Origin of the sequence: Singulisphaera chitinilytica (assembly GCF_049331405.1) — a bacterium.
Taxonomy (GTDB): domain Bacteria; phylum Planctomycetota; class Planctomycetia; order Isosphaerales; family Isosphaeraceae; genus PoT.
In genome coordinates, this window is the sequence record NZ_CP186274.1 from 5,343,122 (window position 1) to 5,399,086 (window position 55,965).

At 65.2% G+C, this 55,965-nt stretch carries 51 protein-coding genes and 1 tRNA gene (2 of these 52 only partly in view); 21 read left to right on the forward strand and 31 right to left on the reverse strand.

Annotated elements, in window-relative coordinates; all coding sequences use genetic code 11:
* Nucleotides 1-262, forward strand: the 3' end of a protein-coding gene (locus ACOYYX_RS21285; protein WP_422923476.1) for a DUF1552 domain-containing protein. It extends 1,085 nt beyond the left edge of the window; only the last 262 of its 1,347 coding nucleotides appear in the window; its start codon lies off the left edge, out of view; it ends in the stop codon at nt 260-262.
* Between the two features lie 52 nt (nt 263-314).
* Here ACOYYX_RS21285 and ACOYYX_RS21290 read toward each other — a convergent pair whose 3' ends face one another.
* From ACOYYX_RS21290 to ACOYYX_RS21300, 3 genes are all read right to left on the reverse strand, one after another.
* A complete protein-coding gene (locus tag ACOYYX_RS21290) occupies nt 315-911 on the reverse strand; it encodes a cupin (protein WP_422923478.1) in 597 nt (198 codons plus the stop codon).
* Nucleotides 912-973: 62 nt separating this feature from the next.
* Nucleotides 974-2,329 carry an amidohydrolase family protein gene (locus tag ACOYYX_RS21295; protein ID WP_422923479.1) on the reverse strand — a complete coding sequence of 452 codons (1,356 nt, stop codon included), beginning with the start codon at nt 2,327-2,329 and terminating at the stop codon, nt 974-976.
* A 56-nt stretch (nt 2,330-2,385) separates the two neighbouring features.
* On the reverse strand, nt 2,386-3,600 hold the full coding sequence (locus ACOYYX_RS21300; protein WP_422923481.1) for a DUF1624 domain-containing protein: 1,215 nt from the start codon (nt 3,598-3,600) through the stop codon (nt 2,386-2,388).
* 609 nt (nt 3,601-4,209) lie between these two features.
* On the opposite strand from ACOYYX_RS21300, the gene ACOYYX_RS21305 reads away from it, so the two are divergent.
* From ACOYYX_RS21305 to ACOYYX_RS21315, 3 genes are all read left to right on the forward strand, one after another.
* Complete coding sequence (locus ACOYYX_RS21305; RefSeq protein WP_422923482.1) at nt 4,210-4,455, forward strand: hypothetical protein; 246 nt, start codon at nt 4,210-4,212, stop codon at nt 4,453-4,455.
* Between the two features lie 1,090 nt (nt 4,456-5,545).
* Nucleotides 5,546-5,707 (forward strand): hypothetical protein, encoded by a 162-nt coding sequence (locus tag ACOYYX_RS21310; RefSeq protein ID WP_422923484.1) that lies wholly within the window; start codon nt 5,546-5,548, stop codon nt 5,705-5,707.
* A gap of 330 nt (nt 5,708-6,037) precedes the next feature.
* The gene (locus ACOYYX_RS21315) at nt 6,038-6,682 is read left to right on the forward strand and encodes a hypothetical protein (RefSeq protein ID WP_422923486.1); all 645 of its coding nucleotides are present in this window, start codon (nt 6,038-6,040) and stop codon (nt 6,680-6,682) included.
* Between the two features lie 258 nt (nt 6,683-6,940).
* Here the strand turns inward: ACOYYX_RS21315 and ACOYYX_RS21320 are convergent, their stop codons facing one another.
* Entirely contained in the window at nt 6,941-7,348 is a 408-nt protein-coding gene (locus ACOYYX_RS21320; protein ID WP_422923488.1) for a hypothetical protein, read from the reverse strand.
* 790 nt (nt 7,349-8,138) lie between these two features.
* On the opposite strand from ACOYYX_RS21320, the gene ACOYYX_RS21325 reads away from it, so the two are divergent.
* Nucleotides 8,139-8,753, forward strand: coding sequence for a macro domain-containing protein (locus ACOYYX_RS21325; RefSeq protein ID WP_422923490.1), 615 nt, complete (start codon nt 8,139-8,141; stop codon nt 8,751-8,753).
* 185 nt (nt 8,754-8,938) lie between these two features.
* Here ACOYYX_RS21325 and ACOYYX_RS21330 read toward each other — a convergent pair whose 3' ends face one another.
* Nucleotides 8,939-11,287, reverse strand: coding sequence for a CRTAC1 family protein (locus ACOYYX_RS21330; protein WP_422923492.1), 2,349 nt, complete (start codon nt 11,285-11,287; stop codon nt 8,939-8,941).
* 1,331 nt (nt 11,288-12,618) lie between these two features.
* Nucleotides 12,619-12,692 (reverse strand) — tRNA-Arg (locus tag ACOYYX_RS21335).
* A 359-nt stretch (nt 12,693-13,051) separates the two neighbouring features.
* Here ACOYYX_RS21335 and ACOYYX_RS21340 point away from each other — a divergent pair.
* Both ACOYYX_RS21340 and ACOYYX_RS21345 read left to right on the forward strand, forming a co-directional pair.
* Nucleotides 13,052-13,342, forward strand: a complete 291-nt coding sequence (locus ACOYYX_RS21340; RefSeq protein ID WP_422923494.1) for a putative quinol monooxygenase — start codon at nt 13,052-13,054, stop codon at nt 13,340-13,342.
* Nucleotide 13,343: 1 nt separating this feature from the next.
* Nucleotides 13,344-14,369, forward strand: coding sequence for an endonuclease/exonuclease/phosphatase family protein (locus ACOYYX_RS21345; protein ID WP_422931650.1), 1,026 nt, complete (start codon nt 13,344-13,346; stop codon nt 14,367-14,369).
* Here ACOYYX_RS21345 and ACOYYX_RS21350 read toward each other — a convergent pair.
* The 5 genes from ACOYYX_RS21350 to ACOYYX_RS21370 form a co-directional block, all read right to left on the reverse strand.
* Entirely contained in the window at nt 14,332-16,077 is a 1,746-nt protein-coding gene (locus tag ACOYYX_RS21350; protein ID WP_422923495.1) for a CRTAC1 family protein, read from the reverse strand. The two genes, ACOYYX_RS21345 and ACOYYX_RS21350, sit on opposite strands and share 38 nt — an antisense overlap.
* 302 nt (nt 16,078-16,379) lie before the next feature.
* Nucleotides 16,380-17,129: a hypothetical protein gene (locus tag ACOYYX_RS21355; RefSeq protein ID WP_422923497.1), complete on the reverse strand. Its 750-nt coding sequence runs from the start codon at nt 17,127-17,129 to the stop codon at nt 16,380-16,382.
* Entirely contained in the window at nt 17,126-18,460 is a 1,335-nt protein-coding gene (locus tag ACOYYX_RS21360) for a deiodinase family protein (RefSeq protein WP_422923499.1), read from the reverse strand. Before ACOYYX_RS21360 ends, ACOYYX_RS21355 begins: the two co-directional genes overlap by 4 nt.
* A 229-nt stretch (nt 18,461-18,689) precedes the next feature.
* Nucleotides 18,690-18,815 carry a hypothetical protein gene (locus ACOYYX_RS21365; protein ID WP_422923501.1) on the reverse strand — a complete coding sequence of 42 codons (126 nt, stop codon included), beginning with the start codon at nt 18,813-18,815 and terminating at the stop codon, nt 18,690-18,692.
* Between the two features lie 339 nt (nt 18,816-19,154).
* The gene (locus ACOYYX_RS21370) at nt 19,155-19,586 is read right to left on the reverse strand and encodes a hypothetical protein (protein ID WP_422923502.1); all 432 of its coding nucleotides are present in this window, start codon (nt 19,584-19,586) and stop codon (nt 19,155-19,157) included.
* A gap of 1,232 nt (nt 19,587-20,818) precedes the next feature.
* On the opposite strand from ACOYYX_RS21370, the gene ACOYYX_RS21375 reads away from it, so the two are divergent.
* Nucleotides 20,819-21,886 carry a DUF1559 domain-containing protein gene (locus ACOYYX_RS21375; protein ID WP_422923504.1) on the forward strand — a complete coding sequence of 356 codons (1,068 nt, stop codon included), beginning with the start codon at nt 20,819-20,821 and terminating at the stop codon, nt 21,884-21,886.
* A gap of 138 nt (nt 21,887-22,024) precedes the next feature.
* On the opposite strand, the gene ACOYYX_RS21380 is transcribed toward ACOYYX_RS21375, so the two are convergent.
* Together ACOYYX_RS21380 and ACOYYX_RS21385 are read right to left on the reverse strand one after the other, a co-directional pair.
* Nucleotides 22,025-22,798 (reverse strand): SDR family NAD(P)-dependent oxidoreductase, encoded by a 774-nt coding sequence (locus ACOYYX_RS21380; RefSeq protein WP_422923506.1) that lies wholly within the window; start codon nt 22,796-22,798, stop codon nt 22,025-22,027.
* Between the two features lie 75 nt (nt 22,799-22,873).
* The gene (locus tag ACOYYX_RS21385; protein ID WP_422923508.1) at nt 22,874-23,671 is read right to left on the reverse strand and encodes an SDR family NAD(P)-dependent oxidoreductase; all 798 of its coding nucleotides are present in this window, start codon (nt 23,669-23,671) and stop codon (nt 22,874-22,876) included.
* 465 nt (nt 23,672-24,136) lie between these two features.
* On the opposite strand from ACOYYX_RS21385, the gene ACOYYX_RS21390 reads away from it, so the two are divergent.
* Entirely contained in the window at nt 24,137-24,898 is a 762-nt protein-coding gene (locus tag ACOYYX_RS21390; protein ID WP_422923510.1) for a PIG-L deacetylase family protein, read from the forward strand.
* A 73-nt stretch (nt 24,899-24,971) separates the two neighbouring features.
* Here ACOYYX_RS21390 and egtD read toward each other — a convergent pair whose 3' ends face one another.
* The 9 genes from egtD to ACOYYX_RS21435 form a co-directional block, all read right to left on the reverse strand.
* Nucleotides 24,972-25,997 (reverse strand): L-histidine N(alpha)-methyltransferase, encoded by a 1,026-nt coding sequence (gene egtD, locus ACOYYX_RS21395; RefSeq protein WP_422923512.1) that lies wholly within the window; start codon nt 25,995-25,997, stop codon nt 24,972-24,974.
* Nucleotides 25,998-26,289: 292 nt separating this feature from the next.
* Nucleotides 26,290-27,669, reverse strand: a complete 1,380-nt coding sequence (locus ACOYYX_RS21400; RefSeq protein WP_422923514.1) for a 6-phosphofructokinase — start codon at nt 27,667-27,669, stop codon at nt 26,290-26,292.
* Nucleotides 27,670-28,065: 396 nt separating this feature from the next.
* On the reverse strand, nt 28,066-28,935 hold the full coding sequence (locus ACOYYX_RS21405) for a prolyl oligopeptidase family serine peptidase (protein ID WP_422923516.1): 870 nt from the start codon (nt 28,933-28,935) through the stop codon (nt 28,066-28,068).
* 304 nt (nt 28,936-29,239) lie between these two features.
* Nucleotides 29,240-30,052: an ABC transporter ATP-binding protein gene (locus ACOYYX_RS21410; RefSeq protein ID WP_422931651.1), complete on the reverse strand. Its 813-nt coding sequence runs from the start codon at nt 30,050-30,052 to the stop codon at nt 29,240-29,242.
* Nucleotides 30,053-30,060: 8 nt separating this feature from the next.
* Nucleotides 30,061-30,996: an ABC transporter permease gene (locus tag ACOYYX_RS21415; protein ID WP_422923517.1), complete on the reverse strand. Its 936-nt coding sequence runs from the start codon at nt 30,994-30,996 to the stop codon at nt 30,061-30,063.
* A complete protein-coding gene (locus ACOYYX_RS21420; RefSeq protein ID WP_422923519.1) occupies nt 30,993-32,261 on the reverse strand; it encodes an STAS domain-containing protein in 1,269 nt (422 codons plus the stop codon). Before ACOYYX_RS21420 ends, ACOYYX_RS21415 begins: the two co-directional genes overlap by 4 nt.
* Before the next feature lie 9 nt (nt 32,262-32,270).
* Nucleotides 32,271-34,322 (reverse strand): ABC transporter substrate-binding protein, encoded by a 2,052-nt coding sequence (locus ACOYYX_RS21425; protein ID WP_422923521.1) that lies wholly within the window; start codon nt 34,320-34,322, stop codon nt 32,271-32,273.
* A gap of 353 nt (nt 34,323-34,675) precedes the next feature.
* Nucleotides 34,676-35,071, reverse strand: a complete 396-nt coding sequence (locus ACOYYX_RS21430) for a hypothetical protein (protein ID WP_422923523.1) — start codon at nt 35,069-35,071, stop codon at nt 34,676-34,678.
* A 103-nt stretch (nt 35,072-35,174) separates the two neighbouring features.
* Entirely contained in the window at nt 35,175-35,795 is a 621-nt protein-coding gene (locus ACOYYX_RS21435) for a sigma-70 family RNA polymerase sigma factor (RefSeq protein ID WP_422923525.1), read from the reverse strand.
* A 163-nt stretch (nt 35,796-35,958) separates the two neighbouring features.
* Between ACOYYX_RS21435 and ACOYYX_RS21440 the strand changes: the two genes are divergently transcribed.
* The 4 genes from ACOYYX_RS21440 (at nt 35,959) to ACOYYX_RS21455 (ending at nt 39,515) form a co-directional block, all read left to right on the forward strand.
* Nucleotides 35,959-36,897 carry an NmrA family NAD(P)-binding protein gene (locus tag ACOYYX_RS21440; RefSeq protein ID WP_422923527.1) on the forward strand — a complete coding sequence of 313 codons (939 nt, stop codon included), beginning with the start codon at nt 35,959-35,961 and terminating at the stop codon, nt 36,895-36,897.
* A 28-nt stretch (nt 36,898-36,925) separates the two neighbouring features.
* The gene (locus tag ACOYYX_RS21445) at nt 36,926-37,633 is read left to right on the forward strand and encodes a hypothetical protein (protein WP_422923529.1); all 708 of its coding nucleotides are present in this window, start codon (nt 36,926-36,928) and stop codon (nt 37,631-37,633) included.
* 103 nt (nt 37,634-37,736) lie between these two features.
* Entirely contained in the window at nt 37,737-38,021 is a 285-nt protein-coding gene (locus tag ACOYYX_RS21450) for a hypothetical protein (protein WP_422923531.1), read from the forward strand.
* Nucleotides 38,022-38,432: 411 nt separating this feature from the next.
* Nucleotides 38,433-39,515 (forward strand): DUF1559 domain-containing protein, encoded by a 1,083-nt coding sequence (locus tag ACOYYX_RS21455; protein ID WP_422923533.1) that lies wholly within the window; start codon nt 38,433-38,435, stop codon nt 39,513-39,515.
* 108 nt (nt 39,516-39,623) lie between these two features.
* Here ACOYYX_RS21455 and ACOYYX_RS21460 read toward each other — a convergent pair whose 3' ends face one another.
* A complete protein-coding gene (locus ACOYYX_RS21460; RefSeq protein WP_422923535.1) occupies nt 39,624-39,836 on the reverse strand; it encodes an RNA-binding S4 domain-containing protein in 213 nt (70 codons plus the stop codon).
* Nucleotides 39,811-40,575, reverse strand: a complete 765-nt coding sequence (locus ACOYYX_RS21465) for a CvpA family protein (RefSeq protein ID WP_422923537.1) — start codon at nt 40,573-40,575, stop codon at nt 39,811-39,813. Before ACOYYX_RS21465 ends, ACOYYX_RS21460 begins: the two co-directional genes overlap by 26 nt.
* A gap of 317 nt (nt 40,576-40,892) precedes the next feature.
* On the opposite strand from ACOYYX_RS21465, the gene ACOYYX_RS21470 reads away from it, so the two are divergent.
* Nucleotides 40,893-41,828 (forward strand): serine hydrolase, encoded by a 936-nt coding sequence (locus tag ACOYYX_RS21470; protein WP_422923539.1) that lies wholly within the window; start codon nt 40,893-40,895, stop codon nt 41,826-41,828.
* Nucleotides 41,829-41,946: 118 nt separating this feature from the next.
* The gene (locus tag ACOYYX_RS21475; RefSeq protein WP_422923541.1) at nt 41,947-42,411 is read left to right on the forward strand and encodes a hypothetical protein; all 465 of its coding nucleotides are present in this window, start codon (nt 41,947-41,949) and stop codon (nt 42,409-42,411) included.
* Here the strand turns inward: ACOYYX_RS21475 and ACOYYX_RS21480 are convergent, their stop codons facing one another.
* The 4 genes from ACOYYX_RS21480 to ACOYYX_RS21495 all read right to left on the reverse strand — a co-directional run bounded on the left by ACOYYX_RS21480 (nt 42,412) and on the right by ACOYYX_RS21495 (nt 44,991).
* A complete protein-coding gene (locus ACOYYX_RS21480) occupies nt 42,412-42,807 on the reverse strand; it encodes an acyl-CoA thioesterase (RefSeq protein WP_422923543.1) in 396 nt (131 codons plus the stop codon).
* A gap of 66 nt (nt 42,808-42,873) precedes the next feature.
* Nucleotides 42,874-43,464 carry a tyrosine-protein phosphatase gene (locus ACOYYX_RS21485; protein WP_422923545.1) on the reverse strand — a complete coding sequence of 197 codons (591 nt, stop codon included), beginning with the start codon at nt 43,462-43,464 and terminating at the stop codon, nt 42,874-42,876.
* Complete coding sequence (locus tag ACOYYX_RS21490) at nt 43,391-44,197, reverse strand: protein-tyrosine phosphatase family protein (RefSeq protein ID WP_422923547.1); 807 nt, start codon at nt 44,195-44,197, stop codon at nt 43,391-43,393. The genes ACOYYX_RS21485 and ACOYYX_RS21490 overlap by 74 nt, the downstream gene beginning before the upstream one ends.
* A 137-nt stretch (nt 44,198-44,334) precedes the next feature.
* Complete coding sequence (locus tag ACOYYX_RS21495; protein WP_422923549.1) at nt 44,335-44,991, reverse strand: hypothetical protein; 657 nt, start codon at nt 44,989-44,991, stop codon at nt 44,335-44,337.
* 466 nt (nt 44,992-45,457) lie between these two features.
* Between ACOYYX_RS21495 and ACOYYX_RS21500 the strand changes: the two genes are divergently transcribed.
* Complete coding sequence (locus ACOYYX_RS21500) at nt 45,458-47,737, forward strand: glycoside hydrolase family 3 N-terminal domain-containing protein (RefSeq protein WP_422923551.1); 2,280 nt, start codon at nt 45,458-45,460, stop codon at nt 47,735-47,737.
* Nucleotides 47,738-47,814: 77 nt separating this feature from the next.
* Here the strand turns inward: ACOYYX_RS21500 and ACOYYX_RS21505 are convergent, their stop codons facing one another.
* Complete coding sequence (locus tag ACOYYX_RS21505; RefSeq protein WP_422923553.1) at nt 47,815-48,048, reverse strand: Trm112 family protein; 234 nt, start codon at nt 48,046-48,048, stop codon at nt 47,815-47,817.
* A gap of 239 nt (nt 48,049-48,287) precedes the next feature.
* On the opposite strand from ACOYYX_RS21505, the gene ACOYYX_RS21510 reads away from it, so the two are divergent.
* The 5 genes from ACOYYX_RS21510 to ACOYYX_RS21530 all read left to right on the forward strand — a co-directional run bounded on the left by ACOYYX_RS21510 (nt 48,288) and on the right by ACOYYX_RS21530 (nt 52,333).
* A complete protein-coding gene (locus ACOYYX_RS21510; protein WP_422923555.1) occupies nt 48,288-49,145 on the forward strand; it encodes a PSP1 domain-containing protein in 858 nt (285 codons plus the stop codon).
* Nucleotides 49,146-49,178: 33 nt separating this feature from the next.
* Nucleotides 49,179-49,595, forward strand: a complete 417-nt coding sequence (locus tag ACOYYX_RS21515) for a Minf_1886 family protein (protein ID WP_422923557.1) — start codon at nt 49,179-49,181, stop codon at nt 49,593-49,595.
* Between the two features lie 165 nt (nt 49,596-49,760).
* Nucleotides 49,761-49,898 carry a hypothetical protein gene (locus ACOYYX_RS21520; protein WP_422923559.1) on the forward strand — a complete coding sequence of 46 codons (138 nt, stop codon included), beginning with the start codon at nt 49,761-49,763 and terminating at the stop codon, nt 49,896-49,898.
* A gap of 358 nt (nt 49,899-50,256) precedes the next feature.
* Nucleotides 50,257-51,366 (forward strand): serine/threonine-protein kinase, encoded by a 1,110-nt coding sequence (locus ACOYYX_RS21525; RefSeq protein ID WP_422923561.1) that lies wholly within the window; start codon nt 50,257-50,259, stop codon nt 51,364-51,366.
* A 58-nt stretch (nt 51,367-51,424) separates the two neighbouring features.
* Nucleotides 51,425-52,333, forward strand: coding sequence for a J domain-containing protein (locus ACOYYX_RS21530; protein WP_422923563.1), 909 nt, complete (start codon nt 51,425-51,427; stop codon nt 52,331-52,333).
* 77 nt (nt 52,334-52,410) lie between these two features.
* Here ACOYYX_RS21530 and ACOYYX_RS21535 read toward each other — a convergent pair whose 3' ends face one another.
* Together ACOYYX_RS21535 and ACOYYX_RS21540 are read right to left on the reverse strand one after the other, a co-directional pair.
* Nucleotides 52,411-55,407 (reverse strand): hypothetical protein, encoded by a 2,997-nt coding sequence (locus ACOYYX_RS21535; protein ID WP_422923565.1) that lies wholly within the window; start codon nt 55,405-55,407, stop codon nt 52,411-52,413.
* Nucleotides 55,408-55,516: 109 nt separating this feature from the next.
* Nucleotides 55,517-55,965, reverse strand: partial view of a hypothetical protein gene (locus ACOYYX_RS21540; protein ID WP_422923567.1) — the 3' portion only. The gene runs 172 nt beyond the window's last position; only the last 449 of its 621 coding nucleotides appear in the window; its start codon lies off the right edge, out of view; it ends in the stop codon at nt 55,517-55,519.

Below are 55,965 nucleotides of genomic sequence, written 5' to 3' on the forward strand. Positions count from 1 at the left end.
AGGGGAAGGCACGGTGCTCGACAACACGTGCCTCCAGTTCGTCAACAGCATGTTCTCGGGCTCGAGACACGACGCGAGCAAGCTCCCCGTCGTCCTGGCGGGGGGCCTCGGCGGCACGATCCAGACCGGCCGCGTGCTCGACTACGCCGGCAAGGGGGACGACGACCGCAAGCTCTGCAGCATGTACCTCTCGATCATGGACCGGATGGGCGTGAAGCTCGACAAGTTCGGCGACTCCGACGAACGGCTCGCCGGGTTCTGACCTGCTCGCCTCAGCACATGACCAGAAATGAGGAGGCTCGACCGGGGCCTCCTCACTTCTTTTCCTCGCCGAGCCAGTGCTTGAGATAAGGCCCTGCCTTGCCCAGGACCGGATCCGTCTTGGGGATGGCCACGGCGGCGATCTTGCGCTCGAGCTCGGGCGTGACAGCCCCGCGCTGGATGTCGGGGTGCTGGCCGGGGGGATAGGCACCGATGACGAGGAAGTCGTTCGAGGCCTCGAGCCGGCGGTGGCCGGTGCCGGCGGGGAGGAGCGCGACGTCGCCCGAGGACACGGTCACTTCCTTGCCGCCGGGGCCTCCGAGCAGCAGTCGGGCATGGCCGACGGCGAAGGCCAGGACCTCGTGGGCCGTGGCGTGATAGTGGTGGAACGAATACACCCCGTTCCGCCACTGGGGCGGCCAGCCGTTCCGCTCGAAGTGGGCCTCATAGTCGGCGGGGTCGCTGGTCTGGACCCCGAAGACGTCGCGATAGAGCAAGACCGGCAGGCGCCCATTGTTGGGGATGCCCTCGCTGGGCTCGAACCGCAGGATCTCCGGCTCCACCTTGCGCGGGCCGAAGCCGGACGCCGCGGAGGCCAGCCCCGCCCCAGCGAGCAGGGCGTTGAACTTGCGACGGTCGATCTCGGACATGCCGATCTCTCCTCTTATTGATGACGAAGTTCGCGACGGCCGAGGGTCGTGCACCTCCGGTTTCATTTTACCGGTCGGGCGAAGGGGCGACCTCGGAGCCAGACCTCGCGGATCGACAGGCTGTTCGCGATCGCCGCGGTGGGGTCCGCGTCGAGGATGATGAAGTCCGCGCGGAAGCCCGTTGCGATCCGCCCGCGGTCGCCAAGTTTGAGCGCCTGGGCTGCTCCCGAGGTCGCGATCGTGAGGGCTTGCAGAGGGGTGAGCCCCGCCTCGACCATGAGTGCCAGTTCGCGATGCTCGGCGACCCCCGCCACGCGTAGCGGGGTCGCGCCGCTGTCGGTGCCGAAGCCGATTTTGACCCCCGCGTCGAACAGGGTCTTGAGATTGCGGAGGTTCATGGCGAGCGAGGTGCGGGCGCCCGCCGTCTTCGGGTCGGCCAGCACCTTGGAGCGCCAGGCCGGGTCGTCGATCTGCGCGATGAGTTCGGGCGAGAGGGCGGCGCGGACCGCAGGTAACTTCGTCCAGGGGGCCTGATCGGCCCAGGCGAAGGCCGCCTCGTCCAGGGCCAGCGTCGCGACGTACCAGATGCCCTTCGTCTTCAACGTTCGGACGAAGTCGGGATCGACGGGCTCGTCGCGAACCCCATGAGCGATGATATCGGCACCGGCGGCGACGATGGCCTTCGCATCGGCGAGGTCGTGAATGTGCGCGGCGACCCGGACGCCCCGGCGATGGGCCTGCTCGATGACGGCCTCGTACACGTCGGGGGTCATCTTCACGGGCAGGCCGCCGCCGAAGTCATCGAGCCAAATCTTGATCAGGTCGGTCTTCCCATCGGCCATGGCATCGACGGCGGCCCTCGCCTCGTCGGCATCCTTCGGGCGGAAGATCTGGTCGGGGCCGAGATTGAGCATCGCCTGTGGCGGCGCGCCATTGGGCACGCCGATCCCGCGGACAACGCCGAAGAGGTCCGCGCCGTCGGTCTTGCCGGCGTGGGCCTCGGCGCGGAGGGATCCGAAGAGAGGTCCGTTGTTGCCGAGGGCCATGATCGTCGTCACGCCGAGGTCGCGATACTGGCGCAGTTCCGCCTCGATTGTCGCCCGCGTGTAATTCTTCGCCCCGATCGTGACGCCGCCCACCTGCCCGACATGGCTGTGGTCGGAGACGAGCCCGGGGATCATGGTCCGCCCGCGTTCGTCGCGGATCTCGGTCCCGGCGGGGATCACGAGGCCCGCGTCCCCCGCGGCCACGATCCGACCATTCGAGACGACCACAACGGCATCTCCGACCGGCGGCGATCCGCTACCATCGACCAGCCGGACGTGCGTGAAGGCGATCGTGCCGTCCTCCGCACTGGAAATGGCTGGAGAAAAGAGCCCAAAGGCCATCGTTGCGCAAACGATCGAAAATACTCTCATCGCGTTACATCTCCCTATTCGCACTCGGGGATCGATCCCGAGAGACAGTCGGCGCGTCAGAGATAGCTCAGCCAGGCGTCTCGACGTCGACGCTTCACCTCGGCGAACCAGGCACAGGCGGGATACATCATGGCCAGGGTCACGACCCACATCACGTAAACGAAGGCCAGGCTGTAACCATATCCCGGAGGCGGTTCGAAGGGGCCATTCCCGACGAGCCAGAGGGCGGGCTTGCCCATGACCAACGCAATCACAATCGCCGACACGTGGAGGACATACCACTGGAGCACGAAGAAGAAGAGCGGCACCCGGCCGAGCGTAACCAGCACACGCCCGACGCGCCCCGGGCTCCGGTCGGCGAGGGCGAGGCCCACCAACATCGGGCCCAGCGTCATCAGCAAGTACAACAAGGACGGCGGATACTTCTCGCAGTTGATGAACGAGAGGGCCGTGAACACGGGGGACACCTGCTGTGCCCAGGGCTTCGGGTCGCCGTAGACGTTGCTCGTCCGCAACCCCACGAACAGGGCGATCAGGGTCAGCCCCAGCCCGAGCAAGATGCGACGCCGACGCGCCGGCTCGAGCCGGAAGACCGTCCCCAGCGCATAACCCGCCGCCATCACCCCGACCCAGGGGATCAGCGGATACAGGCAGAAGATCATCCTCCCCCCAATCACGGCGAGCAACCCGGGCCGATGCAGGATCGTCACCAGCGCGCCGACCGCCCCACTCTGTTGCGCCCCCACGCCATCGAAGGCGTTATGGCCGGCGATCAGAACGACTCCAAATAATCCGACGAGCCAGGTGGGGAGGAAGACGAGCGCCGAGAGGACGACCATCGACATGCCGATCGCCCAGAACACGATCAGAGGGATGAATCGATACGTCGGATCAAAAGTCAATCCGATGCGGATGACGGTGACTTCCAGGAAGATCAGCCACAGGCCCCGAGTGAACAGGAAGTACGAAAGCTCCCGCCGCGACTTGCCTCGGATCATGGACAGGTATGCCCCCAGGCCGGCCAGGAAGATGAACGTCGGGGCGCAGTAATGGGTGATCCACCGCGTGAAGAAGAGCGCCGTCGTGGTCGTCGCGAGGTCGGTCGGCCTGATAGTCACATCGCCGAAGAAGTCGCGGACGTGGTCCAGGACCATGAGGACTATCACGGCCCCTCGCACGAGGTCGACGGACTCATACCTGGGGCTCGGGGCCTTGGCGAAGTCGCCATCGGCCAGGTCTGTCTCAAGCGACGGGGAACGTACGACGGACATGCCTGTCTCCTCGCGAGGGTGCAATGACTCGGATGGCCCCTTCCTCAAGGCCTCGACGGTCGCTGCATGCGACCTCTCACCACGCCATCCTCGGCCTCCGGCCCAGGCCTATTGAGGACGAATTCCCTCGGCATTGCAAGCCGACTGCGGCGGGTCCTATGAGCAAGCCTCCGTGTCGTCTCAGCCAGATGAAACTTCTCGGCGAATGCCCGCAGCCCCATTCTATGGGCGCTCTGAAACGGCAACGGTGGGTGCGACGGTAAGCCCTTGAAATCCCACAGCTTCGTCTTTTCCCATCGGCCGATGGCTTGGACCCTACGCCGGAAGTTACAGCAGCAAACTCCGATCCAAAGTCCGCCGCGGCCCTCTTCCAGGACCTCGCGGGAAGACTGTCACATATCCGACCCGGCGCCGCATATCACCTTGGAAACCCATCTCTCATTTTCAATGATGACCATCAAATCTTGCTTGCCATGAAGAGTGCAAGCATTCGTTCGGCCCGATATGGACGCAAAGATCCGGCGGGTTCCCTTCGGATCCGGGGGCCTGCGCAGCTTCGGCCTCCGGATTGCGCATTCAACTCGAGCGAGAGAAAGGAGCGAATCGGTGATGAGCCGACGAACCCGAGAACGACTCTTCTCGATGGTGGTGTGGATCGGGATCATCGCATTCGTGACGACGGTCGCCCTCAATCCCATGCCCGACCCCTCGATGATGGCCGAGCACGAAGACTGCGAGATGTGCCGATCCTGGTCGAAAGTGCCGGTCAGCGCCGAGGATGCCGCCGAGCTTGAGCAAGAGGCGCTCGCCCGAAGGACAGAGCGGCGACTCGTCATGCAACGCGCAGAACGCTAGCCTACAGGCTCCTTGAGTCACACGCAGCGACGTAGGCCCTCCGTCTCTATCGGATGGGATGGTGGTGACGTCATCGGCGTTGCGAAGCATGGCCCCTGCTGTCCTCATTGATTTCCTGATAGTATCGCGAGGGGCCCAGAAGGGAGATCCGCAAGCGGGAATGCGCTTCATCTGCGCGACTCGCGATTCGGCCCGAAGAATCCGCCCTTCATCGACTGACGGCCCCCGTGGAATGGACTCGTGCCCAGGCCTCAGAAATGCCGATTTCGCTTCCGCATCTGGTGGGCGATGGCATTCGCGGCCATCCTCGCAACCCTGCTCGGGGTGATGGTCTCGCCGCTCGATAACGTGGCGGTGGGCGCCTTGCTTATCCTGGTATTTGCCTTCCTTCTCTTCGCATGTTTCGCGCTATTCGTCTTTATCCCGTATTACGTCTGGCTCTTGACCCGCCGCTGTCCGGGGTGTCAACATCGCAACAAAACCCTCATTCAGTTATCCTATGCACACTTTCCTCCTCTGAGTGTCCACGTGTGCCTCGCCTGCGGAGCAGTCTTCAGGAAGCGATTTCGGAAGCCTTACGAGCGGATCGAAACCTGACCGGACTCGGAGCATCGGACGACTTACGAGTCGAGGTAACGGCTCGTCGCAGGCCCAACCATGGCTCGTCCTTCGCATAAAAAAGGTTGTACTAAAACTGCGTCAGCGATGCCAATGGCGGGGCGAGCCCAGGACGCCCCCCTTACGAATTCGCGCAGACACGTGGCATAAGGGGGAAGGCTTCCGAGCTCCGAATCCGGAAAGCGAACGGCATTTCACAAGAAAACGCCCTATCTCACATTTATACAAATTAATTACACAAATAATTCTTTCAATATTATCGATTCCCATCGAACATTGAGATCCGCGGCCATCGACATGACTTGATGCAGACGACCTCCACTTCGACCGTCCATTCACGGAAGTTATCCGATCGATAGACACCCTCGGGGGGTCGTTGTCGTGTGCCATCACGCGGGGCAAGACAGCGCCGGATGAGTTCATCGGGCCCTCTCGGCCTCGGCGAACTGGCCGGGCTCCCGATCTCGCAGGATTGGGCCGGGTCGCCGGCTGCCTCAAAGCCTTGCCCGGCGAGGATCGGGCTCGGCCCTCCGGCCAGTTCGCCGAGGCCGAGAGGGCTGAGGCCGGCATGGACGCGTTGTCCTACCTCGACGAATGCGGCTTCGCCCCGTCGCTGCAGACCGGCTATAATTAGCCCTTGCCGGGACGACGCATGCGAGTCCGCCACGGATTCCAGCAAGGCCGACGATCAGCGTGCTGGCGAGTAGAATACGTTCGGCCCGGCCCCGAGGCTGGCCTCGGCGGCCTCCGAGCGGACCCTGACCTCGGACGGAGGAACTTCCGGTCCTTGCCGACGGCGATGGCGCCCGACCCTCCTCATCGGCTCCGGTGTTGTGGCACGACTGGCTGGGCCCGTGGGCAACCTTCCCGTCCTCCGGGCGCGGTCGAGCCGAATGGAGGACCGCCCAATGTGGACCGTTATCGTAAAGTCGCGGAAATCCAACAGATAAATGAGGCGTTGCTCGTGGAATCTCGGCAGTTGCACTTCCGGATCGTCGGGCCCCAGGCCCAGGGCGGATGCGGGTTCATCACCCTCGCCATCGTCTCGGTCCCATTCGCGTATTTCGTCGTCTCGGCCATGGCGGGTTGGAAGGCCGGAGGCCTGGCCGGCCTCATGCTCGGGACTCTGATCGGCCTCTGCGCCGGGTTGGCGGCCGGCGTGGCCGTGGTGGCGACAGTAGTACTGGTCCTTCGCCTCATGGTCCTGTCGAAGACGGGCGCCCGGCCGGAACGATTCGACAGCGGGCTCGAGGGCTTCGCGCAGAGGGTCGAGGCGGAGAACGCACTGTCGCACTCCAGGCGACATTACGCCTGGAGTCTGCTGACCCTCGTCGCGATCTGGGCGATCATGGCAACCCCGATCGTCGCCCTTTCCAGCCGATCCGAGGAGCATGGGCGCTGGTCGGCCTGGCTGACCGGGGCCATGCTACCGCCCGCGGTCCTGCTGCTCGTCACCCTGGTCGCCGGCCGATGGCTGCGCCGGGTCCTTTCTTCGGGCCTGAACAGCATGTCCAGGCCCGATGCAAACGACATCGTGATCCACCAGGAACCGATGGCCGACGGCCGATGGCAGCTCCCCACTCCCACCGACGAAGGGGATCGTGGTTGATGCGTCTCGCATCCATCTCCAACGACCCCTTCAACCCCGAGAGTCCGCCCAATCGGATTCACCAAGACACTTGGGAAGGTACGCGACGGAGTATGGGTCCGTCGCGTGCCCAGACCGCCCCATCATACTAGCAGCACATGGCTGAGCTTATATTTCCCGACATATTACTAATTATCTTAGAGGGCTATCGACTCTCAACCCATCGAGAATCGTTATTTGAGCAAGAATAAGGCCAATTTACACCGACGTACGCCCTAATTAACCCAACAGGTCGACGATCCGCTTCACCTGATCCGCACCATACTGGGCGATGAGGGGCTTCATCTGTTCGAGGACGTCGATCAGGGTGCCATCGGCACCGGGCGTGAGCTTGGGCGGAGTCAGGATGCCTTCGATGGGCGTCCCGGGGACCACCTGAGGGGCCGGAGCGCCCTTGCCGGTGGCCTCTCGCTTGGCCTCCCGCGACTTCTGCTGTGCCTTGTTCAGGCTGAAGGTCTTGTTATCCATCTCGATGCCGTACTCGTCCTTGATGAACGCCACGCCATCGCCGGGTGCCCCCTTACCGGCGGCCACGGCGCGCCGGACGGCTTCGGCCTTGCTGATGGACGCTTTCGGCGATTCGGCCTCTTCGAATTTGGAATGCTTGGTAGGTCTTGGACGGCCCATGGATCAAATTCCCGATGACGATGAATATCCGAGACACGGAACGCTCTATCTTATCGCATGAAATTGGGTATTCAATCGAGACGTCGTAGGGAAACAGCTGACAACAGTTGTAATCTATGCAATCAACTGTCCCGAATAATGGGACATTCGTGTCGCTTTCCGCGATCTTTTCGCCGGCTTTGCACGTATGGCCTGAATGCCGCAACGCGAGCCCTGAGGCCGGAAATCACGCGAATCCGACTGAAAAGCATCCAGGCAACACGTCTCGACGCATCGACCCTCGCCAGGATCCACAAATATATCGAGTCATTGCACGTCGATTCCAGATAGAAATCCCCGCGCATGGCAACGGAATGTCGCCGAGCGACTCCAAGGCACGGGATCGCTCTCCCAATCTCTTGCATGAGTCCGCTTTCCCATCGGCTAATGACAATAATCCATCGCAATACGGGAGTGGGGGGGTTATACGCCGCCTAGCCGAGTGGAAGTCGCGTCGCGTGCCAATTCGTACACTCATCCCGGCCGCACGAAGGGCCTTGCCGGGCATCGCATCAACAGGAATCGACCCGTTATTGTCGGATGCGAGCAACAGTACCTTGGTTCTCGCCACTGGAGATGATCTTCCAGGGCCAGCGCTGGGCGACCCTAAAAGTTGATGCCGACCTGGCATGATCGCCCGATCGATGCAAAAATATCCGGCCAGTCGGCGCATCCCGCACGACCCGCCCAGTCCAACCCCATAGCAATATCCGGGTATCGAGTAGAGGGGCTGCGCCAAGGAGACCAATCCATGCTCGAACAACTCTGGCTGATCCATCCGGACCCGGCCATGTGCGAAGCCTTCCGCATCCGCTTCGACGGCCTGCCCGGCGTCCGCGTGATCCAGGCCCGGTTCGAGGAGATGGAGCCCCACAACTGCTTCGTGACCGCCGGCAATGCCTTCGGCCTGATGACCGCCGGGATCGACGCAGCCGTCGTCCACTACTTCGGCGAGTCGATCATGCGTCGTGTGCAGTTCCGCATCATGGACGAGTACTTCGGCGAGCAGCCGGTCGGCACGGCCTTCATCGTCTCGACGGAGGACCCGAAGATCCCATTCCTGGCGCATGCCCCGACGATGCGGGTGCCCGGCGGCATCGAAGGCACCGACAAGGTCTATAACTCTACGTGGGCCGCCCTCCTGGCGATCCACGCCCACAACCGCACCTCCGACCGGAAGATCGAGGTCGCGGCTTTTCCCGCGATGGGCACCGGCTTCGGCGGCGTCCCCTACCTCGAAGCCGCCAGGCAGATGGCCGTCGCCTACCGCCATTTCCTTGAGCCGCCGCACCGGCTCGACTGGGACTTCGTCATCGATCGCCAGAAGGCCATCCATTACGACCAAGGCAAGCAAGTCAGTCGATAATTAACCAGGCCAACTCAAATTACAATTTTCCCAAATAAATACCTTTATACCTAAACATAGCGAGTGCATCCGAAATCGATAAAAAGGAGAGGGCCGGGCCCGGCCGTCGCCGGACTCGGCCCTCTCCTCTTCCAGCCGGGTCGCCCTCGATATCCGAGGTGGCGAGGACGACGCCCCCCCCCTCTTTAACGCGTCTCGGCCGTCACGGGAGGCATCTTCATGGCATTGGCATTCATCGGCGAATCGACGCGACGATAGTCCTTGGCGAATTCGACGATCTCGATCGACTGATTGACGCCGACGTTCTTGAACACCTGGGTGCATTTGCTGGTCGGCCAGAACACCTCGAGGGAGTCGATCCGCTCCGCCTTCGCCAGCCCGATCGTCTGGCGGAGCGGGTTCGCCCCGAAGCTGCTGCCGGTCGAGATATGGCGCTGGACCGTCATCGGCCGTTCGCCGGAGGCGATGATCTTGATCCTCGCACCGATGGCCGCGCGGTTGCTCTCCTTGCCGACGAGCTTCAGGGTGAGCCAGTGATTCTTCTGGCCCGGGTTCTGGAAGAGGATGTTGTGATACTTGTCGCCGTCGACGGCCCCGCCCATCTCGATGAAGATGTCGTTGTCGCCGTCGTTGTCCCAATCGCCGATCGCGACGCCGTGCCCCTTCTGGAGATGACCCGTCCCCGACGAGCCGGTGATCTCGGCGAATCGCTTACCTTCCACATTCTTGAACATGCGATTCGGGATCAGGGTGGCCAGGCTCGGCTCGCCGGTGCCGAGGTAGAAGTCGAGATATCCGTCATTATCGAGGTCGCCGAAGTTGCTCCCCATCGAGGCATAGACGCCGGTGAGGCCCGCCGGGACGGTCACGTCCTCGAAGCGCTCTCCCCGGACGTTGCGATAGAGGCGGCTGATCTGCCTCATGTGGGGCTGGCCGGTCAGCCCCTTGACGACATCGCCGAGGGTCCGGTCGTAGCAATTGGCGAAGATGTCGAGCCAGCCGTCGTTGTCGAAGTCAAAGGCCCAGACCGAGAACCCCGCCGAGGGGCCATGGATCCCCATCGGCACCGTGACCTCCGTGAACTTGCCGTCGCCGCCGTTGCGGAAGAGCTGGGCGGAACGATTCAGGTGGTTGAGGAAGAGGTCGGGGAATCCGTCGTTGTCGAAGTCGATCCAGGTCGAGCCCTTGGTGAAATTCCTCGGCTCGCCCGAGACACCGGCCTCGGCGGAGACCTCCTCGAAGGTGCCGTCACGCCTGTTGTGATAGAGGCGATTCAACTGCCGCTCGGAGGCGACGAACAGGTCGATGAAGCCGTCGTTGTCATAGTCGGCCCAGCAGGCCGAGTTGGAGTTCAACGCCTCCATGACCTTGGACTCCGCGGTGACGTCCGTGAATCGGTCCCCGTCATTGCGGAGGAGCGTGGGCCGCATGGGGATTTCGAGCCAGGCCCCTCGCGGGATGAAGATGTCCAGGCGGCCGTCGTTATTGTAGTCGGCCTGGAAGCAGGTCAGGCCGCCGAGCTGACCCTCGAGGCCGGCCGACTTCGTGCGGTCGTCGAACGTGCCGTCCCCCTTGTTGTGGTAGAAGGCCATCGAGCCCGTCGGGTCGAAGGTCGTCGCGACGAGGTCCAGGCGGCCGTCGTTGTCGAAATCGTCCATGATCGCCCCTCCCGCCTGGTTGAGCCGGTTCACCTTGGCGGTATGGGCCACGTCGCGGAAGCGGCCGATGTCAAACTCCGACATGACGAAGGGATCGATCGAGATCAGATACTCCGGATCGACCTTATCGGGGTATTCTCCCAGCGTCATGTGGGCGATGTTCAACAGCCAGCGGATCTCGAGGTCATCGGGGAACATGCCGAGGTACTCCTTGAAATGCCGGATCGCCGTCCGGGAGCCGATGGGATTCGTATGCACGGCGCTCGACGCGATGGGCAGGATGCACGAGCTCTCGCCCCGGCACATGATGCAGTTCTCGTTCTCCCCGCGTCGCAGGGCCGTCACGCCCTGGCAGTAGATGATCGTCGCGAAGAGCCGCCTGGCCACGTCGCCTTCGAGATTCGGCCTCAGGCCCTCGAGGATCTCGTAGGCCTGCTGCGGCTCCCCTTCGTAATTCAGCAGGATCGCCTTGAGGATGTTGAGCGTGACCGTCCTGCCCTGGATCTGAGGCCCCCTGGCCAGCTCGGAATCGATCCGCTCGATCACCTTATGCCCGGACTCTCGCCAGGAGTTGGCGATCTCGTCGAGCGGCGCGTCGGCGTTCCAAGGCTTGATCGCGGGCACCACCAGGGCGTATCCGCTCGTGTCGACGGGCTGGCGCGGCTCATAGATCAACTTCTTCGGCCCGCTCGGGGCCGTCCCCCGAGACTTGCTCTCCGACTTCAAGTCCGAGGCAAGATAGGCGGTCGCTCCCACGGCCACCACGACGGGGACGAGCAAGACCAGCGTCAATCTCAGCGCGAATGAGCTACCGCGTTTCATGGTCTGCACCACTTTCCGGTTGATCGAAATGATCGTGTTCTCACCTGAACTCATCCAAATTTCGCTCAGGTGTGGAATCTCGAGGCGCGCACGGGCCCTTGGCCGTGGATGCGGCTTGATATCGAGGGCCCGAAGGTTCCATCGCGGCGCGCAGTTGGGGCGGCCCTGCGATGAGGGATCATTTTCGACGGCATTCGCGTCGGGCCGAGATGCGCCTTAACGCATCGCGTCAACCTGACGCGGATCGATGCTGCGACGATCGAGCGTGGCCGACCTACACACTCGCCAAGGCGCTTGCGCAATGAGATTGCAGCTCGCACGACGCAGCCCCCGATGCCTCATGGCGGGACATGCGTGGCGCGAAGCGATATTGGCGGGAGTTGAGGGTCAGCCCGCTCGCTCAGCGGGGCGGACGCAGCAGGACATCAACCCTATCGAGCGGGCAGACGATGGGTTCGGCCATGATGAGCGCCGAAGCATCGTCGAGGCTCGTGAGATTCTCGAGGGTTGCGACGATCCATCGTTCGAGCCATGGTCCCGTCGAGGAAGGGACGGCGGGCGTGGTCGGATGTTCGGGGGCCTGCGAACAGGTCGGGCCCGAACAAGGCAAGGGAAGCAAGGGCGGTAACTGCGAGGAGTCGAGCGGGCCGACCCCGAGTAGGCTGGGGAGGAGGGACGAAGACAGCTCTTGATCCGAGCCATCCTGAATGTGAGGAGTGGAGCATCCCGCCTGAGTTTGGCGAGGACATGCGAGCGCAACGACGAACCCGCAGAAGATGGCCCCGATAATGGGGGCGAATCGTCCTGGTCTTCTCGGGCACGACATGCGAGGAGTTTACTCTAGCCCGATCGATTTCACTAGAAGGAATCCCGCGAAATCCATGCTAGCAACAAAATTCCTCCATACGTTTTAATATCAGAGCCATGCCCTGCGTCCGATGAGCTGGCTTCACTCATAGTGGGCCGGTTCCGTTAGCATAGATAATCGCCCCAGGCCCTTCCGGCTCGAGGATCATCAATCTTCCGAACTCAGGCCGCGTGAGAATACGCCATTCAAGGCAGAGGCCGACCATTGGAGTCGAGGCGAAAACGGCCGCACGTCATGGTTCCCCAAGGATATCGATTCGAGATCCCAGGTGCGGAGTTGCGAGGAGGCTTGCGATTCACTCGCAAAGCTCCCGGATGCCCCGGGTGCGATGACCGCCTCGACTCGGCCGTCGTGGATGGATGGCCCGGCGAGTGGGCTGCTGAAACGGGAGGGTTTCGAAATGCCAACGGAGCGACCCTCCAACCCGGCCTTCTACCGGAGATGCTGGAGACTTGAGGCCGCTCCGCCGAAACCAGACGGATCCGCTAGATCCGGATTCAGCACGACATCTGATCAGTGTGCCCGACAGGAGTTGAACCTGTAACCTTTGGCTTCGGAGGCCAACGCTCTATCCAATTGAGCTACGGGCACGTGACCTTCGTATTTCAATCGAGACGCGGTAACTTGTCAAGGGGCTGACGGTTCCGGCTGCGGGCGATATTCGAGTTCCGGGAGAGTCGGCCCTTCGCTTGGCCCCGAGGAAGGCAAGGCCATCCCGATGACGGATCATGGGCCCGTTTCTGTTCGCTTTCCCGGATCGCACCTTCGATATACGCAGATTTCGATTGCTATCGATACATAGATTTCAGGCTTTCATCAGAGATGGCGGGTTCGGGTCGATCGAAAGGCCAGACGGGTTCAGCTTTCGAGTTGGCGGGCGATCTTCGTATGATGTGTCGTCAGCCGGACGGGTTGGCGGCATTGGTTTGGCACACTTCGGCGAGGTCGCGATGATTTGTGTGGCCGTGACTTACGTGATCAAGGAGGGGATGGTCGACGAGGCCCTTCCGCTGTTCCAGCAGCTGACGGCCGCGACCCGGGCCGAGGCCGGGTGCCGGATGTATCAGGTGCATCGGTCGATCGCCGAGCCCAGGCGGTTCTTCCTCTACGAGCAGTACGACGACCAGGCGGCGCTCGACGCCCACCGCGCCTCACCGCACTTCGCACAGTATGCGGCGGGCGGCCTCTTCCCCCTGCTCGAATCCCGGAGCCCCGAACTCTACGAGCCGCTCGTTGACTGACATGGATGAGGAGCCGGCGGCGCCCGACGAGCCGAAGCCCAGTGCCTGGCGAGCGTGGCCCAGCAGGCTCGCCCTGGCGCTGGCCATCGTCGTCTGGTCGCTCTGGCTCCTGGGGCAGATCACCCGCGACCGCACCTGGTTCCTGGGGCTCTGCTTCGACGCGCCCTCGCCGATCGTGGGGGCTGCGTGCGTCGGGCTCGGCCTGCGCTTCTGGTGGCGAGGGCTGAGGCGATCGGCGATGACCCTCGGGTTGCTGGCTCTGGCTCCAATTGCGATGATCCTCGCGGTGGAGAACCGGTGGATCCAGCCGACCCCGCCGAGCTTCGCCGGCCCGACGGCCCGGCTCATCCACTGGAACGTCGGGTTCAACGCGGGGGACGAGGAGGCGATTCAGCGCGTGCTGACCGGCGCCGACGCCGACCTCATCGTCATCACGGAACCCACGCGATTCCAGGTCAAGCAGCTCGCGGGGGAGATGGGACCGGGGCACTCGAGCCTCTTCCTCGGCCCGACGCACGTCATCGCCAAAGGGGTGCTCCGCGACCGCCATTGCCTTGCGAATGACGGGGGCCTCCGCGTCGACTCGATCCGCTGGCGAGGAGACCGGGGCTCCCTGACGCTGTTCATCGTCGACATCAAGTCCGACCTCGGCATCGCCCGCGACCCTCTCCTGAGGCGAGTGCGAGCCTTGATGGAAGCGTATCAGCCCGACATCGTCGTCGGCGACTTCAACTCGCCCCGGCGCTCGAGGGCACTCACACCGCCACCAAGCGGCTACGCCCACGCCTACGAGGCCGCGGGATCGGGCTGGTCGTACACCTGGCCGATGCCGATCCCGACGCTCGCGATCGACCAGTGCCTCGTCGGCCCGAGGGCCGTGCCGCTGCGGTATCGGATCGTGACCTCGAGCTACAGCGACCATCGCCGGCAGGAGCTCGACTTCGGCATCAAGCCGCAGGAATCGACGCCCAAGGACGCCGGGTGGCGGTTCATTTCGCCGGCGCCTCGGCAGGCTCCCGGATCGTGACGAGCCCGTCGATGGCGGGCGCCTTGATCACGGTGGTCGCCCCTCGCGGCCAGCGAATCTCGAGGGCCTCGGCCGTCGTCGCGTCGCCCAGGCCGAAGTGGAGGTCGAGGCTGCTCTGCGACTGATACGTCGAGCCGCTCCGAAGCTCGCGCAACTGGGTCGTCTTCCCCGAGGTCAGCCTCGCCTGCGCGGAAATCGCGGGGCTGCCGTGGCGGTTGAGCAGGCGGACTTTGAGCCAGTGCCCGACGCGCGGCGTGTCGTTGCGCAGGAGGATCGGGGGGGCGTCCATGGCCGTCATGAGCAGGTCGAGGTCGCCATCGTCGTCGTAGTCGCCCACGGCGAGGCCGCGGGCGGAGGCGGCCGACCGGAAGCCGGGGCCGGCGTCCTTCGAAACTTCCGTCAGCTTGCCGTCGTCGTTCCTCAACAGCGTGGGGGGCTGGCGATACGACTCCTTCAGCGTCGGGGCCTCGTCGACCTGCGGGTAGATGTGGCCATTGGCGATGACGAGGTCGAGGTCGGCGTCCTGGTCGAAGTCGAAGAAGGAGCAGCCCCAGCTCAGGCTCGTATACGTGTATTCCTTGAGCCTCATCGCGACGCTGATGTCCTCGAAGTTCAGGCCGCCGAGGTTGCGGTAGAGTGTCGAGTAGTCGTGCGAGAAGTGAGTGACGAAGATCTCCTGGAGCCCGTCGCCGTCGAGGTCCCCTGCGTCCACCCCCATGCTCGCCTGGGCGACCCCTTCGCCGCTGAGGCCCGCCCCGCTCCAGGTGCCGATGTCGGTGAACTTGCCGTGGCCGTCGTTGCGGTAGAGGAAGTTCGGGTTCGAGTCGTTGGCCACGTAGACGTCGATGTCGCCGTCGTGATCCAGGTCCGAGGCGAGGACGCCGAGGCCGTAGGACTCGGCGAGGTCCGTCATGCCGGCCTCGTCGGTGCCGTTGCGGAAGGTGCCGTCGCCGTTGTTGACGAAGAACTGATCCTTGCCGCCGCGGAGCCCGAACGGGCCGGCCATGACCTTGATGGTCTCCTGCCAGACGGTCGTCCGGCTCGCGGCGAGGACCTGGTCGATCCCCTCCTCGATGTAGTTCGCCACGTAGAGGTCGAGGTCGCCGTCGCCGTCCGCGTCGAAGAAGGCCGCCCCCGAGCTCCAGCCGGCGAAGGCCACGCCGGCGGCCTCGGCGACCTGCCGGAACTTGCCGTTCCCGAGGTTGCGGTAGAGGCGATTGGGGCCGAAGTGAGTGACGTAGATATCGACATGTCCGTCGTTGTCGTAGTCGGCACAGCAGACCCCGCAGCCCCAGCCGTTATCGACGATCCCGGCGCCCTCGGTGACGTCCTCGAACCGGCCGTCGCCGAGGTTCCGGTAGAGGGCGTGCTTCCCCTTCTCGCGGACCTTCGACGGCTCCTCGTCGAGCGACCAGGCGTTCACGACGAAGATGTCGAGCTTGCCGTCCTCGTCGAAGTCGATCATCGCCGCACCGGTGCCGACCGACTCGAGGATGTGGTCCTTCTTCGTCCCCCCGCCCAGGAGGACGCGCGTCAGCCCCGCCTCCCTGGCGACGTCGACGAACTTCGGATTCGGATCGATCGGCTTCGCCCGGACCGTGGACGTGCGCCCGGACTCGGAGGAATCATTGGGACCCGATCCACTCTCGCCGCAGGCCGAGAGGCCCGTCAGCAGGCCGAACGCGAGGACTCTCCAGTGACGCCTCATGAATACGTCCTCTCGGCATCCGGCAGACCCGGCAGCATGGAATTGGGATCCCGACGCGCCGGGCTTGAAACATCGAACCAGAAAGCCGCGGGCGACTCAACCGGGGACGTCTGAATTGGCCGGGCCCGGGATTCTCACAAGGCATTTCGCAGCCAAATTCCTCGAGGAATCGCCCGGATCCGGGTCATGACATTTCGAGCGCGTCGCGAAAGCGAAACGAAACGAGGAGGGCCCGCGGGGCCCTCCTCGTTTCATGGATCCTCGGTTTCAGGCGGCCGCCCTGGAGCGACACGGTCTCAAGCTCACTCCTCGGCGATGACCTTTGCGAACAGGGCGTCCAGTTCCTTCTGGACCTCGAGCACGTCGTTGGCGCTCGTCGCGTTGCCGAAGCCGGCGACCTTGCGGGAGAGGGCGACCAGCTCCTTCTTCTCCTTGCTGTCGACGAACATGAAGTCTTCCTTGGTCACGACGTCGGTGTTGTGCGTGTGGCCGGCCTTGGCGAGCCGCTGGCGGATGGCCTGGATTCGCTTGTCACCTTCGTTGGCGATGTTGGCGATCTCGGTGGCGGCGGCCTCGAGGTGGGCATGCTTGGCGTCGCCCGCGGCGGCCGCGGCGTGCAGGTGCCCCTTGGCGGCGGCGTGGTAGCCCAGGATGATGCTCTTCACCAGCTCGTCTTCGGTGCGCTCGATCTCGATGATCGCGGTCGCGAGGTGCTCGTAGGTGGCCGCGGCGACTTCCGCCATCTTCTGCTCGGCCTTCGTCTCCGACTTCGTCTGGGCGACCGCCTGGATGGCGAGCACGGAGGCTCCGGTGATGAGCACGGATGCGAGGGTTTTCATGGTCTCGGGTCCTTCGGTGAAGATCAGAGGGAGCGTCACCATCACGCCCGGATCGCGGGGGGAGTCCCCCGGATCGACGCGGATCTCCCAGGCGAACGACACCCGGGACGCGCGAAGGCGACAGTTCAAAATCACGCCATTGAGACTCGCGTCGACCTGGCCGAGGCCCTGCTCAACGGCCCAACCCGGGACCAATGTATCCGCCGGCGTCATCGAGGGCGACTCCCCTGCTCCTTCGGTGGCGAATCCGCCACGCCGCCATTCTCGGCCGCGGGGATATCCGGCTTCTTCGCCTCGCCGGCCTTCGCCTCGGCGTTCGCTTCGTCCTTCCTAATCGCGAAGATCAGGGCCTGCTCCATCTCGTCGGGCTTGAAGCCGAAGGGCCCTCGACCGCTCTTGTACGCCACCTTGCCCTGGCCGTCGATGACGTAGAGCCGGCTGGGCATCCCGCTGTAGCGAGCACCCACCTCGTCGTCAATCGTATCCACGAGCATCGGCATCCCCAGCCCGAGCGCCTTGCTGCACGTCTGGGCGACGGAGACGCGCTCGTCGTAGCTGGTCGGCTGCCGCAGGGCGACGCCCACGCGGTCGTTGCTCTCCATGTGCCAGCCGTCGGTCGGATGGGCCTCGCGGACGTAGACCATGAGGAACGTCGCGCGATCCTTGTACCGCTTGAAGACCTTCTCGACGTTCCCGGCCTGGCTGCGGAAGGGGCCGCAGGTGAAGTTTCCGAAGACGAGCACGACCGGCTTCGGGCCGACCTCCTTCGAAAGGGTCTTCTCAGAGCTGCCGTCGACCGTCTTCAGGGTGAAGTCGGGGGCCGACTCATTGAGCGCCGGCCCCGGCTGGAGCGAGCCGATCTCCTGGCGGAAGAGGCCCTTCACGAGGGTCGAGGGGGTCGGGCCCGACGACACCGAGGGACCGCCCGCCGAGCCGCCCGACGGACGCCTCGGCGGGAAGACGAACGCCTGCTGGAAGTCGGAGAGGGACAGGTAGCCGGTCTCGTCGCCCCCCATCGCCCGGAAGAGGCCATCGAACTCGGCCCGGGTCACCTTGCCGTTGCCGTCGCGGTCGGTCTTGTAGAAGGTCATCATGCCGAGCGAGGGGGTCAGGGCATGCGCGGAGAAGTCGAAGTCGGCGGGGGTCAGGGAGGCGTCGCGATCGCGATCCAGCCGAGCGAAATCCTTGTCGGAGCCGCCGAACTCCTGCCGGCTGATCGAGTTGTCGCCGTCGCGATCGAGCTCGGCCGCGACCGACTTCCAGTTGTACCGGGTCTGGGCGACCGCCTTGCGGAACCAGCCGTCGCCGGGGCCGAGCTGGCTGCCGGAGAGGATGTCGACGAGCATTGCGACCCACTCGGGCTGATCCGGCCAGACCGCCTCGAGACGATCGAGGGGGCGTGGTTCCCGCTTCGGGCCCGACTGCGGCCCCTGCTGCCCGTAGCTCGCCGAGGTGCCGAACGTGACCGAGAACAAGGCGGACAGGATCAGGCCGACGCGAAGCGCGCAAAGGCCCTGGCACATTCCCCGCGGACGATGCGGCATGGCAAACGACCTCCCGAAAACCATGACGATGGCGATAAACCCGGCTGTTGAAGAAATGAGCAAGCTCGCCGTCCGCTCGGGAGAGCCGACGTCGAGCCCCCGGTCAAGGTTCCGGCAAGGGGCCTCGGGACCGCGAACCGCCAGGGATATCCCCCGGGTCTGGACGCTCCCGACGCCCCCCTTGCCCGATCGACCAACCCATCGAATGTCCGGATGCGCAAGCGTTCGCTCAGCGTCCCGACATGAAGATCACCGTCATGGCGACGAGTGATAGCATGACGAAGTTGGCGATCGTCCAGGCCTGTTCGGACGCCTTATCGATAGCCCTGATGGTCGGGAAAGTTCGGGTCTGCATGAGATTCATCCTCCCCATGACCGGGCCCTCCAAACGCGAGGGCCCGACCTATCGAACCGGAGAAAGCCCCGTGCGGGTCTCTCTGAGGAAATATCCCGTCAACACGCGATGACTAATGAGAAACATCAACCGTCGGGTCGTTCGAGTCTGGATACCTCGAGTCGAAGGGGAAGTCCGCATTCGCGCGATCTAAAACCCTTGCGAGGTCAACCATCCGTGCAGGGAGTCTCGGCCCAAAGTTCAGCTCCCGAAGGAGAAGCGACCGAAACCTGGCACTCATACGTCGAACAGTAAACCAGGCCAGGACGGCCCGTCAGATGATGCTCCACGACTGGAGTATCAGGCGGCGAAGAGGGACACCCACGGAGGGTGGTCGATGAGGTTGGCGCGGGTCTTGGGTTGAGGGAAATCATCGCCGCGGAGGAGTGCGGCCGATTTGAGGTCGCGCCAGGGCGAGGTCGCTGGCGAGGAACAACACCAGCGCTCGGCCATGGGGACGGAAGAGGCGACGGGAGGCATGGCGGGCTTGCTCGGCTTCCCGGAGCAAGTTGGCCCATTGCAAGGCATGTGAGGCGAGGGCAACGACTCTTCCTCGGCCAACCAGCCCTGAACACTGGACGAGAGGGCGGCCGAGAGGAGTTGCTGTTGAGGCTCCGCGAGCCATCGTTCCCGTTCGGCGGCCGAGACGGCATGGTTGCCGCAACCGGCCATCGCCTGCGAGGGCGCAATCGGCCCGCTCGAGAGGAGCGTAAGAAACGCCCCCACCATCATCAGCGCAGTTCGTTTCGAAGGGATAATCCTCATCGAAGTTCGCTTTACGATGGATCGAGGCACATAGAGAAAGGAGAAGTAAAATCAAGATACACATCAATACGACGCCTGGCTAGAGAGAGAAGGACAAAAAATGTGCCCCGGATCTCTACCCGGCCAAAAAAATCCCGAGGATCGATCCGAGTCCTATTTTTGCATGCAAGCGTGCATCACAAAGAGGGTGACGAGGGATCATTCGCGGCAAGATCGCCCCGTGCGATCACTTCGGCAACAGTACGACCCACCAATCCCCTACAATGCGACCTGACGAAGCCCTTGGACACCACATGAAGCAAATAGTCCTCATTCCATTTCGATCCTCGATCTTGCAAATTTTGAACATCTATTTTTCATTTATTTTATCATGATCTATCTCCACCCTTACACACGGGAGCGACCCCAATTCCCTCAAACGAACGCTTCGCGAGGTCGCGATAATCATTTCATATTTGTTTTACCAATTCTCATTTGCAAGAGACGCTCATTTTGATGAATTCCTGGTAGCCGGTGTTGCCTTCGACACCGTGGCCTTACTCCCCTGCCCCCGCCTTCGGGCGCAATACGACTCGAATGACACTGTGAGGATGATCCGTTCTCCTACACTCAAGATGGAAATCGAACCCACCAATTGCATCCACGCATCCAATCCAAGCGAATCGTGGGTCGCGTAGAACTTCACAAATGGATGTACGCACCCATTGACATTATGAAGATCGCCTACTAAGTTTCTAAGGGGCTGAGGCCTCGCAGAAACGGATCAGACTGTTTTGGGTCTCAGCGCGGAGGTTTCCGGACGAAAAGCCCGGTTTCGAGGCTTTCGACTCGGAGTCACTTGCAGAGCTGTCAGTCGCCAGTTGAGTCTGAAATCGCCATCGCATCGACCCTCCTTCCGCGCTCTCCGCGGAATCGATGCCGACCGTAATTCGTGCGCCCTTCGCGGATGAACGCCCGGACCGGGCGAGGCGTCCGCGTGCGCCCACCGCCTCTCGCCCCGCAACCATGTTTCCAGCGACATGGCAGGTTCGCCCTACGTCGCCGGGTCGATGACGAGCTGAGCCCGGGCTCGGCTGCGCCGTCGGGCCGACGCGCCCGGTGTTCGCCAGCCTGCGCATGCCCCACGCCCGCCATCGGTCGAAGACGATGGCACGGGCATTACCGTTTCTTCTCGATTTCGAATGCGAAGGAGTCTGCGGATGATGGTCAGACGTCGCGGTTTTACCCTGATCGAGCTGCTGGTGGTGATCGCGATCATCGCCGTGTTGATCGCCCTCTTGCTCCCCGCGGTGCAGGCGGCTCGCGAGGCCGCGAGGCGGGCCCAGTGCGTGAACAACCTGAAGCAGGTCGGGCTGGCGATCCACAACTACATCTCCACCAATGACACGGTCCCGCCCGCCGGTACCCTCGACGTGAACAGCCTCTCGTCCGCCAACGGCGGCTCGATCGCGAACAATACGAACTTCCAGAACGCGTCGATCCTGCTCCGTCTCCTGCCCAACATCGAGCAGACGGCGGTCTACAACGCCTACAACTTCGGGCAGGGGGACGCCTACACAACCCTCGCCGCCGCCAACACGACGGTGATCTCCACCAAGATCAACGCCTTCATCTGCCCCTCGGATGCCAATCAGGGCAACTCGGGCACGATCTTCAACTTCACCACGGGCACGGTCGGCGTGACCAACTACGCCGTGAACGGCGGGGCCAACCGTTTGAATAACGGCGGCATGACCAACGGCACCGGCTGGTGGATGGGGCCGACGACGCTCTACGGCCGCCGCGTCACCATGGCCTCGGCCACCGACGGGACGAGCAACACCGCCGCCTTCAGCGAGTGGGTCAAGGGGCAGTCGGGCTCGAATGGCCTGGGCAAGAACATGGTGTATCCGATGACCGCCCCTCCGGTGAACAACGGCTTCCTGAACGACTACAACCTGTGCAATAACGTGACGAAGACGGTGCTCTGGGATTACCGGGGCGAGTACTGGACCGAGCAGGACACCGGCCGCGGCGGCCCGTACTACCACATCATGCCGCCGAACAAGAACTCGTGCGTCGCCTCCGGCTCGGGCACCGGCGTCACCGCCCTTCCCCCCGGCACCGTCGACTCCTTCATCGGCCCGAGCTCGAACCATTCGGGCGGCGTGAACGTCCTGCTGCTCGACGGCTCGGTCAAGTTCGTGAAGGACAGCGTCGCCGTCAACATCTGGGTTGCGCTCGGCACCGTCAACGGCGGCGAAGTGATCAGCTCCGACGCCCTGTAATCGCCGCGAAGCAATCCGAATCCGCAGGTATTGCCTTCCCCCAGTCGGCCAACGACCCGATGCCCTTCGCCCAGGACGAAGGGGCATCGGGTTTTCCTGCACTCCCGCCTTCTCCGATGTCGAGGCCCAGGCCCCGCCTCAACGCGCCGTGTAGCCGCCGTCGACGGGGAGGATCGCCCCCGTGATGAAGCTAGCCTCGTCGGAGGCCAGGAATGAGACGGCCGACGCGATCTCCTCGGGCCGGCCGATGCGACCGATCGGGTGCCCCGCGACGAGCATCGCCAGGAAGGCCTCGGGATCTCCCGACATCTCCATCCCTTTCTGCAAGACGGGCGTATCCACCGTCCCCGGGCAGACGCAGTTGACCCGGACCCCTTGCGTGGCAAGTTCGATCGCGAGTTGCCGGGTCATCTGCACGACCGCCCCCTTCCCCGGCGCATACGGGGCCTGATGCGTGATGCCGGCCAGCCCGGAGATCGAGCCGTTGATCACCACCGAGCCCCCCTTCGGATCCTGGGCGAGCATCTGACGGACGGACTCGCGTGCCGAGATGAAGACACCCTTCGCGTTCACGCCCATGACGAGGTCGTAGTCCTCGTCCGTCGTCTCGACGAGCGTCCGACTGAAGCCGATGCCCGCGTTGGCAAAGAGGATGTCGAGCCGGCCGAAGCGAGTCACCGCTGTCTCGACCGCGCGACGGACGTCCTCTGTCTTCGTCACATCCATGACGACCGCGGCGACGGGCCAGCCTTCCTTCTCGAACCGGGCGGCCTCCTTCTCCAGGAGCTCGGCCTGATTATCGGCGAGGACGACCGAGGCCCCGTCCTTCAAGAAACGCTCGGTGGTCGCCAGGCCGATCCCCGACGCCGCCCCCGTGATCAATGCGACTTTCCCTTCCAGACGCCCCGGCATGCGTGCCTCTCCCCTGTTCGTTCGGCGTGTCCCTCCCGGCCGGTCGCCGGTCGGGAAGGTTGACCTCGGGTCGGATCACCAGTGCATGACGTAGCCGCCATCGACGTTGATCGTCTGCCCGGTGATGTTCTTCGCCCTTGGGGAAGCAAGATACACGGCCATCGCGGCGATGTCTTCGGGCTCCTGCCAGCGGTCGAGCGGGACGAGCTTGCGGATCTTGTCCGCCGCCCAGTCGTCATACCCCTGGATCTCGCCTTCTATCTGCCGCGAGGCCCACGTCTCATACACCGCGCGGTTGAGCGCCGTCTTCACCATTCCCGGGCAGAGCGAATTGACCCGCACGCCGAACGGGGCCAGGTCCTTCGCCGCGCACTGGGCGAAGTTGATCAGCCCGGCCTTGGACGCGCTATAGGGCGGATCCGTCTGCGAGCCGATCTGCCCCGCGACCGACGCCAGGAACAATAACGTGCCGTTCCCGGCCTCGGCCATGCCCGGGGCGAACGCGTGCGCCACATTCGCCGCGCCCACCAGGTTCACCCGCAGGACCCTGTCCCAGTCTCCCGGCTCGAGTTTCCAGAACGGGAACCCAAGCTTCCCCGACCCCACCGCCGCCGCGAAGACGACGTGGTCGCAACGCCCAAACCGCTCGATCACGTCCTTCGCCACCGAGCGCATCGCGTCGTAATCGGTCACGTCGGCCGAGACGCCCCGACCCGCGTTACCCAAGGCCTCGCCGATGGTGGGAGCCTCCGGGTCGCGGTCCACGACGACGACGCGTGCCCCCTCGGCCGCGAAGGCCGACGCGATCGCATGCCCGAGCCCTCTCGCACCACCCACCACGACGGCCACGTCATCCCCGAGTTGCAGGTCCATCAGTTCAAGTCTCTCCCGAACAAATGCGGCATCCCGACCCGAGTCACCGACAGGCTACCAGGATTATCCCCACGAGGCGCGAGCCCTCCGCATACTTCATTTCATCGCGCGGCCCGGCGGATCGCATCACACGTGGATCCAATTAGCGATAAGCAGCCTGAGGCAGGCAGCCGCTCCTCTACTCCAAGCGTCATCACAACAAGGTCTTTGCCCAGCAACGTAAACTATTCGAGACCGATCGCACCGAACCACGTAAACACAGCGTAGGCCAACTTAAGAGCCGCAAACCTAAGCGTCCCGAGAGCCTAGTGAGGGATCCAACGCAAACGGGGCGATGCTGGCGGTCGTGCCAGGGCGGTGGTACAAACCCGGAATCCATTCTTTGCGCGTGGTTCATTCACTCAGAACGCACAACCAGTCCTCGACGATCCAATGACGTCGAGGACATTCCGAGAGCAACTTCCCATGAAGTCGATCTCACGTCGCGATCTGCTGGGGAGTTCACTGGCCGCGGCAACGCTGGCCACCGGCACCTCTGCAGCCGAGGAACCCGCCGCGCCGAGGCCGAATCCCAGGTCCAAGGTGATCGTCACCGGCGGACACCCGGGCGATCCCGAGTACGGCTGCGGCGGCACCATCGCCCGGTATGCGGCGCTCGGCCACGACGTGGCCTTGCTCTATTTGAATCGGGGCGAGGCCCCCAACACGCCCGGCGATGATGGGGCCTCCCGCGTCGCCGAGGCCGAAAAAGCCTGCGGGGTCTTGAAGGCTCGCCCCCTCTTCGCCGGCCAGCGCGACGGCGACGCCGTGGTTGATAAGGCCCATTACGAGGCCTTCCGCAAGATCCTCGAGGCCGAGCGCCCCGACGTCGTCTTCACCCACTGGCCGATCGACAGCCACGCCGACCATCGCGCCATCTCGATGCTCGTCTACGACGCCTGGCTCCGCCTGAAGAAGCCGTTCGCCCTCTACTACTACGAGGTCTCCAACGGCGAGGACACCTTGCAGTTCACCCCCACCCACTACGTCGACATCAGCGAGACCGAGGCCCTCAAACGCTCGGCTTGTTACGCCCACGCAAGCCAGACCCCCGACCGCTACTATGCGCTCCAGGAGCTCGTGACCCGGATGCGCGGGATCGAGAGCGGCCATCGCCACGCCGAGGGCTACATCCGCCACGTCCAAAGCCCCGACTTCGCCCTGCCACTCAACCCGGCTCGCGCCTGAAAAGTCCGAAGCGACGATGGCCCCGGAGTTATCTCCGGGGCCATCGCTTTTCCTTGTCCCTGCGTGCCGAGGCTCAGCCGACGACAGGGCGCCAGCGCTGAACCTGGAACCAGCCTTTGGGGTCGGACCACGTCGCCTCCTCGACGAAGCCGGCAACGCTCGCGAGGCCCTGGAGACGTTCCTGCGTGTACTTGTGCGAGTTCTCCGTGTGGATCGTCTCCCCCTCGCGGAAGGACACCTTCAGGCCAGCCTCGCGGATCTGGACGACCTGATCCTTGAGGCTCACGAGTTGCATCTCGACGCGTCCCATCTCCGGCCGATAGACGGCCCGGTGGCGGAATTGGTCCAGAGCGAAATTGGCCTTCAACTCGCGGTTGATCCGGGCGAGGAGGTTGAGGTTGAACGCCGCGGTCACCCCCGCGGCGTCGTCGTAGGCCGCTTCCAGGACCGCCGCGTCCTTGGCGAGGTCGGTCCCCAAAAGCAGGCGGTCGTCCGGGGCCATGGCGAAGGCGAGCTGGCGGAGAAGTTCGGTAGCCTGAGCCTCGTCGTAGTTCCCCAGGCTCGAGCCGAGGAAGACCCAAAGCTTGGGCCCGGCAACACTCTCGGCGATCTCGCCCAGCACGTCCTGATAGCTCGAGACGTATCCGGACACGCGCAGGTTAGAGAAGTGACGGACGAGGGAGTGGGCCGACTCCACGAGGGCGGAATGCGAGACGTCGATCGGCAGGTAATGCAAGCGGCCGTAACGTCGCAGGGCGGCCGCAATCAGTCGACGCGTCTTCGAGGCGCTCCCGCTGCCGAGCTCGACCATGGCGGGGGCCATTTCTCGGTCCCAACCAGCCACCATGGCGTCGGCGTGCTCGTGGAGGATCGCGTCCTCGGCGCGGGTCAGGTAGTACTCGGGCAGGGCGCAGATTTCCTCGAAGAGTTGCGACCCCTTCTCGTCGTAGAAGTACGTCCAGGGCAGAGACTTATGGGCGGACTCGAGCCCCTGGCGGACGGCCTGGATGAAGGGGGCATTCCCGGAGTCGGCGGGGCCCAGACGGTCTACGATCGTCAGGCCCTGGGGTCGGGACTCTTTCGCGGCGTCGATGATCAAGGGGCACCTCAGGCACGGAGTTCACCCGACCAGGATCGGTGGGCGTGACCCCACCCCTGACGCAATCGGTATGCCGACGCGGTCGGGCGATTAAGCGAGACCCAGCTCAAGCATTATTCCAGGGAGGCAAGCCCGAAGCGACATTCGACCCCCGCGGCCCTCGAAAGGGGACCATCGCCGGGGAAATACCTCTGCCCATTCAATATCCAAGCACCCGCGAATTCCATCGGCTCAGGATCCCCGCAGATCGCCCGGCCCGATCGTCCCGGCCGGGCGCCCGGGGACCGCGCGATCATTCCTCGGCCTGGAGCCTCAAGATTCGCTTGTTGATATCCACATTCACCGAGTCGTAAGGATGGACCAGGTTGCCGGTGTCGAAGATGTTGCGCTGGCATTCGACGTCGTCGACGCCGAGGGCGTGGGTGAAGATGCTTCGGAGGTACTCGATCCCCTTGGCGGAGGGCTGGAAGCGATGGGGGTCGTAGAAGCTCGGCGAGAGGGGCCGGGCGTGGATCGTGCCCCAGCGATCGCGGAGCTTGTTGGCATCGATGCTGTCGAGCACGAACCCGCCGTCGCGATATTGCAGGGTCGTGACGCAGTTGTGCAGCCCCAAGAGGAGCAGGTCGACGGCCTTACCGCCTAGCTGCGAGGCGTAGAAGCGATCGAAGAGGATCGGCCTCCCGCCGCGCTGGGTGTGGCCGATCTTGCGGCAGAAGATGGCGGCGTCGGCGCTCTCGTTGCGGCGCTGGCGGGTGAAGAAGGCGTCGCCGATTCTCTCGACCAGGAGCCGCTTGATGGCCTCGGCGGCGCCCGTGTACTGCGTATTGCCGGCCGGATCCTTGCTCGCGGTGACCGCGCCGAAGATGTGGCCGTTGAGGTCGACGACCCCCTCGGAAACGCAGATGACGGCGTGCTTCTGGTTGTCGAGAATCGCCAGCAATCGTTCCACGAACGGATCGGGGTCGAGGGGCGACTCGGGCACGAGGATCATGTCGGGCTGGCCGTAGGCCGTCCCGAGCGCGATCATCCCGCAATCGCGGCCCATCACTTCGATGATCGCGATCCGGCGGTGGCTCTCGGCCGTGGTGCGGATCCTCTGCACGCTCAAGGACGAGACGAAGACCGCCGTGGCGTAGCCGGGGGTGGCCGAGTTGACCATCTCGTCGAGGCTGAATTCCCGCTCCGGTCGCTTCTTGTAGACGTAGCCCTTGGGCCGGGAATCCGGCTCGCGGATCCAGGCCGTGGCCTCGTCCGGGTAGTTCAGCCCGAGGTCATTGTCGATCGTCTTGGGGGCCAGGACGACCGGGAGGTGCTGGCTGAGCGGCTGCATGCCGTTCAGGGTGCCGTCTCCGCCGACGCAGACGAGGCCGTCGATCTTGAGCCGCTCCAGGCGTTCGGCGACGCGGGCGATCGTCTCGGTGTCCTCCGAGTCGACGTAGTCGCGCGAGGCCCCGAGGATCGTCCCGCCCCTGGTGGCGTCGAGCTCGGGGATCGCCTGGAAGAGGGGGTTCAGGTGGACGTGGGGCACCTGCGGATTCAAGAGGCCGCTGAACCCCTTGATGATGCCGTAGACCTCGACCCTCGATTGATTGGCCCGCTCGACCGCCCCAGAGATGGTGGCGTTGAGCGCGGGGGTATCTCCGCCGGCCGTGAGAATTGCAATCCTCTTCATGCTTCTCCTCCCATCGCAACGCCGTCCCCGGAAACTCGGCACAACGATCCTGGAAGCACGCGAATTCAAGAAATCTCGGCGCGGAGAGTATCGCCGGAGCGGACCTCGCGCCAAAGACCTCAAGACGACGTGCAGCACGGGGTCGCACCGGGATTCTAACCTAACCGGGCCACCCCGCAAGGACTCGGAGCCCCGCCGGGAGGAGGATTCGACGGAGCCCCTTAACCATTGCAAGCTTAAGCGAACGACGCCGCGACGAGCCGGACGATCCCGCCCGATCGCGGCGGGGCTCGCCCTCAAGAAATCTTCGCGAACGACCTCCCACATATTTGATAGAATATTTGAAAGATTTCAGGCGTAGACCGTCGAAGGAATCGAGCTACGGCCTCTGTCGACCTAGTTGGCCGGGGCGTCAGGCAGGTCCTTGATGAACTCCAACGACCTCTTGATAACCTCGTCGTTGATGCCCATGTGGCCCATGGTCGGATAATGGTGGAAGACGTGAGCGGCCCCGGCCTCCTTCAGGGTCTCGACCATCCGAAGTGCGATCGCGATGGGGACGGACTTGTCGTTGTCCGAGTGGAATAGCAGGATCGGCGGGTTTGTCTTGCGGACATGACGGATCGGCGAGGCGATCTTCCGCGCCTCCTCGGAATCCACGCCGTTCGGCTTCCAGAGGTCGCCCCAGCAGCCTTCGCTCAGGAGGTCGTAGTTGCCGGCCACGCTGATGACGGCCCGCACATCGTGGCTTGCACTTTCCCAGCCGCCGGTCCTCGGATAGGGCCCGTCACCCAGGGTGCCCGCCAGCGAGACCATGTGCCCCCCCGCCGACTGGCCGATGAGGAAGACTCGCTTGGGGTCGATCCGATACTTCTCGGCGTTGGCGTGGACGAAGCGGATTGCGCATTGGACGTCCTGATAGCAGGCGGGGACTGGCGTGCATCCCGTCAGCCGATAGTCGATCGCCATCGCGAAGAAGCCGAAACCCGCCCACTGCTCCACCTTGATGGCGGAGCTATCCCGCTTATGCCCGCGCGTCCAGCGGCCGCCATGCACGGAGATGATCGCGGGCCTCAACCCGCTCGACTCGGGGTATGCGACGTCCGCCAGCAACCCCGCCCCCTGGACCTGGCCATAGACCAAGTTCTCGAGGTGGACGATCTTCTCGGAGGGGGCCGGGGCTTTCGTCTCATCGGCAGAGAAGACCGTGAGCGGCAACGCGAGGAGAAGAATCGAGAGCGAGGCGCAGACCTGCATTTTGAACATGGCGTACTCTTGGTCTCTTGACGCTGGAGTGTCGTAAACGGCTGACGACAGAAGGGGTGGTGGAACCGGCCTCGAAATCGAGATTTGCAGCTTCACTTGGACGGGATTTCGCATCGCCCGCTGACGGCCCACCAATCATCATCACAATAACACATAACAACTATTTAATGTTTACGCCAAACAATATATAACCATCAAAAAGTATCAAACCGTAGCTCCGACCGATCATCCACTGGATCAACCGATTGCTCATCATAGGCCACGAAGACGATGACCGGAACAAGCTGGGGCCGGGACCGGGGCTTTAGACGTAGACCCGTCTAAGGAGCTGCGCGGCGGACTCGTCGAGCTGGTCGGAGCGGCGGAGTTCCTCGAACTTCTCGAGGAGGTCGTGGGGGCGGAGCCGATGCTTGCTGGCCCCCGAGGCGTCGAGGATCACGCGCCCCTGGTGGACCATGATGAGGCGGTCGCCGAGCGAGGCGGCGTGGGCCATCGAATGCGTCACCATCATCGTGGTGAGCTGCTGGCGGCGGACGACCTGCTCGGTCAGGCGGATGACCTGCTCGGCGCTCCTCGGGTCGAGGGCGGCGGTGTGCTCGTCGAGCAGGAGCAGTTCGGGGCGGCGATAGGTCGCCATGAGCAGCGTCAACGCCTGGCGTTGACCGCCGGAGAGGCTCCCGATCGGGTTGTCGAGCCGGTCCTCGAGCCCCATCGCCAGGGGTCGCACCCGCTCGCGGAGCTCGTCCGTCTTCCGGCGCGAGAGCGAACGGCCGAGCCCTCGGGGTAGGCCCCGGCGCGAGGCCAGGGCGAGGTTCTCGGCGATCGAGAGAGTGGGCGAGGTCCCGGCCAGCGGATCCTGGAAGACGCGGCCGATCAGTTTGGCCCGGCGATGCTCGGGCCATCGTGTGATGTCCCGGTCCGCCAGCCGGATCGTGCCGGCGTCGACGCGGAACGAGCCCGCGACGGCGTTCAGCGTCGTGCTCTTGCCCGAGCCGTTCGTGCCGATGACCACGACGAAGCTCCCCGGCTCGATCGCCAGGTCGATGCCGCGGAGGGCGCGGACCTCGTCGGGCGTGCCGGGGAAGAAGGTCTTGCAGACGCGCTTGAGTTCGAGCATGGGCATGGTCAGGCGCTCCTCGCGGCCTTGGCGGCGAGGCGTCCGGAGAACGCCTTGGGCAGGACGAGCGCGGCGAAGACGAAGGCCGCCGTGATCAGCTTCAGGTCGTTGGGATCGAGCCCCCATCGCAAGGCCAGGGCGACCATCAGGCGGAAGAGGAGCGAGCCCATCACAGCGCCGCAGATCGACAGGCCGAGGCCGCTCGAACCGACGAGGGCCTGCCCGAGGATCACGCTGGCGAGCCCCCAGACGATCATGCCGATCCCCATCTGCACGTCGGCAAACCCCTGGTATTGGGCGAGGATGGCCCCCGAGAACGCGATGATCCCGTTCGACATCATCAGCCCGAGCGTGATCATCAGCCCCACGTCCACCCCCAAGGCCCGGATCATCCGCGAGTTGTCCCCGGTCGCCCGCATCGCCGTGCCGAGGTTGGTGCGGAAGAACTGGTACAGCAGGCCCGCGGCGACCAGGATCAGGACGGCAATCGATCCGAGGTTCACCGCATCGCGAAAGCGTATCTCCCACCCCATCACGTGGACATTCTCCATCTTGCCCAAGACCCGCTCCGCGAGCGTGACGAGGTCCGAGTTCACCGTGCGGGCGTCGAGCAGCGGGATGTTGCTCCGACCCATGACGTGCAGATTGACCGAGTAAAGCGCCGTCGCGACCAGGATCCCGGATAGCAATCCATTGATCTGGAACTTCGTATGAAGCACCCCGGTCACGCCCCCGGCCAACGCGCCCGCGAGCAAGGCGCAGGCGGTCGCCCCCCAGGGGGAGTATCCCTTGGCGATCAACGCGGCGGCCACCGCGGCGCCGAGGGTCAGGGAGCCGTCCGCCGTGATGTCGGGGAAGGCGAAGATCCGGAAGCTGATGAACACGCCGATCGCCAGCAGGGCGAGGATCAGGCCGATCGTCCAGGAGCCGACGAGGAGCGTCATGACGAGGCCCCCTCTCCGTCGACCGAAAGCGGGACCGCCCAGAAGACCCCTCGCGTAAACAGGCTCTCGCCGATCCCGAGGATCGGCCTCGAATCTCCCAGGAGATGCAGCACCGTCTCCACCCTCCCCGTCTCGAACAACTCCTGGATCATCGGCCCCAGCTCGAAAGGCCCCCTGGGCAACGGGCGATACGGGACGGCCGCGGCGTGGAAGTGCCCTTCGAGGCCATCGTCGGCCGACTCCGAGAGGCTCCGCACGAACGGGGCGAGCCTCGGCGACTTCGCGCGGCTGGCGACCCCGACGATCAGCGCCGTGCTCCGGGCATACTCGGGCTCGGACGTGAGCGAGAGCCAGTCCCGGACCTCGGGGTGGGCGAACAGATCCACCCCCGCCGCCATCCCGACCGGCGACCGTCGCAGGGCCGTGCCGACGAGGCCGTCGGTCTCCGCCACGGCGACGATCCCCGCGGTCTCGGCCCCCGACTGGTCGAGGCAGGCCTGCACGAGCCGGCTCAAAGAGACGTTCGCCTCGCCGGGCTCCCCCTTGGCCTCGAACCGGGCGAGAGCCGAGCCCGAGGCCATCTTGAAGCCGAGGCCGTAGAGCACGCGCACGTCGGGGATGAACTCGCCGGCCGCCTGGTCGAAATCCGGCTTCCCGGTCCCGTCGCCCGGCCAGTATGCGGCCACGCCCGAGGCCGCCAGGAACTCGCCGAAGCAGCTTTCGCAATCGTTGAAGCTCGGCCCGAGCGCCCCGAGGCCGATCGCGAAGGCCCCCGGCCCGGCCTGCCAGAGCCGCTCATCCGCCGCCCGGTAGCCCCCCCGATGGAGTTGCGAGGGATCGCCGATCAGATCGAGCCGACCCAACTGGCCGGGAGTCGGCCTCTGGAAGACCTGCAAGGTGAGGCTCTCCAGCTCGAGCGTGGCCCCCGTCGCCGCCGAGGCCTTGGGGACCGCCGTGACCTCCTTCTCATCGAAGAGGATCCGCGAGGCCCCCGTGAGCTTGAGGACCTGGCCGACCGCCTCGGAGCTCGCCACGATCTCGAACCGGCCGCCGAGCTGGCGGAGCTGCCGGTGGTAGCGGAGCAGGAAGGCGATGCCGTTGGAGCTCAGGTACGAGACACCGGCCATGTTGAGCCGGAGCTCGTGGGCCCCCGTGCGCACGACCTCATCGAGCCGGTCGCCGAGGTAGATCGACCACGACGAGTCGAGGCTGCCGACGAGGTGGATTTCGGCGACGTCGCCGACACGGCTGATCTGGCAATCCATGGGCCTTCCTTATGGCGTCGGGGTCGCGTTACCGGCGGGCAGGACCACATCCGCCTTCTTCAACCAGCCCGGCGGGACGACGATGCCCAGCCGGCGCGCCACGTCCAGGTTCACCGCGCGACGCACCTTCGACGACGGGCGGAACGGGATCCGCGTCGGGTCGGCCCCCCGGATCACCTCCGCGATCAGCAAGGCCGCCTGACGGCCGTTCTCCGGGTAGTCGGCCCCGACGGCGAGGACCGCCCCGCGCTTGACCTGGGCCGTCGCGAACGAGACGAGGGGCATCCTGGCTGTCTCGCATGCGCGAGCAATGGCGGGGAAGCAGGAGTTGCTCAGGTTGTCGCTGACCTGGCAGAAGACGTCGATCCCCGACTGGCAGAGGGCCGCCGCGGCGTCGCTCGCCTCCGTCGCCCCGTTGATCGGCAGGCTGACGAGCTCGATCCCCTCCTGCTTGAGGAGCCGCTCGAACCGCTCGCGGGCCTCGACCGAGTTGACCTCGCCGGGCGTGTACAGCGTGCCGACCTTCACGACCTTGGGGAAGATCTCGCGGAGACTCGCGATCATCTCCGAATACGGGAAGGCGAGGTACGTCCCGGTCATGTTCGGCCGATGGTCCGTCTCCGACTTCCCCGCCCCGGCCTTGAACGGGTCGAGCACCACCGAGAAGATCAGCGGCTTGCTATCCACCTTCCGCAAGGCGGCCTGCAAGCCCGGCGTGCTCATGCTGACCACGAGGTCGGAGTCATTGCCGTCGAGCTCGTCGAAGATCGCGTTGAGCGTCGCGATATCTCCCTGCGCATTGCGCGAATCGAGGAGATAGTCCCTCCCATCGACGAGGCCCGTTTCCTTCATCCCCGCCCGCAACCCTCCCCAGACCTCCTCGATCAGGGTCGACTCGCTATAAGCAACCACCCCGATCTTCCAGGTCTTCGAGGGGCGCGTGGTGTTCCGCCCTTCTCGCTTGAACTCCGCCCGGGGTCGAGCCCGTTCCGGCCCCTTCGCCCCGACGACGACGTCGGCCTTGGCCTTCACGTCGTCCGGGAACGACCAGCCCCCTTTGACCTCGTTGAGTGCAACGTTATTGATCCAGAACTCCGGCGGCACCTCATACAGGATTGGCATCTTCGCCGGGGAGTCGCCGTCGAGGACTTTCCCCGCCAACTGCCCGACCTTGCCGCCGACCTGATAGTAATCGGCCCCGAGGTCGAACAGCGTCCCCCGCGCCGCGGAGCCGGGGATGTTCGAGAAGACGGGAACCCCCTGGGCTCTCGACGGCCCGATGACGGCGTCGAGGGCCGCGAGCACCGTGACGTCGCCCCCTACCCAGATGGCCTCGGCCCCGCGCCCGAGCACGGAGGCCACCGCTTCGCGGACCGCCGGTGCGCCGTCGACGTTGGCCTCGAGCAGCTCGATCCCCAGTTCCTTGCAGACGACGCGGGCGATCTTGGTGCCCGCCTCGGAGTTCGCCTCCGACGGGTTCCAGGCCACGCCGACCCGCTTCAACCCGGGCGAGAGACGCCTGGCCATCCTGAAGGCCTCGGCGACCGGCTGCATCGTGCCGAGCCCCACGGTATTGCTCGGATGCTTCATCGGGTCGTCGCGAGCGATCCCGATGCCCGCCGCCACGGGGTCGCTCACCATGCCGAAAACATGCGGCACCTTCTGGTCGCGGTTGGCGTTCGCCACCGCCTGCAAGCTCGGCGTCGAGAGCGTCACGATCAGGTCGAACTCGCCGCCGACGAGTTCCCTGGCGATCGTGTTCGAGGTCGCCGCGTCTCCCTCGGCGTTGAACCGCTTGAGCCTGAGCGTCCCCCCCGCCTCGTCATATCCGAGGCTCGCCAGCCCCGCGATCGCCCCCTTGGCTCCCTCCTCGATCGTCGGCTGCGAGACATGCTGGAACAGCGCGACCGTCCGCACCTTCGTCGTACTCGCGCCCCCGCCGGTCGATGCCCGGGTGGTTGTCGCGTTGCGCGTGTTCCCCCGGTCGGTCAGCAGCAGGACCGCCGAGGCCGCCAAAATCAGGAATAAGCCCAGGGAGAGGCGAATGACGCTCTTAATCATCCGGAGCAAGCAACCCGCGAGGTTCGACTCAAGGCAGCATCAACGAGGCCGCAACCAGAGATCTGCACCGACTCCGGACCCGACCAGGTTTATTATTGGAAGGCAGGTAAATGTTTTTGTCCAGTAGTAAGTTTCCCGACAATCATTTTCATCAGGTCCAGTTCTATTAATATTTAGACTGACTACTGCCATACAATTAATTCTTGCGGATCGTTTTTTCATTCTTCGCCGTTTCAAAAGAGTTCTCGAAGGCTGTTGCACAGCGAAGAGAATTCTTGCATTTCGGCGGGGGTAAGATCGTTGCATGCGGCCGAGTCACGCAACCCGCTGAGATCCTCATCACTCGTCCATGCCTACAGGATCGGTTCGAGCGAGCTTCTTAACCCCGGCGTCCCGGCCATCGAGAGTTCCCTCGCTCGGTCGAGGTCGGCTTTCAGCCAATCACGAGTTTGCTGACGCCATCGCATTCGCCCTTTGATTCCGAGGCCCGCCGCGTCCGCCCCGAGCCCCGTCCCTGCCCGGGCCGCCGAGCAGGCGGCGAGGAACCGCAGTCGGTTGTTCAGGCCGTCGGCCACGAGGAATACGGGCCCGCGCGGGCAGAGGCGATCGTGGATCAGGCGGGCGAGGGTGCAGCCGGGCCTCAGGCCCGACCACGGGGCCCGCGAGAGGACGCGCCGATAATCGGTGCGATGCCCCGGTGCGAGGTCGCCGAGGGTCCGCAGCGGGAGCGCCTCGGGCGGTAGGATCATGATGGGCCCGTCCTCGGCCGGTAAACTTGAGGTGCATCAGCAATCCCTCAGGTTACCGGCGGGGCGGGCCCACGAAATCGGCATCAGTCGAGCTGAGGTCAATTCAGCGTGCGTCGCCGGGGTTGGGGTCCAGGTCCTTCAACTCGTCGGCCAGCATGAAAAGCGCCCGGTGGAGGCGACGCTGGACGGTCTTGAGCGAGATGTCGAGCAGCTCGGCGGCCTCGACGTGGGTCATGCCGTGGATTCGCACCACGTCCAGGACCTCGCGCTCGTCCTCGGGCAGGTTCTCGATGGCCTCGAGCATGCGACGGGCCGTGAAGGGGAGGCCCGACTCGCTCTCGGGGGGGGCGGCCACCTCGACTTCCTGGAAGTCGACGAGACCGATCTGCTCATCTAGGCGACGGGCCAGGTCATTCAGCTCCCAGCGCATGTGCTGGCTCGCCAGGCCGAAGAAGCCCCGCACGGTTGTCGGCCGGGTCTCCCGCAGGGCGCGGAGGAGCCGCTCGACGATCGACTGGAGCATCTCGTCGGCGCCGAGCCCCAGCGGCGGCTGCGCCAGCCGCGGATATCGCCGGTAAAGGAGCCCCGCGCAGAGCCGTTCGAGCCGCCTGGCCGATCGGCCGAGCAATGACGAGATCACAAGCTCGGCATCCGACCCGGGCCGGGCGTCGGCCAGCTCGTCGAGGTATCTCTGGACCACGTATGTCGTGCGTTCCTGCTCCATAACCCGCCGATCTTACCCGCGTTCGAGCCGGGAGTCACTCGGCCTATCGCCCCCCGCCGGGCATTCCGCGCCGAGGCTGACTACACGCCCCGCCTACCGGGGAAAGGCCCAATGCCACACATGTTGCTGAGGCGAAAGGCCCGACCCATCAAGGAGCATTCAAATGCCGAGCGGCAAGATCCTGGTCACAGGGGCGACGGGGGACACCGGCCGGGCGACCGTCGCCGAGTTGCTGGCCCGAGGGTTCAAGGTCAGGGCGCTCGCCCATGGGAGAGATGAACGGTCGAAGCGGCTCGAGGACCAGGGCGCCGAGGTCGTCCACGGCGACCTCCTCGACTTCAACCAGGTCCGGGCCGCGCTCGAAGGGATCAAAGGGGCCTACTTCGTCTACCCGATCCGGTTCGGCATCGTGCAGGCGACCGCCTATTTCGCCCAGGCCGCGAAGGAGGTGGGGGTCGACGGCATCGTCAACATGTCGCAGGTGACCGCCAGGCCCGACGCCAGGAGCCACGCGGCGACCGACCACTGGCTGGCCGAGCGGGTCTTCGACTGGTCGGGGGTCAACGTCGCCCACATCCGCCCGACCTACTTCGCCGAGTGGCTCGTCTACGTCGCCCCGATGATCAAGGCCGGGCTCCTCCACGTCCCCTTCGGCACCGGCAAGCACGCCCCGATCACCGCCGAGGACCAGGCGAGCGTGATCGCCGGCATCCTCGCCGATCCGGCGCGGCACAAAGGGGCCATCTACCCCCTCTACGGCCCTGTCGAATACACGTACTCCGAGATCGCCGAGGTTCTCGGCCGGGTCCTGGGCAAGCCCATCCAGTACAAGCAGATCAGCTTCGACGCCTTCCTCGACCTCCTGAGGACCAACCGGCGGAATCCTGACGAGGGGGCCTCCTCCCGCAACCTCTACGGCGAGCTCGACGGCAAGACCGACAACGCCGGCGACTCATTCACGGTACAACACCTGAAGGAGGTCGCCATCGACCACCAGAACGGTTTCTTCGCGGGCACCAACGACCTCGTGGAGACGCTGGGCGGCAGCCCTCCCACGACGCTCGAGGCGTTCATCGAGCAGCATCGTTCGGCCTTCGAATGATCCCCTCCCACACCAAGCGAGGCGCGGCATGACCGGATCCCTCTCGACCCTTCTGCTCACCGGCACGACGGCCGGCCTGGTCGCCCTCGTGGCGCTGTGGCTCGGGCGCGCGGCCCGCCTGGGCGGCCTCCCACGCACGATTGCCCCCTCCGTCGCGTTGGGCCTGCTGCTGTGGCTCGGCCTCGCGGCGCTGCTCGCTCGCAGCGGGCTCCTCGCCGTCTGGACGGCCTTCCCGCCCCGCTGGCCGCTACTCCCCCTCACGGCCCTGACAACGCTGATCGCGCTAAGCGTGACCCCGACCTCCCGTCGGCTCCTGGCGGAGATCCCACCATGGCAGCCGGTGGCCCTCCAGACGTTCCGCATCGGCGTGGAGTTGGCCTTCTGGCGGCTCCATGCCGAAGGCCTCGCCCCGATCCAGGTCACCTTCGAGGGCCGCAACCTCGACGGCCTCGTCGGCCTCACGGCGCCTATCGTGGCCCTCGGCATCGCGGCCGGTTGGATCGGCCCGAAGCTCGCGATCGCCTGGAACCTGTTCGGGCTCGCCTTGCTCTTCAATGCGATCGCTACGGTCGCCACGTCCACCCCGGGGCCGCTTCACATGAACTGGGCGGGAGAGCCTTTCGTCGCGATCGCCACCTGGCCCGTCGTCTGGATCCCCGCCCTCCTCGCGCCGCTGGGGATCACCCTGCACATCATCTCGATCCGCCAGGCGATCGCCCAAGGGATCAGCAAGTGATGGGCATGATCCGCCCTGGATTGTTGGGGACACAACCGCGGGACAGATCCATCCAATTCAACTTACATTACAGCTTCCAACAATTTCAGTCTGGGAGAATCCCATGAAAGTCATGGCAATCGGAACGCTCAAGCCACTTACCGTTGAAGAGCGTCAGCGTTATTTACCCGACGAGGTCCCGGCCACGCTCCAACTCTATCTCAACGGCAAGATGGAGCAGTTCTGGCTGAGGGAGAACGAGTCGGGCGTCATCTTCCTGATGAACGTGGATTCGGTCGAGGAAGCCGACGGGCTCCTCAAAGGACTACCGCTCGGCCAAGCCAATCTGCTGACCTTTGATCTATTGCCGATCGGGCCACTCTTGCCGCTCGGCATGCTCTTGAAATAGCCGAGGACGAGAACCGGGCCGCGATAGGGCGTCTTTTCCTAGTCGCGGCCATCCATTCCATTCGATTCTTCGTCTTGCGCAATGGCTCCGATCAACCGAGGTGGAGCGTCGGAATGGGGACGCGATTAGAAGCCATATTCGCCCGCAAGTAACGCATGGGAGGCGGGGAATTCAGGGGCACCATCATGCCTCCCTCACCCAGATGACCACCGAGATTATCCATTAGACCAAATATCTTCAATTAGAAAGAAATCCAAAGAGAATCCCACAAAAGTTTCACCGAAATCCAACAAATGATGGCGAGCCCAATTTCTTGGCGTTAATCTCTTCGAGATTCCGGGAGGTGGTTCCCGCCGCTGCCGACCGGGCTTGAAGGATTTTCGGCGCGACGATGAGACTGAAAAAGACACCATGAAAGAGCTCGCACTTACGCGATCTGGGACGCGTCGGCAGGCGTCTCGCCGAGGTTTTACGCTGATCGAGCTGCTGGTGGTGATCGCGATTATCGCCATCCTGATTGCGCTCCTGCTGCCGGCCGTGCAGGCGGCCCGAGAGGCGGCCAGGCGGGCGCAGTGCGTCAACAATCTCAAGCAGATCGGGCTCGGACTTCACAACTACGAGAACAGGCAGGGCGCGTTCCCGCCCGCGGGGAAGTCGACGTACTTCGGATCGAACCCGCCCAACAACCAGTTCGTCGACGGCGTCGGGCTGCTGCCGCGTCTCCTGTCGGACCTCGAGGCGGGCCCGACGGCGAACGCCATCAACTTCTCGCTCGACTACAACCACATCACGGGCGCCAACTTCACCGCGTATAGCACGGTGATCACCACGTTCATCTGCCCGTCGGCAAACCGGGTCCCCTCCGGAGGCCGCGACGAGGTCGAGCCCGCCGACCCGGCATCGACCCGAGCGGGGGTCGGGTACGGCGTGACCGACTACGCGGCGACCTGCGCCACCACGATCGACCCGCAGGGGATCGCCGGCGGGCCCAGCAGCACGCCGATCGCGATCTATCGCAACACGAGCGCCCGGGTCAACGGCCTGCTCAAGCAGGGGATGACGCGGATCTCCGAGGTCACCGACGGCCTGAGCCAGACCATCGCCGTGACCGAAGACGCGGGGCGCGACGCCCGCTTCGTCAGCGCCTATGCCGAGAGCTTCATCTCGCCCGTCCTCACGGCGACCCGCCCGGTGCCGCAAGGCCAGCGCCGATCGTGGCGATGGGCCGAGCCCGATAGCGCGATCGTCTCGTCGACCCAGATCAACAACAAGGGGACGCCGAGTCACGAAAACACCCAGTACGCCCAGTCGGGCCCGTCGATGGGCGCGAGCGGCGGTGCCGACGACGAGATCTACAGCTTCCACCCCGGCGGCGCCAACGCCCTCTTCGGCGACGGCTCGGTCAAGTTCCTCCGAGAGAGCCTGAACATCGTCGTCCAGCGCTCCCTGATCACGGCCACCGGCGGCGAGGTCGTCTCGAGCGATGCCTACTGATCCGAGTCGCGGATGGCAGTCTCGAGGCCCAGACCATCTTTCAAAGCGAGCGCAAAGAAACGGCGGAGTCGTCCGGACGACTCCGCCTCGTTCGCAAACACGTGGCGATCACTCGAGGACCAGGGACGGGCCGTCTTCGAGCTCGACCTTGTCGCCGAGGGCCATCTTGCGGCGTTTGCGAAGCTCGACCTCGCCGTTGACGCGGACGAGGCCCTCGGAAATCATCGCCTTGGCCTCGCCGCCGTTGATCACCCAGCCTGCCAATTTGAGCACCTGAGTGAGGTTGATCTCACGCTCACCGACGCTCAGCCGTTCGACCATCGCTGACACCCTTCCCCACGTCCTGGAGTTCTTTCTTCGCCGTGTCGACGATCGCCCGGCTGATCCTCGACTCCTCGCGCTCCAGGATATCCTGCCAGGAAGAGCCGCCCTTGTCATCGGACTTCGAGCCGCGGGGGGAGGATTCGTTCACGATCGAGGCCTTCTTGATCCGTCGGCTCGACCTGACGCGATCGGCGTCCGAGTCGTCGTCATCCGAGGCGTCGGAGTCATTGCTGGCCGTCGCGCCGTTGCCGTCCCAGAAGCGGGTGAGGGCCTCGCGGGCCTCGGTGGGGAGGACCGGGCCGACGGTCGCCATGACCTGGCCGACGATCTTGCCCGTCGGGCTCGAGAAGATCGGCCCGCGGGTCGACGGCGCCAGGCTGGCCACGAAGAAGGTGGCCACGAGCCCGATCAGGGCTCCTTCGAGGCCCCCCAGGACCATGCCGAGGTGGCGGTCGAAGGCCTCGAACTGCATCTTCTTCAAGGTCGCCCGGATGAGCCAGGCCGCGAGGAAGACGCCGCCGGAGACGCCCGCATAGACCGCCATCATCGCCAGGGCCCGGGCCATCACCGGATCGCCCGGGAACTTGGGCGCGAGCTGCGCCGAGAGCGGATGGGCGACCATGTATCCCAGGACGAGCGAGGCGATGCTGGCGATCTGCCAGGTGATTCCCCGCAAGGCTCCCCAGACCATGCCCGCGACGATCACGCCCACCATCGCACCATCGTAGTATGTCATCCTTGATCTCCTCGGAGTGCCATGCACGCGCGGATCGACTCCACGATCGCGGGCACATCCTAGCGGAGACTCCGAAAACCGAAAAGAGGAATGCTCCTGATCGCCCGTACCCTGGATCCATGCCGCCGAAGGGCTCGAACTAGCCCATCGACTTAGCATCAGACGATTTCCCGAAAAGGCGACGATTTCCGACCTTTCGGCGGCAGGACCCGCTTTGGTGAGGGGCTCCGACCTGCGACAATCGACCCGGCGAGGCCGGGGCCACAGCCAGGGTAATTCCGCCCGGGCCCGCCGACGATTCGAGAGGTCGACTTCCCATGGGATCCCGTATCCGAGCGTATCAAACCCTGTCCGTCGCATCGGCCTGCCTCGCCCTCTCGGCCTCGATGGCCCGAGGCGACGAGCCCACGCTCGAATCCAGGCTCCGCCCCCTGATCCAGGCCCATAAAGGGGAGGTCGCCGTCGCCGTGAAGAACCTCAAGACGGGCGAGGCCTTCCTCTACCGCGAGGACGAGCCGATGCCGACGGCCAGCCTCATCAAGTTCCCGGTCATGGTCGAGGCCTACCGCCAGGCCGCCGAGATGAAGGTCGACCTCAAGGCTCCCGTCACGCTCAAGTCGTCCGACAAGGTCCCCGGCTCGGGCATCCTCACCGCGCATTTCTCGGAGGGGGCGACCTTCCCGCTCGTCGACGCCGTCCACCTGATGATCGCCTTCTCGGACAACACGGCCACGAACCTCGTGCTCGACAAGATCGGCATCGGGTCGACCGCCGCCACGATGGAGACGATGGGATACCCCCAGACCAAGATCCACTCCAAGGTCTTCCGCCGGGATACCTCGGTCTTCCCCGAGCGCAGCAAGAAGTTCGGCCTGGGGAGCACGACGGCCTCCGAGATGATCCGGCTCTGCGAAGCCCTGCACAAGCATGAACTCGTGAGCAAGGAAGCGAGCGAAGCGATGCTCGCCCATCTGCGCGCCTGCGACGACAAGGACAAGTTCCCTCGCTTCCTGCCCTCCGGAACCAAAATTGCTTTCAAAACCGGAAGCGTGGATTCTTCGAGGACGGCGGCGGGTATCATTGACTGTCCGGCGGGCCCCGTGACGCTCTGCGTCATGACCAACGCCAACGAAGACAAGAGCTGGACGCCCGACAACGCCGGCAACCGCCTCTGCGCCGACATCGCCCGCGCGGTCTACGACCACTTCGGGGCGAAGGCCCAGGAGTCGCCGAAGGAAGAGCCCAAGCCCTGACGTCCGGCCTTGACCCGATACGTTCCGTCTCGTTGCGATTCGCCTCGATTTCGCTCCTCGACGAGCCTCGCGGACGCCCCTCACCGCGAGGCCGACGATCCGACCAAGGGAGACTTCGATGGGATTCTTCGACACGCTGCGACGCGTCCTGGCCGGAGAAGCTTCCGGCGCGACGCCGGGGGTCGTCTACGACAAGGACGGACGGCTCATCCCCGAAGGCGTGGCGACAACCACGCTCTCCCAGTCCGAGTCGACCAGCAAGTACGACCGCGCCCAGTGGCATAAGAAGTTGAAGCGAATCCTCGACGAGTTGCCCGACTCCCGGGGAGAATGGCCCGAGCTCATGTCGGAGGCCAAGGCCCTCGACTTCGACCCCGACTGGCTCGCGAATGCCAAGCGCGAGGAGTTCCTGCTCCTGATCCGCCGCGTCGTCTCCGACCGCGTCGTCACCGAGGCCGAGCATCGCAAGCTCGACCTCTGCCGCGACCTCATCGGCCTCAGCGATGAAGAGGCCGAGGCCGCGCTCCACGACATCATGGCCGAGGCCGAATCCTTCTTCGGCAAGCCCGTCACCGAGGCGTAATCACTCGTCGTCCTTCCGGCGCAGGATCGGCGGGAGGGCCTGCGGGCGGCCTTCGCGGTCGACGCAGGCCAGGGTCGAATGGCCTTCGGCCAGGAGCGTCCCCTCGCGCAGGACCTGATACTGATGCACGATCTTGACGTGCGTCACCCGCGCGACGGTGGTGCGGATCGTCAGCAGGTCGTCGTAATAGGCAGGCCGCTTGAACTTGCACCCGACCTCGACGATCACCAGCAGGTGCCCCGAGTCCTCGATCTCCCGGTAGGAGACGCCGCTCTGCCGGAGCATCTCCGTGCGCCCCATCTCGAAGTAAACGATGTAATTGGCGTGGTGCAAGAGCCCCATCCGGTCGGTCTCGGCGTATCGGACGCGAACCGTGATCTCGTGACTTTCCGACATCGTGCGCCTGACCTTCTGATACGGGGCGTGGGATGGTAGGGACGGGAAGGCTCGATGAGCCGCGACTCACTGGCGGGCGGTCCCCTTTTCGACCGGCCGCTGGGTGGTCTGCTCTGGCTGAGTCGCCTTAGAAACGATCAGCAAGGGATACGGGTTGTACGGCCATTCCTCGCGGCTGGGATGTCCCGGCTTGTAGCCGGACGTGAGCCACTCGCGGAACCTGGCGGGAGTGTGAGGCTCCCCCTCCCCCTTGAGCCAGCGGGCGTAGCTCTCCAGGTGCTGCGCCATGACGATACCGTCGCCCATCGGCAGATACATGTAATAGGCCGAGAACTGGCGCCGGGCCGACTCGAGCGTTCCGCCCGGGCGGAGCAGCTCGATCATCGCGGTGACCAGGCCGGTGCGCTCGGCCCCCCACTGGCAGTGGACCATCAAGGGATACTCGCAAGTGTCGAGCACCTCGAGGAGGGTCTTCGCCTCGTCGCGGGCGAGCCAGAGGTCGGACGCCATGTGGACGTCGACCTGGGTGGCCCCGGCCTTGAGGGTCGCGGACCGCTCGGCCCTGTACCAGGAGTCCTTCGGGTTAGCCCCGCGGAGGTTGAGGACCGTCTTGATCCGATGCTGCCGGACCGTCTTGCCCAGCAGGCTCGACGACATCTGGCCGGAGCGATAGATCTTGCCGGGGATCACGACCCCGAAGTTGCCCGTCGCGAGCCGGGAGCCCATGAACAGCGTCAGGCCGAGGGCGACCACCGCGATCGAACCGAGGATCCGCCGTCGAATTCGGCGACCACGCATTGTGAGCGTCCTTCCGTGGAGAATGCTGGGCTTCGGCTTCCCTGGCGGCGAAGGCCTCGATCAGGCGACGGTCCGAGCGATCCGGGCGGGCGTTCGGCCTCGCCCAGGGGAGGCTCGCCACCTCGGCCCAGGCCCGCTCGGCCGACCATCCTTGATGCCGGATCCGATAGGCGGCGTGGACCAGGTTCGACCGGTGGTGACCGGCCACGCAGTGGAAGAAGACCGGCCCCCGGGCCGGGTCGGCGAGCAGGTCGGCCGCCTCGACGAGTTGGTCGAGCGTGGCCGTCGAGCCTCGCATGGGGACGATGACCCAGTCCACCCCCGTCTCGCGGACGACCCGATCCTGCTCGACGTACTTCGGGTCGTCCCGATTGATGGCCGTGAGCGTGACGATCGTGCGGATCTTCTCCCGCCCGATGATACGTCGCAAGGGGCCCGGCCGCTGCCAGGCACCTCGGATCACCCGACCGGGGACGACGACGGCGACCCGCTTCTCGAACAGGTCGTCCCAGTAGGCCGCCAGGACGACGCCCGCCAACGTAGCGGCGGCAATCGACAGGCGGAACATGTCACGTCGGCTGGGACGTTCCAAACCTGGATCCCCTCGAACACCGATCGCCCGGCCCGAAAACCGGCCCTGGCCGAGACCGGCCGAATTGTAGCCAGGCAAGATCTCCCGGCAACCCCAAACGCACGGCCTCGCCGGGCTCGACGAACAGCCTTGTGGCCTCACTTCGGCGGGTTGGCCGGAGTCGTATTGGAGTCGAGCGAGGCCTTCTTGACGGCGGAGCCGTCATCCTTCGGAGCGTCGGCCGAGGCCTTCTTGGCCGCCATCGCGTCGTCCTTGCCGGGATGGATACCCTTCCTGGCGTCGGCGATCGTCTGGTTCGCGTGGCAGCGGGCGGTCTCGTTGGGGTCGATGTAGAACCGCGGCGTCACCGAGGCCATCGCCGAGAACCCGTTGGCCCCCTGGGGCGTATCGGCGGACTTGCGCTTGTAGATGATCCGGCTCTCGAGGATCGGGATCTGGTCCTTCTGCTGGAGCGACGTAACCTGGTCGAGCTTACCGAGCTTGATCATCTGGTTCAGGGCGCTCAGGGTCGGCTCCGTCTGGAATTCCGTCTTGCGCCCCTTGTCGAGCACGCGCTCGCCCTCGACGACTTCCTCCGCCCGGACGATCTCGTAGCCGTCGGGGAAGTGCTTCGACATCATCTCGTGCGCCTGCTTGAGGAAATCCTTGTTGCCGTACATGGTGTTGCGCGGGATGCCGATCACGCCGAACTCGCCGTCCTGGTAGACGTAACGCGCATCGGGCTGGCTCGCGCACCCGGACAGGGCGCCGGCGCAGGCCAGGCAGATCGTCAGTCTGAGGATCGTCCGTCGCATTCAGTCCATCCCGGCGCGAGTCGCGCCCCAGGCCGATCGGGCCCCCGATGTCCAGGGCGTGCCCATCCATCTCCGTCTCGACAGGGCAAGCCGTCCAAGGGCCGTCGCCTACCATTTCGGCTCATGCAGAGGTGTGCGGGCTTCGGGGCTTGTCTTGAGGACGAGGCCCCCGCCTCGGGGCGTGTTTCTACGAGGATCGGGCGGATCCGTCAAGGACAACTTTCCTGATGGATACGTGACAGGCACCCTGCGAATCCCCCGCGAGAATGGCTTTGACCGGGGACCTTGGGCTATGATCGGTGTGCCGGTTGCGAGGCTTCTCCAGCAACGCCTGGGGCCGATCCGATCCCGAAACCTCGGGCGGCATGGAGTCCACCCCATGAAGTCATGGCGCCTTCACATGATAATCTCGAGCCATTCTTTGCGTACCGGCCCGATCTCGGGCGAGTCCGTACGAGGGGGCGAGGTGAGCCGACAATCGTTGCTCGCTGGCGGGGAACTCGCCGCGAACAGGGCCGAGGGATCGGGCCGGCTCCGATCCATCACGGCCGCATTGGCATCCGTCCTGGCGACGATCCTGGCTGTGCCCGCGAGCGGGGCCGAAGTCGACGAGAGAACCCTCGATGATTTGATCCGCCGGATGTCGGTCGCGGACAAGCTCGGGCAGCTCCAGCAGTTCGGGACGGACGGCAACACCGGCGAGTTGCTCAAAGGCCAGGAAGAACTCCTGGCGCAAGGCCAGATCGGCTCGTTCATCAACGCGAGGGGCGCCCGCTATACGAACCGGATCCAGAGGATCGCGATCGAGTCGAGCCCGCTGAAGATCCCGGTGCTCTTCGGTTACGACGTCATCCACGGCTACCGGACGATCTTCCCCGCGCCGCTGGGGATGGCGAGCAGTTGGGACATGAAGGCCATCGAGCAAGCCTCGGCAATCGCGGCGCGCGAGGCCTCGGCCGCGGGGGTGCGCTGGGTGTTCGCCCCGATGGTCGACATCGCCCGGGATCCGAGATGGGGCAGGATCATCGAGGGCGCGGGCGAGGATCCTTACCTCGGATCCAGGGCCGCCGCCGCTCAGGTGCGCGGATTGCAAGGGGCCACGCTGGGCGAACCCGGCCACGTCGCGGCCTGCGTCAAACACTGGGTCGCCTATGGGGCGGCCGAGGGGGGGCGTGATTACAACAGCTCCGAGGTCTCGGAGCGGACCCTGCGAGGCGTCTACTTCCCGCCATTCCGCGCCGCCCTGGATGCCGGCGTCGGCAGCTTCATGACCGCGCTCAACGAGCTGGACGGAGAGCCCGCCACGGTGAACTCGTTCACGCTCGGGCAGGTCCTGCGCAAGGAGTGGAAGTTCGACGGCGTGGTCCTCTCCGACTACCAGGCCGTCGAGCAGCTCATCGACCACGGGGTCGCCAAGGATGGCGAGGCGGCCGCACAGATGGCGCTCAAGGCGGGCATCGACGTCGAGGAGCAAAGCGAGATGTTCCGCAAGCACGGGGCGACCCTCCTGCAGGAGGGGAAGGTCTCGCAGGCGAGGCTCGACCAGGCGGTCCGACGCATCCTCCGGCTCAAGATGAAGCTCGGGCTGTTCGAGAAGCCCTACGTCGACGAGGCCATCGAGCATGCCGAGATCCTCTGCGCGGGGAACCTGGCCGCCGCCCGCGAGGTCGCCGGGCGCTCGATGGTCCTCCTGCGGAACGAAGGGGAGATCCTCCCATTAAAGCCTGACGTCCAGTCGATCGCCGTGATCGGGCCGATGGCCGTCAATCCGCAGGATCCGCTCGGCCCTTGGTTCGCCGACGGCAAGAAGGAGGAGACCGTCACCCTGCTCGCCGGCATCAAGGCCAGGGCCGCGAAGGCCCCGAATCCGCCGAAGGTCGCGTATGCTAAAGGGTGTGAGGCCGTCGGGGACTCCAGGGAAGGCTTCGACGAGGCGTTGCGGGTCGCCCGCGAGTCGGACGTGGTGATCCTGGCCATCGGAGAGCCGTCGGATCAGAGCGGCGAGGCCGCGTCGCTCGCTTCGCTCGACCTGCCCGGCCAGCAGCTCGCATTGGCCCAGGCTATCAAGGGGACAGGCAAGCCGATCGCCGTCGTCCTGCTGAACGGCAGGCCCCTGACGATCGGCTGGGTCGCCGAGAACATCCCCGCGATTTTGGAGGCCTGGTATCCGGGGTCCCAGGCGGGGAACGCCGTCGCCGACATCCTCTTCGGCGACGTCAATCCCGGGGGCAAGCTGCCGTTGACCTTCCCAAAAACGGTCGGCCAGATCCCACTCTATTACAATCACATGAACACGGGACGTCCGGCCGGCGACTTCAAATACACGTCGAAGTATGCAGACATCGGCAATCAGCCGCTCTATTCGTTCGGCTTCGGGCTCAGCTACACGCGATTCAAGCTCGATAACCTGGCGCTCAGCGCGAAGACGATCCCGGTCGGCGGCCGGCTCGAGGTCAGCGTCGAGGTCGAGAACGTCGGGCCTCGTGCGGGGGACGAGGTCGTCCAGCTCTACCTCCGCGACGAGGTCGCGAGCGTGACGAGGCCCGTCAAGGAGCTCCGGGGGTTCGAGCGCATCCGGCTCGAGCCGGGCGAGAGGCGGACGGTCCGATTCACGCTCGAGACGATGGACCTGGGCTTCTATGACCGCGAAAATCGGTTCTGCGTCGAGCTGGGCCGGTTCAAGGTCACCGTCGGCGACAGCAGCGAGGGGGGGCTCGACGCGACGTTCGAGCTCGTCCGGCGTTGAGCGGCAAATGCCGGAGAGGATGGAACACGAACGCCGGCCCGGCCCCAGGCCGACGTTCCTTTTTCTGCTGGCGAGGGTCAGGCCCCCGCGGCCTCGGCCTTGGCGTCGCCGGGCTTGGCGCATTCGAGGTCATTCAGGCTGGCGCAGCCGGCGGGGAGCTCGGCCTCCTCGATGAGCATGTTGGGGATCCCGTTCTTGATCGCGTAGCGGGCCCCGCAGCGGGTGCAGACCAGGGCGTCGGCCTCGATGCGGAGCGGGGACTTCTGATCCACGGGACAGACCAGGAGAGCGAGGAGCTCTTGATTGATCATCGTGCGTATATCCTTCCGCAAAAAATCCTGGGACATCCCGACGGCCTTCCGGCCGAACGACCCGAGGCCGTATTATGGGTCGGCGAGTCTCGTCGGTGAAGGCGAATCCCCCAGAACGAATCTCGGGCCGAAGTTTGACGGAAGCCGAGCCTCAGAGCCCCCTCGGCCACGAGCCGGGGGCCGACCGCTTGAGGCGTCTCCCTGGCCCGCTCCCTCAATAAAGCTCCGGACTTGCCTCGATGACGAATTGCTACATCGTCCGCTACGGCCAGATGCGGTTCCTCGGCGAATTCGTCGGGCCGGCCGAACAGTCCTTCGTCCGGGCGGATCAGGTCCTGCTCAAGACCGAGCGCGGGACCGAGATCGGCGAGGTCCTCTGCCTCGCCACCGACCGCACGGCCATCTTCCTGGAAAACCCCGCACGGGGAGAAATCGTACGCCTGGCCTCGTCGGAGGACCTGGAGACCTCGGCACGCATGGCCAAGGATCGCGACACGGCCTTCGCCGCCTGCCGCGAGTTCATCGTCAAGCGCAAGCTCCAGATGGACCTCGTCGACGTGGAGGTCATCCTCGGACGCGAGCGGATCGTCTTCTACTACCTCTCCGAGAAGCGAGTCGACTTCCGCGAGCTCGTCAAGGACCTGGCCCGGGCCATGCACACCCGGATCGAGATGCGGCAAATCGGGGTCCGCGACGAGGCGAAGCTCTTGGCGGATTATGGAGACTGTGGTAAACCCGTCTGCTGCAACACACATCTCTCGCGGATGCCACCCGTGTCCATGCGGATGGCCAAGCTCCAGAAAACGACGCTAGACCCCTCGAAAATTTCGGGCAGGTGTGGTAGGCTCAAATGCTGTCTGCGATACGAGTTTGATACCTACCAAGCTCTCGAGCACGAATTGCCGGCCGTCGGCTCGAAAGTCGTCACCCACCGTGGTCAGGGCCGGGTTTTGGCTTTGGAAGTCCTCGCCCAGAAAGTGGTTGTTGAATTCGAAGACCGGCGCCGGGTCGTCATCGGGCCCGATGAAATCCTCGGCGTCGAGAAATCGCAGTCGCGACCCCTCAAGGACGAGGACGACGATCGCATCGAACACTGATGTTCGGATGCGTCCGTAGCTCGGGGACTTTCTATGAGCCTTCGCGACGACTTGGCGGGGGTCCTGGCTCGCGACCCTCGGTATCCCATCCAGGCCTATGCTTTCGTGTTCGAGGCCCTCGAACTGACCAAGACCCTCAAGAAGCGATCGCAGGCCCGCTCCAGGGCCCGCCTCAAGCCCGCGCCGAACTCGCATCATGTCGACGGCCGCGAGCTCTGCGAAGGGGCCCGACGCCTCGCCCTGCGAGACTATGGCCTCATGGCCATGAGCGTCCTGAGCCTCTGGGGGATCCGCTCCACGTCCGACATCGGCGAGATCGTCTACAACCTGATCGCCTCCGGCGACCTCGAGAAGACGCCCAGCGATTCCCGCACCGACTTCGACAACGTCTTCGACTTCGAAACCGCCCTGAAGCGCAACTACGTCCTCGCGCTCGACGAAGTCGCTTGACGCCCCGCGTCTTTTCTGGCAGTTAGCATTAGCTCGATTGAATTCCTGGCTTTGGCAGGGCTTTCCGCCCTCGTCGGGCACGCTCGCGCCCGCGAAACGGTCCGGCCTCTCTCCGGGCCTTGCCAAAGATCCTTCATCGGGCCTCCGGATTCGAGAGATTCGCCCATGGATCGCCGTCGACTTCGCTTCTTCGCCGCGCTGGCCCTGTTCCTCATCTGGGTCGGCGCGCTGTCCGCCCTGGCCGTCCATTCGGGTCGACGTCCTCCCTTGCGCCCGGCCCAGTTCACGCCCCGCGGGGAGTGAGGCCGCCCGGCGACGCCTCGCCCCTTGCCTTATCTCGGTGGGCCTCCGCGCCCGTCGTCTGAACCCAAATCCGAACGGATCGAGAAGAGTCCGGCACCCGGGTTGTACCCTGGGGGTGACTCGCATGGTGATCCACGCCCGGGTTTGATAGAATCGAGCATCCATCGGGCATGCCGCGTTTCAAATCAGGGACGGCTTGCGTACGCAGCTTTCCCTCGAGACGTGCATGTCTTCCTTTTTGCGCAGGGTTGTGCCGGAAGACTTGGGTTGCGCGACGGACGGACTCCGTCGACCGAGCGATTCGCCCCGACGATCGAACGATCGGGAACGGGGCCTCATCCCACTCCTAGGATAGAACATGCTGCCGACGACCATCAGCTCCTTCGATGGGAAGGAGTCGATGATCCTGAACGAGAACCCGACCGCGGGCGGGCCGGCCGACCTCATGGAACGCTATGGAGCGGTCCTGGAGGAGTCTCGGTTCTCCTGGATCAACAGCCACCGGATGGTGCGCCGGATCGGGTCGGGGGGACAGGGCGTCGTCTATCTCTGCGAACGCCTCGGGTCCGACCAGTTCACCCTCCCCGTGGCGGTGAAGGTCTTCTCCCCCGAGCGCTACGAGGACGCCCCCGCTTATGACTACGGCATGGCCCACATGGCGCGCGTCGCGGTCCGGGTCGCCCAGATCCAGCAAGACAACCTGATCGACGTCCACAACTTCGTCGAGTTCAACCGCATCAGGTTGATGGAGATGGAGTTCATCGACGGCTACGACCTCTATCACCTGCTGACTCCGGCCATGCTCAAGCGTTGCCGCGAGTTGGTCCAGGACGAGCGCTGGGACTACCTCAACAACGTCATCGTCACGGCGGGCCCGGCCCAGCCCCGCCTCAAGCCGGGGGTGGCGATCGCCGTGCTCCGCGACTGCCTGGCGGCGCTCTCGGCCCTGCATCGCGAGGGGATCATCCACGGCGACGTGAAGCCTTCGAACATCATGCTCAAGCGCACGGGCAACGCGAAGCTCGTGGATATCGGCGCGGCCTTCGAGATGCAGCAGGGGCCCCGGATGCGTACGTTCACCCCGACTTACGCGGCGCCCGAGGTGCTCGAAGGGACCGACGGCTCCTCGCAGTCGGACCTCGCCAGCCTCGGCTACGTCCTGGTCGAGTTGCTCGCGGGCAAGCCCCTCTTCCCCGACCTCCGCAAGCGGGACGAGTTCCTCATCGCGAAGACGACCTTCTCCGACCGCCTCCACGAGATCCTGCCCGACGACGTCCTCTGCAACGACCTGCTGATGAGCCTGATCCGGGGTCTCGTCGCCGCCGATCCCCGCGACCGATTCCCGAGCGCCGAGGCCGCCGACCTCGTCGAGCAAGGGGCCGCCAGCTTCCACCGCCAGCTCGTGAAGAGCAACCTCTCCAGCGAATACGACAACGAGATCCGCGTCTGGCTGGGGGAGTTGGAGTGACCCTCACCTCCGCTTCTCCCTCCGTCCTCCCCCCTGCCCGATCGCCGGGAGGATCCCCTTGAGCCGTTCGAAATCGGAGCGGAAGCCCGAGCGGCTCCGTGGGGTGATCGAGCTGCCGACGATCCTCGGCGAGCCGAGGTTCCGGGCCTGGATCGGCCGCGGCAAGGGGCAGCAGGCCAACCTCGGCGTCTACGCCAACCGCTGGGCGGCCGCCTTCGCCTACAACGTCGCCGCCCAGTCCCTCTTCGGCGAGCGACGCCCGAGCAATGAGATCCCCGAGGGGGAGCAGCTCTCCGCCGACGAGGTCCGGGCCATCACCGCCCGCGTCCGCCTCCGTCTCGGCCTCGACAAGCCCCCCGGCCATCGACCCCAGCGCCCGCCATCCTTCGACGAGGTGCGGACCCTCTTCGAGATCACCGTCATCGGGTTCTGGCGGCAGCAGGTCGCCGCCCACGCGGATGACCCTGCCCGCGAGCTTAGTCTCGCGGCCCAGCGCCTGGTCGAGGCCGCCCGGCTCCTCTTCTGGAACCGATCCGCCAACGACCCGAACCCGCTCGAGGTCATGGAAGAGATCCTCTCCCTGCGGCTCGACCGCACCTTCCGCCGTGCCGAGATCACCCGCGCCGTGCTCGAGGACGACGCCGACGACGCCCTCCGCCTCGCCCGCTGGCTCGTCTACCCCGACGCCCTGCCCACCGGCCCCGGCTTCCGCGAGGCCGTCGCCCGCGTCCATGCCGACCGCCTCGGGAACCAGGGGGACGAGGCAGGATCCACCTTCAACCCCGGCTGGGCGACGGTCCTCGGCCTCGCGCCCCCGTTCAGCCCCGAACGGATCCGCGACGCCTACCGCAACAAGTCCAAGACCATGCACCCCGACGTCGGCGGCAGCCCCGCCGAGTTCATCCGCCTACGCGCCGCCTACGAGGAAGCCCTGAGGTTCCTCGCCTCGCGCCAGGCATCATCCTGAACCGGCCTTCGAACGAGCAAACCCCGATGCGTCGCCATTGAGGCAACGCACCGGGGCCTGATGTTTTGTCGATCCGATCACTCCTCGACGTCACCGGCCGGGAACCGGACCCAGAAGGGGCTGGCCCAGGCGAGCTCGCCGTCTTCCTGGATCGCGCGGACGTAATACCAGCTCAGGCCGCCCGGCCGCTTCTCGCTGTCCGTCCAGTCGAACTCGACGCGGACCTGCTTGGGCTCGGTCGAGAAGACATAGACGAAATCCTTGATGATGTCGACCCGAGCGATCGGCTTGGTGCCGTGGACGAGGACCTTGAGGCTGACCGGCCCCTGCGCCGTGAACTCGTCCCCCATGAGGTGGTTGCCCGAGCGGACGTCGAGCACGATATTGTCGGTGGCGCCGTAGCAGTGCCGACGCTTGAAGGCGTCGAAGACGGCCTCGCGGGTGAAGTCCTCCGCCACGGCCACGGCGTAGCTGATGTGCGTCGAGACGTGGTCGCTCGAGGCGAGGTAGCCGAGCCGATACTGCATGGCCAGAGCGTTCCAGACCATGCCCAGCGGCCTCCAGCCGCCGATCGCCTCGCCCGGCCGGCGGGCCACCCGCGGAGCACCGAGGTGCTCGTACGAGTTGCGGTGCCCCTGGAAGATCTCGACCATCGGCTCGAACTCGGGGTTCACGTCGCGCCAGTCGGTCCCCATGCCGGTCGCCGTGGTGTGCGAGGCACAGATGCCGCCATGCTCCTTCAAGTAGTCGTACAGCATGAGCGTATCTTCATCAACGACCCCGGCATCCCCCACGAGGCGGGGCAAGGTGCGGATCCCCCGCTTGGGGAACATCACGTTGCGGTGCCCATGCGGGTAGACGACGCTCCGCTCGTAGGTGAAGAGCGTCACCATCGAGGGACTCTTGTAGAGGTCGGTCAGCTTCTGCGAGAGCCACCAGGTGTACTCCTTGCCGCCGCCGTTGTCGTGGTCGCCGAAGCCGATCCAGTCGAGTTGCGCGGCGTCGATGGCGTAGCGCCACATATCCTCGGCCGAGCCGTCGTTGCCGCCGTCCTGCGAGATCTCGGTGTGACGGTGGAAGTCGCCCCGGACGAGGCGATAGTTCTTGCCCCCGATCGCAACCCGATGGTTCCGCATCCGATCGATGTCCCCCTGCTCGTCGGCATGCACGGCCGGCACATTGTCGGCGGCGCCTCGCAGGGCGTAGGGGACATCCGCGACCGGCTCAACCGTCGCCAACTTCGGCCCGACCGGCGTCAGCGTGGCAATCTGCAGATCCTCGTTGAAGACGCCGTTGGGGATGCCGGGCGTGCCCGACTGGGCCCAGTAGCGCCGGGTCAACTCGGGGCTGAACTCGACCTCGCGGCGGAGCCGTCCGTCGCTGCTGTAGACGATGAGCGCCGGGCCTTGCGACGGCACGACGAGCGCCGGCCTGTTGTCGAGGAGCCCGTCGCTCCTGGGCAGGAACTGGACCGGATCCCAGGCCTTGCCCGCCAGCGAGGTGGCGTACTCGAGCCAGACGCCTCCGACGACCATCACCGCATTGTTGCCCCAGACGGCCTCCTGCCGGTGGCGGAAGGCGAGCCAGACCCGGCCGTCGCGATCGACGGTGAGCCGGGGATAGCTGTTCATCTCCCGGAGCGTGTACGGCTCGCCCGCGACGGGGTCGGGGGCGTCGAACACGCGATCACCCTCGACCCGACGCACCTTCACGTCGGCCGAGCGGTAGAGGGTCGAGCCTTCCCCCTTGAGTAAGTTCTCGGCGTCCTTGCCCCAGTTGCTGGTCCGCTCCTCGAAGGCCACCCAGGCGTTGCCCTTGGCGTCGACCGCGACGCTCGGCCTGGCCTCGTAGCGCGACGAGCCGGCGACGACGATCTCGCGTCCCGCCTTCGCGCCAGGGTCGTACGAGTAGAGCAGGACGTCGTAGTTCCCCTTCGCATAAGTGTCGTAAGCGATGTGCACCTTCCCCTGGCGATCGACGGCCAGCGAGGGTGACCACTGGTTCCCGGGGATCTGGTTCACGGCCAGGGCCTGGTCGAGCCCCTCGACGGGCCCGAAGAGGATCCGCGCCTTGCCCTCACGCCAGGCCTGCCAGGCGGCCCAGACAGCACCCTCGGGGCCGGCGGCGAGGACGACGTCGGTGTCGGCACCGGGGTCGCTGGTCAGTCGCTTCGGCTCCGACCAGGTCTTGGCCGCCGGGTCATATCGCTTGCGGTGGAGGTCCCAGTTCCCTTCGTTGTTCTCAGACCAGGCCACGACCACCGAGCCATCGGCCGCCAGAGCGACGGCCGGCCGCCAGACGTCGAGCCCCGCGGCGGTGACGTTAATCGGTTCGTCGGCCTTACCGTCCTTGAATCGGATCAGGCGGACCTGGTCGCCGCCCCCTTCGGGACGCGACGAGGCGAAGTCCTTGGGCCGGTCCTTGAAGGACTCGAGGACGTCGTCGCCTCGGGGTTGATGCTCGACGTAGGCGATCCAGGTCGTCCCCGCGTTGTCGGTCGCGGCGGCGGGGAAGTCGGCCTGTTCCTGGCCGTCCTGGAGCGGGATCCCGGTCGCAACGCGCTGGACTTCCGCCTTACCGGAGAGGAACTTCTGGGGCTTGCCCCCCGCGACATCGGCGAGCTTGACCTCGAACTTCCCTCCTTCGGTCTCGACGCTGAGGGTCGCGTCCTCGGGTGCCTTGACGCCGACGATCACGCCGGTCGGCGCGTATCCCGGTCCCGCCGCGGCGACGGCCTGCCCCTTGGCGGCGGCCTTCTTCGCGAAGGCCTTCTTGGCCGCGTTCTTGCGCACGAGCGGATTCTTGGCCTCCCACGAATCCTTGCCCGAGACCCGGTCTCCCTTGCGGAAGCGGTAGCCCTCGACGTTGGTCACTTCCCCCTTATCGACCTTCACCTTCCCGCCCCAGGGGCGGCTCTGCGTGTCCCCCACACCGAGCAGGATTCGCAGGGAAACGACCTCGGGTTCGAGCGTCCGGCTTGCGGGGGCGGGCTCCTCCTTCTGGGCGAGGACTCCCGACACCCCCAGTACCCCGACGATGGAGAATGCCAGCGCGAATAATCGTCTCAGATCCATCATAATGATCCTTCGATGTGACGATCCCGGCCCGAAGGGACCCGGGAGGATTCAAAGGTCGTCGCCGAGCGAGCCCACGACTCACGAGCAGGCCCGCTGGTGATTCCGCTCAAGGATTCGGGCTCGCCGGCCCCTCGCCGTTCTCCACCGAGAACCCCTCGGTGCTGGGAACGGGGGCCGCCTCGGGCTCCTGGTAGTTGGCGGGCGTGCCGTATTTCGCCTTCGGCTCGTGCCCCCGGATCGTCTCGACGTCGGTGACGAGCCACCCCTCGGGGCGCTGCTCGACGCGATACGTCTGGCGCTCGTTCCGATCGGGGTAGACCGTCTCGACGGTGACGCGGGCGGCCTCCGCCCCCTCGGGCACGGCCGAGAAAATCGCGTGGCTCTTGCGGGCCTTCGAAGCGTCGCGGAGCGAGTCGGCGAACGCCTCGCGGCCACGCTCCTCGACCTCGCGCTCGAGCCTCTGCCGGATTGGCCCATCGAACGAGGCCAGATAGCTTGTCACGTCCCCCTTGCGGGCCGAGTCGAGCAGCGACCGGATCCGGTCATCGGCCGGGT

What these genes read in the sequence shown, in the direction of transcription:
- ACOYYX_RS21300 (WP_422923481.1), bottom strand. Translation starts at nt 3,600, where the DNA reads ATGTCCGTCGTACGTTCCCCGTCGCTTGAGACAGACCTGGCCGATGGC.
- ACOYYX_RS21485 (WP_422923545.1), bottom strand. Translation starts at nt 43,464, where the DNA reads ATGTCGTCGAGCCTGCTGGGCAAGACGGTCCGGCAGCATCGGATCAAG.
- ACOYYX_RS21515 (WP_422923557.1), top strand. Translation starts at nt 49,179, where the DNA reads ATGAGCCTTCGCGACGACTTGGCGGGGGTCCTGGCTCGCGACCCTCGG.
- ACOYYX_RS21325 (WP_422923490.1), top strand. Translation starts at nt 8,139, where the DNA reads ATGCTCGAACAACTCTGGCTGATCCATCCGGACCCGGCCATGTGCGAA.
- ACOYYX_RS21470 (WP_422923539.1), top strand. Translation starts at nt 40,893, where the DNA reads ATGGGATCCCGTATCCGAGCGTATCAAACCCTGTCCGTCGCATCGGCC.
- ACOYYX_RS21380 (WP_422923506.1), bottom strand. Translation starts at nt 22,798, where the DNA reads ATGCCGGGGCGTCTGGAAGGGAAAGTCGCATTGATCACGGGGGCGGCG.
- ACOYYX_RS21410 (WP_422931651.1), bottom strand. Translation starts at nt 30,052, where the DNA reads ATGCTCGAACTCAAGCGCGTCTGCAAGACCTTCTTCCCCGGCACGCCC.
- ACOYYX_RS21450 (WP_422923531.1), top strand. Translation starts at nt 37,737, where the DNA reads ATGAAAGTCATGGCAATCGGAACGCTCAAGCCACTTACCGTTGAAGAG.
- ACOYYX_RS21295 (WP_422923479.1), bottom strand. Translation starts at nt 2,329, where the DNA reads ATGAGAGTATTTTCGATCGTTTGCGCAACGATGGCCTTTGGGCTCTTT.
- ACOYYX_RS21480 (WP_422923543.1), bottom strand. Translation starts at nt 42,807, where the DNA reads ATGTCGGAAAGTCACGAGATCACGGTTCGCGTCCGATACGCCGAGACC.
- ACOYYX_RS21385 (WP_422923508.1), bottom strand. Translation starts at nt 23,671, where the DNA reads ATGGACCTGCAACTCGGGGATGACGTGGCCGTCGTGGTGGGTGGTGCG.
- ACOYYX_RS21465 (WP_422923537.1), bottom strand. Translation starts at nt 40,575, where the DNA reads ATGACATACTACGATGGTGCGATGGTGGGCGTGATCGTCGCGGGCATG.
- ACOYYX_RS21350 (WP_422923495.1), bottom strand. Translation starts at nt 16,077, where the DNA reads ATGAGGCGTCACTGGAGAGTCCTCGCGTTCGGCCTGCTGACGGGCCTC.
- ACOYYX_RS21440 (WP_422923527.1), top strand. Translation starts at nt 35,959, where the DNA reads ATGCCGAGCGGCAAGATCCTGGTCACAGGGGCGACGGGGGACACCGGC.
- ACOYYX_RS21405 (WP_422923516.1), bottom strand. Translation starts at nt 28,935, where the DNA reads ATGTTCAAAATGCAGGTCTGCGCCTCGCTCTCGATTCTTCTCCTCGCG.
- ACOYYX_RS21495 (WP_422923549.1), bottom strand. Translation starts at nt 44,991, where the DNA reads ATGCGACGGACGATCCTCAGACTGACGATCTGCCTGGCCTGCGCCGGC.
- ACOYYX_RS21290 (WP_422923478.1), bottom strand. Translation starts at nt 911, where the DNA reads ATGTCCGAGATCGACCGTCGCAAGTTCAACGCCCTGCTCGCTGGGGCG.
- ACOYYX_RS21365 (WP_422923501.1), bottom strand. Translation starts at nt 18,815, where the DNA reads ATGCAGACCCGAACTTTCCCGACCATCAGGGCTATCGATAAGGCGTCC.
- ACOYYX_RS21305 (WP_422923482.1), top strand. Translation starts at nt 4,210, where the DNA reads ATGAGCCGACGAACCCGAGAACGACTCTTCTCGATGGTGGTGTGGATC.
- ACOYYX_RS21455 (WP_422923533.1), top strand. Translation starts at nt 38,433, where the DNA reads ATGAAAGAGCTCGCACTTACGCGATCTGGGACGCGTCGGCAGGCGTCT.
- ACOYYX_RS21445 (WP_422923529.1), top strand. Translation starts at nt 36,926, where the DNA reads ATGACCGGATCCCTCTCGACCCTTCTGCTCACCGGCACGACGGCCGGC.
- ACOYYX_RS21375 (WP_422923504.1), top strand. Translation starts at nt 20,819, where the DNA reads ATGATGGTCAGACGTCGCGGTTTTACCCTGATCGAGCTGCTGGTGGTG.
- ACOYYX_RS21505 (WP_422923553.1), bottom strand. Translation starts at nt 48,048, where the DNA reads ATGATCAATCAAGAGCTCCTCGCTCTCCTGGTCTGTCCCGTGGATCAG.
- ACOYYX_RS21435 (WP_422923525.1), bottom strand. Translation starts at nt 35,795, where the DNA reads ATGGAGCAGGAACGCACGACATACGTGGTCCAGAGATACCTCGACGAG.
- ACOYYX_RS21430 (WP_422923523.1), bottom strand. Translation starts at nt 35,071, where the DNA reads ATGATCCTACCGCCCGAGGCGCTCCCGCTGCGGACCCTCGGCGACCTC.
- ACOYYX_RS21510 (WP_422923555.1), top strand. Translation starts at nt 48,288, where the DNA reads ATGACGAATTGCTACATCGTCCGCTACGGCCAGATGCGGTTCCTCGGC.
- ACOYYX_RS21340 (WP_422923494.1), top strand. Translation starts at nt 13,052, where the DNA reads ATGATTTGTGTGGCCGTGACTTACGTGATCAAGGAGGGGATGGTCGAC.
- ACOYYX_RS21425 (WP_422923521.1), bottom strand. Translation starts at nt 34,322, where the DNA reads ATGATTAAGAGCGTCATTCGCCTCTCCCTGGGCTTATTCCTGATTTTG.
- ACOYYX_RS21330 (WP_422923492.1), bottom strand. Translation starts at nt 11,287, where the DNA reads ATGAGTTCAGGTGAGAACACGATCATTTCGATCAACCGGAAAGTGGTG.
- ACOYYX_RS21460 (WP_422923535.1), bottom strand. Translation starts at nt 39,836, where the DNA reads ATGGTCGAACGGCTGAGCGTCGGTGAGCGTGAGATCAACCTCACTCAG.
- ACOYYX_RS21420 (WP_422923519.1), bottom strand. Translation starts at nt 32,261, where the DNA reads ATGGATTGCCAGATCAGCCGTGTCGGCGACGTCGCCGAAATCCACCTC.
- ACOYYX_RS21345 (WP_422931650.1), top strand. Translation starts at nt 13,344, where the DNA reads ATGGATGAGGAGCCGGCGGCGCCCGACGAGCCGAAGCCCAGTGCCTGG.
- ACOYYX_RS21415 (WP_422923517.1), bottom strand. Translation starts at nt 30,996, where the DNA reads ATGACGCTCCTCGTCGGCTCCTGGACGATCGGCCTGATCCTCGCCCTG.
- ACOYYX_RS21390 (WP_422923510.1), top strand. Translation starts at nt 24,137, where the DNA reads ATGAAGTCGATCTCACGTCGCGATCTGCTGGGGAGTTCACTGGCCGCG.
- ACOYYX_RS21355 (WP_422923497.1), bottom strand. Translation starts at nt 17,129, where the DNA reads ATGACGCCGGCGGATACATTGGTCCCGGGTTGGGCCGTTGAGCAGGGC.
- ACOYYX_RS21360 (WP_422923499.1), bottom strand. Translation starts at nt 18,460, where the DNA reads ATGCCGCATCGTCCGCGGGGAATGTGCCAGGGCCTTTGCGCGCTTCGC.
- ACOYYX_RS21370 (WP_422923502.1), bottom strand. Translation starts at nt 19,586, where the DNA reads ATGATGGTGGGGGCGTTTCTTACGCTCCTCTCGAGCGGGCCGATTGCG.
- ACOYYX_RS21400 (WP_422923514.1), bottom strand. Translation starts at nt 27,669, where the DNA reads ATGAAGAGGATTGCAATTCTCACGGCCGGCGGAGATACCCCCGCGCTC.
- ACOYYX_RS21525 (WP_422923561.1), top strand. Translation starts at nt 50,257, where the DNA reads ATGCTGCCGACGACCATCAGCTCCTTCGATGGGAAGGAGTCGATGATC.
- ACOYYX_RS21535 (WP_422923565.1), bottom strand. Translation starts at nt 55,407, where the DNA reads ATGGATCTGAGACGATTATTCGCGCTGGCATTCTCCATCGTCGGGGTA.
- ACOYYX_RS21320 (WP_422923488.1), bottom strand. Translation starts at nt 7,348, where the DNA reads ATGGGCCGTCCAAGACCTACCAAGCATTCCAAATTCGAAGAGGCCGAA.
- ACOYYX_RS21475 (WP_422923541.1), top strand. Translation starts at nt 41,947, where the DNA reads ATGGGATTCTTCGACACGCTGCGACGCGTCCTGGCCGGAGAAGCTTCC.
- ACOYYX_RS21520 (WP_422923559.1), top strand. Translation starts at nt 49,761, where the DNA reads ATGGATCGCCGTCGACTTCGCTTCTTCGCCGCGCTGGCCCTGTTCCTC.